This is a genomic window from Pseudoalteromonas sp. P1-7a, from assembly GCF_001401855.1.
Classification (GTDB): Bacteria; Pseudomonadota; Gammaproteobacteria; order Enterobacterales; family Alteromonadaceae; genus Pseudoalteromonas.
Map to the genome: position 1 here is coordinate 1 of NZ_LKDU01000028.1, position 57,671 is coordinate 57,671.

Here is a 57,671-nt window from a genome sequence, read left to right on the forward strand (position 1 = left end):
CAGAATTTAGAGCGGGTCATTAGCTCAGTTGGTAGAGCAGTGGACTTTTAATCCATTGGTCGATGGTTCAAGTCCATCATGACCCACCACTTCTAATAAAACCACAACTTTCCCCATTATTTTATTTAAATCAGTTTCTTATTTTTATTTATAAACAGCATGCCCAGATAGCTGTTATTTGCCCGTGTATTCTCGTATAATTTGCCGTAATTAATGCACTGTAGATGAAGTGGTCGAGAACATGAGTCTAGCTCAAACTATTATGCCTGAAGGCTATATCTTTCCTCCTAAGCCAGCGCCGTTAACTAAAGACGAGCAAGGCGAATATAAAGCACGTATTAAACAACTACTGCAAGATAAAAATGCAGTGCTGGTAGCCCATTACTACACAGATCCTGAAATTCAGGCCCTTGCCGAAGAAACAGGGGGCTGCGTTGCCGACTCATTAGAAATGGCACGTTTTGGTGCTCGCCACGATGCCGATATGATCATCGTTGCAGGCGTACGTTTTATGGGTGAAACCGCTAAAATTTTAACGCCAAACAAAACCGTTGTTATGCCAACGCTAGAAGCAACCTGTTCGTTAGACATTGGTTGCCCTATTGATGAGTTTTCAGCGTTTTGCGATGAGCATCCAGATCGTAAAGTTGTCGTGTATGCAAACACCTCTACAGCGGTTAAAGCGCGTGCAGACTGGATTGTAACTTCATCGTGCGCACTTGAAATTGTAGAGCACCTAGATGAGCAAGGTGAAAAAATTATTTGGGGCCCAGATAAACACCTTGGTAGCTACATTCAAAAAAATACCGGCGCCGATATGATCATGTGGAACGGCGCATGTATCGTCCACGATGAATTTAAAACAAAAGCGCTTAAAGATATGAAAGCCCTGCACCCAGACGCAGGTGTATTGGTGCATCCAGAGTCACCGGCAGAAATAGTGGCACTGGCAGATGCGGTTGGCTCAACAAGCCAATTAATAAAAGCGGCGCAAACAATGGATAAAGAAAAGTTTATTGTAGCGACAGACCGCGGTATTTTTTACAAAATGCAGCAGCTATGCCCAGAAAAAGAGTTTTTTGCAGCCCCAACAGCCGGTGAAGGCGCGTCATGTAAAAGTTGTGCACATTGCCCGTGGATGGCAATGAATGGCTTAAAAGCGATTGAAGAAGCACTAATAGACCCACGCGGTAAAGAAGTGTTTGTAGATATGGACTTACGCGAAGGCGCACTCAAGTCACTTAATCGCATGTTAGATTTTACAGCCAACATGGCTAAGTAAACATCACTCTGTATAAAAACGGCTAAGCCCCCGGCTTTAGCCGTTTTTTTATGCCTAAAGTAAATTGCTGATTGATTATTAGGCACTTAACAGCACAAATTTAAAAATGCCTTGCACCTATGTAACCTATTTCATACTATAACGCGCTGTTGCACTGCAACACCGTGGAGGAATGGCTGAGTGGCTGAAGGCGCACGCCTGGAAAGTGTGTTTAGGTTAATCCCTAACGAGGGTTCGAATCCCTCTTCCTCCACCATTATTCGATATTAGGACGCCTCATGGCGTCCTTTTTTGCGCCTGCAATAAATTGACTAATTAACTACTAAACTGTAGTTATACTTGTTAGTTAAAAAGTTAAGTGTGGTTTGTGATAGAAAAAGCTTTAACCACTTTAAAATCACATGCAACAAAAAAATCTGTGCGTCTTATTATTTTTATCTGTGATATTTTCCCACCATTACTAATCCCCTATAAAATATTTAAGGAAGATCTATGCTTAATCAGTTAGTTTTTAACAATGGCGAGATAAGTGATAACTTTGCCAGCGTATTACTAAGTCATGACGATTTTAATCAGGTTACTGTTTTACAGGTTTATAAACACTATGAATTGGTTGTTTGCTCATGTGTTGAGGTTTTAGATCCGGACGATAAAACACTCGTAGGAAAGGAACTATTTAAATTAGTAGAAAATAATAGACTGAGCGCAGATGAGCTTATTGCTTTTTTACGAGGCGATGAGATAAACGCAGATAATGAACTTTATGAGTTTGAGTCTTGTGCTTGGTTTGAGTGGAGAAGTACAACAAATGATTGGGTAAGTGCTCCTTTTGATACTTTATTTGAGCATGCAGAGAAAAACATTGAATTACTAAATCAATTGAAAGATTAAAATTATAGTACAAGGAATAAGCTAAACTATAGTTTTATGTCACTAACGAAATTAAATACCCTAAAACTACGTCACGTTTTTTAGGCTAACATTAGATTCCTCTGCATCAAATACAAGGTAGCTTACGCGTATGAACTTACGAGTTTTAAAACACAATTTAGTAATATGTACAGTATTAGCAGGCGCCTCCCTCCCATCGTACGCTTCTTTTAGTGGGCTTACAGAGCAAGACGAATTTAATATTAAGCTAAGGTCAATTTACTTTGACCGCGATTACGATAACGACGCCAGCGACGACTCAACGTTTGCACAAGGCATAGAGCTCAATTATCAATCGGGCTATTTTAATGACTTAATTAGCATGGGTGTCTCTACTTATACCGTACTTAATTACAACTCAACCGGCAGCGCACAAAATAATATTTTACCCGCTGGGGATGAAAAAGGCGGTGTTGACGATAGTTTTTCAAAATTTGGTCAATATTTTATCGACGTTAAACTTGGCGATAATGGCCATGTAAAAATAGGCGGGCAAAAAACCAAAAGCATGCTGTTAAAAAGCTCAGGTAGCCGCGCAATTCCCAATACTTTTAGAGGTGTATTTGGTGACTACACGTTTGGTAATACCAAAGTATATGGTTACGCCTACGATAAATGGAGCCGCCGCCACGACGACAAGTGGGAAGATTTTTCTACCGACCAGTCAGATAACGGCGCAATTAGTGTTATTTGGGGTGTGGGCGCAAGCTACAAAAAAGATGCGCTAAAAATAGACGCAGAGTATTTAAATTCTCATGACTACTTATCAAAGCTTGGGCTTAAAGGCAGTTACGCTATTAAGCTCGATCAAAGTAAGTTAACCCTTTCAAGTGGCGTGTTTACCTCACAAGACGATGGCGATTTATTTGTAACCGGCGCAGAGGGTGGCGATTTAGATGATGAAGATGCAATCGATGCGGTTTCAGGCGTTACTAAAAGTGAAAACGATGGTTTTGCCTATTACCTAGATGCCAATTGGAAAAAAGATATTTGGACACTAGGCGCCGCATTTACCAAAGTGAACGATGCTTGGATTGAAGATAACTTTAGTGGCGATCACGGGACTAACCCGTTTCCCACGCGCTCATTAATTGGTGCCGATTTAACAAACCAAAATGAGTCAACTTGGCAGGCTCGCTTAGGTGTTGACCTAAAAGCAGTGGCACCCGGTTTAACCACAAAATTTTATTACACCAGCGGCAGCGATGCAGAAAATTCAAGCTTAGGTAAAGCAGGTGGCACAGCCGATGAAAAATATTGGGCTATTGATACACGCTACAAAGTAGCGGCTGTAAAAGGCTTAAGCCTACGTTGGTTATTTTTAGATTACACCACAGATGAAACCGGCAGTGTTGATGGTGTAAAAGGAGACAGAGCAGATCACCGTGTATATGTGGATTACACCATTAAGTTTTAAACGCCCCTTCGATTGGCTTTTAACGCGCAGCATGAAAATGCTGCGCGTTTTTTAATGTTTAAAAGTTATTTTTTAATCAATTTTTATTTCGTGACAGGTTAGTGACAGTTTGGCTCCTTACTCCTAAAAAACGGGCAACGTTTTGATAACGACGTTACTTGTTTTTAATTGCATTGAAAGGGCGAAACGATGAACTCAACACACGCTACACCTCAGTTAAAACCTACGCCGAGAGCCATTCACTTTCGTGCAAATAGCCACCAAACAGCCACGGCTGCTAGTGCAACAAGTAATACTAATTTTGCCCCTCAATCTTTGCAAAGTAAGCAAGAGCAAGTGCAAGAGTGCGTGGTTATTTTAAGTAATAACTAACCCGTTACTGCTCATTTAAATTGATTTAGAAGCTGGATTATTATGACTATTCAAAAAAAAATACCTTGTGTCATTATGCGGGGCGGAACGTCTCGCGGGACTTATTTTTTAGCCAACGATTTACCGAGAGAGTGGGATAAACGCAAAGAAATTTTAACTGCAGCAATGGGCTCAGGCGACCCGCTGCAAGTAAATGGCGTTGGTGGAGGAAACTCACTAACCAGTAAAGCGGCCATTATTTCACGCTCAACCGACCCCGATGCAGACATTGATTACTTATTTGCGCAAGTTGCCATTGAGCAAAATGAAGTCGATATAACCCCTTCGTGTGGCAATATTTTATCTGGTGCAGCACCACTGGCAATTGAATACGGACTGGTTACTGCAAACGACGGTGAAACAACGGTACGGGTTAAAAATGTAAATACCGATACCCTGATTGAAGTTGTGGTACAAACGCCTAACGGCTTTGTTGAGTACGAAGGCGATGCCACCATTGATGGCGTACCGGGCTCTGGGGCGCCTATTTTACTTAAGTTTTTTGATGTGTGTGGCACTAAAACCGGTGAATTACTGCCTACTGGCTCTGTACGCGATACCTTTGATGGCGTAGAGGTAAGTTGTGTCGATGCTGCCATGCCAATGGTACTAATACCTGCACCATCACTGGGTGTAAAAGGCTCTGAAACTAAACAAGAGCTTGATGCAAATACAAAGTTACTGCAAAAAATAGAAAGCATTCGCCTGCAGGCGTCACTAAAAATGGGCCTTGGCGATGCAACCGGAAAAGTCATTCCTAAAGTCGGCTTACTGTCGGTGCCGCAATTTGGCGGTACGATAACTTCGCGCTACTTTGTGCCGCAAAACTGCCATACCAGCCATTCTGTTACTGGGGCAATTTGCGTAAGTGTTAGTTGCATGTTGCCAGGCAGTGTGGCGTACGACTTAATTACCCCACAAAGCTCAGAGCAGCAAAATATAGTGGTTGAACACCCAAGCGGTAAAATAGATTTACTACTTGAGGGGCGCTTTGAAAACGATACGCTAGATATTAAATCTGCGGGGTTAATGCGCACCGCCAGAATGTTATTTAAAGGTGAAGTACACATACCTGCAAAAGTATGGGATGAAAGCAAAATAGCTTAACTTATACCAATGGGCAAAATAGCTCACTTAATTAAGCGAATTGGTGTTAAGCCTTAGTAAACCAACCGAAAATGCGATAGCAGATTGTCTGTTATCGCTTTTTTTATGCTTTAAATAAACAAAAATAAATTTATTTTTATTTAAAAACAATTGTTTATAAATAACTTCAAATTAATGGATAGTTTGGCATCGATGACAGGTAGATGACAGTTTCGGCTATTAGTCTAGCTGTTGTTAACTTCTTTTAACGAAATACTTTCATCTACGTAATAGATGCAATGACGTTATTAGGACCTATTTAAATAATTGCAGCGAATAACAGAGGTCAAATTATGAAGATTAAATTAAGTACTTTTGCACCTAATCGACTAAAAGCAATGCTTGTTGTGTTAGCAGCAAGCACTTGTTTCAGCTCAGCTTATGCAAACAATAACGACGAAGTAAGCTTTGAGGGTGAGCGAGTAGAGTGGGTTGTGCCTTTTAAAGAAGGTGGCGGCTCTGACACATGGGCACGTTTTTTTGGTCCGCGTTTTTCTCAGCATTTAAATGGTAAACCTGTGGTTGTGGTTAAAAACATTCCAGGTGGTGGCTCTACCAAAGGCGCTAACCGCTTTGAGCGCCGCGCTACAGCAAATGGCTTAAATGTATTTAGTACTTCTGCCTCTACACAAATCCCTTACTTACTTGGCGACTCACGCGTTAGATACGAAGTAAAACGTTGGAACGTAATTATGGCCACACCGACTGGTGCGGTGGTATATGTGCGCCCAGAGCTGGGTATTAAAAACGCATCAGAGCTTGCCAAATTGCAGGGTCAAAAACTTAAATTTGGTAGCCAACGCGCCGCCTCAATGGACTTGGTTGGGTTATTAGCTTTCGATATGCTTGATTTAGACATTCACGCCATTTTTGGTATGAAAGGCCGTGGCAGCGCGCGTTTATCGTTTGAGCGTGGCGAGGTGGATATCGACTTCCAAACTACGTCTGCCTACTTAAAAAAAGTACAGCCGCTAGTTGATGAAGGTAAAGCGATTCCGCTTATGTCGTTTGGCGTACTTAATAAAGAAGGCAAAATTGTACGCGACCCAACGTTTCCTGACTTACCACACGTAGGCGAAGTATACGAAATGATCCATGGTAAAAAGCCAACAGGCGTTGAATACAACGTATGGAAAACCTTTTTTGTAGCCGGTTTTGCCGCGCAAAAAGGACTGTTTTTACCTAAAGGCACCCCTGATGACGTTATTGCAGAGTGGCGCAATGCAGCACAGCGCGTTATTGATCAAGACAACTTTAAAAAAGAGTCTGAATTAGTACTTGGCCAATACCCACAACTTGTAAACGAAGATGCAGTAAACACACTGAGCTCAGCACTGACAATTTCTGAAACTGACAAACAATGGGTAAGAAATTACCTAACCGAAAACTACAACGCGCGTTTTTAAAAACCCATGTTGATTTGTTATACACACAGTGGCTCGCATTTAGTGAGCCACTTTTTTAATCTAAGGAGAGCAGTATGTTAGATGCATTTTTAATTGCGCTACAAACTATTCTTACCCCCACACACTTAATGTATTTATGCGGCGGCGTTTTTTTAGGCTTGCTGATTGGTATTTTTCCGGGTTTAGGCGGTATAGCGGGTTTATCGTTATTATTGCCATTTTTATATGGTATGGACCCAATTTCAGCGCTTGCGATGCTTATTGGCTTAGTTGCTGTTATTCCAACCTCTGACACCTTCACCTCTGTATTAATGGGTATTCCGGGTTCCAGTGGCTCACAAGCCACAGTGCTTGACGGCTTCCCACTGTCTAAAAAGGGTCAAGCAGCGCGTGCGCTTTCAGCAGCGTTTGCTTCGTCATTATTTGGTGGTCTTTTTGGCGCGATTATTTTAACGCTGTTTGTACTGATTGCCCGCCCTGTTATTTTAGCGTTTGGCTCGGCCGAATTATTTATGCTTACTTTGCTAGGTTTAAGCATGGTGGGTGTATTGGCCGGTAACAGCCTGGTAAAAGGCTTAAGCGCATGTGGCTTAGGTTTATGTTTAGGCTCACTTGGCGGTGCTCCTGCAACCGGTGAATACCGCATGGTATTTGATAACGGTTACCTTATGGATGGTATTCCGTTAGTGGTTGTTGGTTTAGGTATATTTGCATTACCAGAAATTATCGATTTACTGCGTCAAAACCGCTCTATTTCAGAAGCTTCTGAGCTGGGTAGTGGATGGTTTGAAGGCGTCAAAGATGTTGTTAAAAACAAATGGCTAGCCACGCGCTGTGCTGCCATTGGCTGTGTTGTTGGCGCACTACCTGGCCTAGGTGGCAGCGTAGTTGATTGGATCTCTTATGGTCATGCGGTGCAAACCTCTAAAGACACCGAAAACTTTGGTAAAGGCGACATACGCGGTGTTATTGCCCCTGAATCATCGAATAATGCCAAAGAAGGCGGTGGCTTAATTCCGACCTTATTATTTGGTATTCCAGGTTCTGGCAGCATGGCTGTATTTTTAGGTGGTATGGTTTTAATTGGCTTAGAGCCAGGCCCTGCGATGATCACCACTGACCTTGATGTTACTTACACCATTGTATGGTCACTGGCACTTGCTAATGTAATTGGCGCGGGCGCGTGTTTACTAATTTCTAAATGGGTAGCAAAGGTAACGACTATTCCTTACACGCTCATGGCACCATTTATGGTTATGGTGATCTTTTTTGCGGCGTTTCAGGCAACCCGTGATTTAGGTGATTTAGTCGCACTTATTGGTATTGGTATTTTAGGCGTATTAATGAAGCGCTTTGGATGGCCACGACCAGCATTTTTAATTGGTTTTGTACTGGCAAGCGGCATGGAAACTTACCTTTATCAAGCTATTCAGTTTGACGGCATAGAGTTTTTATTAAAACCGGGTGTGATGATTATTGGTGCATTAACCGCGCTTTCTATTTTCTTTGCAGCACGCCACTCTATTAAAGCTGCTAAAAAAGAAAAAGCCAATAAAAACACGGCTAATGCTGAGATAAGACCAACGAACCTTAAACCACAAATCGCATTTTCTGGCTTTATTTGTTTAGTGTTTGCGTACGGTTTGTATGACTCATTCCAACGCTCATTCTTAGGTGGAGTATTTCCTGCCGTAGTGTGCTCGTTCATGTTAATACTTTCTGCAGTTGTGCTTATAAAGCTTTTACTTAATAAAGTAGACGATGCTGTAAATTACGATAATGAGGTCTCTGCGGGGTATGTGAACGACTCAAGCGTGACTGGCCTTTGGCATTATGTATTTTGGCTGTGTGGCTTATTAGCTGGGTGTTTTTTACTGGGCTATGTGATTTCGATAGCGTTGTTTTTCATAATATTTTTACTTGTAAAAGCACGTATTTCGATTGCAAGAACATTAACACTGACAGTGTGCGCGTTAGCATTTTTACTCACTTTATCGCACTTTATGGTATTAGATTTACCAAGCGGTTACCTACAAGAAGTGGCAAGCTTTACGCAGCTGTAAACGCCGCCGTGCTGAGCAAAGCAAGTAGCGCTTAGCACGGTTTACATTCGCTCTAAAAGGCACTGGCTTAAGAAGGATATAATTATGATTTCACCTAAGCTTATTTTAATGCCGCTTTCTACAAGTGGGCATGTAACAGAGCGCTTAAAAGGGGGCTTAGCCGTTGCTAAGTATTTTAATGCGCACCTTGATGTTTATCACACGCACTTAGACCCAAAACGCTTTTTGCCAACAGGGCAGCTTGGCTTACCAACTAAATTGGTAAAAGAGTTAGACTCTGTAGCAGGGCGCTTTGCAACAACCGAATCGGCAAATTTAAAAACCGAATTTGTTAGTTTATGTGCCCAGCAGCAAGTTAAATACACTGACGACAGCGCAGAGCATCCCACGCACCCAAGCGCTTCATGGCATATTAATATAGGTGTGCGCAGCGAAATAATTGCAGAGCAAGGCAAAGTTGCTGATTTAATTATTATTCCGCAGTCTAAAAGTGGTAAATCAACCTCGACCTTTGAGGCATCGGTAATGCGAAGTGGTAAACCTATATTACTGGTACCACGGCAAATGACCCACTTTGATATAAAAACAGTGGTGATTGGCTGGAACGCTAGTACCGAGGTATCGCGTGTGCTCACTTACAGTTTACCGCTATTAAAACAGGCTAAAAAGGTTGTTATTTGCACCAGTGCAAGTAGCGCCGATAAAATGCCAAACGGCCATGAAGTGGTTAAATATTTAGCCCAGCACGATATTAAAAGTGAGTTTGTAACATTTAATAATGGCAGGCAATCGACTGCTAAAGCGTTTATGTCGGTAGCGCAAATGCATAATGCTGATTTAGTGGTGATGGGCGCATTTACTCACAGGCGAATCCATGAGCAAATTTTTGGTGGTATGACTAACTACATGCTTGAAAACACCACACTTCCAATATTTATGGCGCGTTAGTACTTTAAATTGATTAATTAAGTTTTACCCAAAAGCCGATATTTACGTTCAATATCGGCTTTTTTATTTTTAGTGACTCTAAAGCTTATTTAGCTTTTGGGAAAAGTAATGTTAGTGCGCAAATAAAAACGTGATGCTGGCTACTTAATACTTTCTCTTTTTAGGAATTTTTAACTGGCTTTCAAATTCATCAGGAAAAAGCACCGTGCCGTCGTCCTCTTCGGTAGGGAACACTGCAATCAGTAAGTCGTCTTCTTCGAGGCCGGGTGTCCAGCGGCTAAACCAATCTTTAGTCGGAATGGCCTTTGGTGTACAGCCTTCCCAGTCGCCTGTTGCCCAAGCTTGTGCAAAATCGCGGGTTGGCCACACGGGTACACAGTCGTCATCTTCGTTGGCAAGCATTACGCAGCCATCATCGTCGTTTAAAATCCATACTTGCTTGTACTGTTGTACGGTTTCAAACATAAAAGCGAGTCGTTTTTTTGCCCCTAGCCCTAAAATTACGGTTTGTTCTTCAGTCGCATTTGCAGTTGTCATAGTTGGCTCACTCTTTATTGCTTCAAATTTGAATTTTACTGTTACCAGTATATCGAGTTATGTGACAGTGTGTTGAAAAATTATTATTTAAATTCATCTTTGCAGATCTAATTTTAAAATTGAACAGTATAAGCTCTCATAAATTTGAGCGAGCATTCAAAATTGCCCTTGAATGTTGTTAAAAAGGCCGCATCTCAAATGCATACTCTTAATGAAGGATTTAACAATGACCACAGATTTACTGGCCCCGTATACATTAAACGACTCACTTGAACTAAAAAACCGCGTTTTAATGGCGCCTTTAACCCGCTGTATGGCTGATGATAATTTAGTACCCACACAAGATATGGTGGAGTACTATGCGCGCCGTGCCGATGCCGGTTTAATCATTAGCGAAGCCACTATTATTCGTCCAGATGCACAAGGCTACCCAAATACACCGGGGCTATTTACCAGTGAGCAGATTCAAGGTTGGAAAAAAGTAACCGACGCCGTACACGCAAACGGCGGTAAAATGTTTGCTCAGCTTTGGCATGTTGGCCGTGTTGCTCACCCTCACTTTTTTGGCGGCGATGTATTAGCGCCATCGGCAATTGGTGTTGAAGGCTCTGTACCGCGTATGCGTGAGCTTACTTACATTACCCCAAAAGCGGCCACAAAGGATGATATTAATTCACTGATAGCCGACTTTGCTAAAGCGGCCGAAAACGCCATAGAAGCGGGCTTTGATGGCGTAGAAATTCATGGCGCTAATGGTTATTTAATTGATCAGTTTTTACATTACGCTGCGAATGAGCGCACAGATGAATACGGCCAAACACCTAAAAATATGGCGCGTTTTGCAATAGAGGTGACCGACGCGGTTATTAATGCAGTAGGTAATGAGCGTACTGCGATTAGGTTATCGCCAGGTGCTTATTTTAATATGGAAGAAGATAAGCGTGATAAAGCGGTATTTGATTATTTATTACCACAGCTAGATGCAAAAAAACTGGCTTATATTCATGGTGGCATTTTTGATGATAGCACCCAATTTGACTCATTAGAGGGCAAAACCACCTCGCAATATTTGCGTGCAAACACTAAAACCACCCTTGTAGGTGTAGGCAGCTACAGTTTTGATGATGCAAAACAAGCAATAAACAACGATAAGTTTGATTTAATTGCGATTGGTCGCCCGTTTATTGCCAACCCTGATTACATTAGCAAAGTGGCCAATAATGAAGAGCTTGTTGCTTATAGTGATGAAATGCTAGCTAAACTCTTCTAAGAATTTAATATTTATATATAAATCAGCCTGGGTGTTTGCACTCAGGCTGACTTACAAATGACATAACAAAGCCATAAAAGTCCCACAATTTTTTAACACCTCTGTCAATAAACTTCATTTTTGTTGTAATAATACGACACCATACTGTGCCCGCTTTCATAATTACTTAAGATAATTAAAACCAAACGGGACAACAATGTACGCTTTAACCAATAAATCGATTTTGAGCATAGCAATTGCTATGGCTGTATCAACGTCAGCTTATGCAAATGATAACGAAATAGAAGAAATAACCGTTACTGCTAAACCAACCAGTTACGCAAATAATGTGATTGAGCCTGCAATGCTTGATCAACAAACAACGGTGTCGAGTGTGTTATCAGTTATTGATAACTTACCTGGCATTAGCATAAATGAAGGCGATGCATTTGGTGGCGATGACTGGTCTACCACTATTACTATGCGTGGTTTTAGTATTGACTCAAACCAGCAGCAATTAGGGATGACCGTTGATGGTATTCCTAACGGTGGCTCAAACTATGGCGGGGGCGCTAAAGCAAACCGATACCTAGATACCGAAAACTTAGCCACAGTAGAAGTAGGCCAAGGCACCTCAGATATTAAATCGGCCTCACTTGAAGCGCTTGGCGGTACATTTAATTTTGTAAGTAAAGCGCCAAGCCTTGATAAAAGCACCACTTTTGCTTACACCTCAGGTAGCCACGATGCGACCCGTTATTACGTTAAGCACGAAACCGGTACTATTTTTGATAATACACAAGCGTATGTAAGCTATTCACAAACCGATACTAGCCGTTGGATTGGCTCGGGTAGCAACGGCGGAAAAGATAACCAACACGCAGAGCTTAAATTTGTGACAACGCTCACAGATTTAACCATCACAGGGCGTTTATCTTACGATGATGTAAGCGAGACTAATTATAATAGTGTAAGCCTTGCACAATTTGAGCAAACGCCAGAGTGGGATCAGCTAACGTGGGACTGGACCGGCATTCCACATTACGACCAAATGTTTGCCGAGGGCTGGGGTACACTGCGTGAAAATACGTTAGCGTATTTAAAGTTTGAATATGCGCTTTCGCCAACATCACTTATTACAGTGAGCCCGTATTATCATAAAAACTCGGGCCGTGGCGATTGGATCCCACCGTATTTAACAACTCCAGTAGATGAAAACGGCAACCCAACGACAGAGGGCGGCACTAACGCAGGCTCTTACGGTTTTGTAGATAGCGCAGGGAACGCACTGGCACCAAACGAAGGCTGTACAGCAAGCTTAAGCTGGCCGTGGGAGTCGGGCCCGGGTTTAAACCCGGCGTGTTACGACGACACCGCAATACCTGTTATGTCGTATCGTCATACGCATTACAAAAAAGACCGCTTGGGGGTTACTGCTAATTACCAAGCTACGTTTGGTATGCACGATATAGAAGCTGGTTTGTGGTATGAGCAAAGCGACCGTGATGAGTCTCGTGATTGGCACAAAGTGATTAATGCCAGTATTTATCATCACTTTGATAGCACGCCATACTGGACCCAGTATAAAAACACCTTTGAGACCGACACCCTTAAATGGTACGCGCAAGATTCAATGGCACTTGGCGATTTCACGCTTAACGTAGGTGTTAAAAAGTACCTTGTTGATATTGAAAAGTACGACCATTATCAAAATGCCACAACTGCTAAAGTAAATAGCGATTCTGATGTGTTGTTCAGTGGCGGTATTTTGTATCAGCTAAACAACTCAACTGAGCTATTTACTAGCTACAGCGAAAATTTTGCAGCTATTAAAGACGGTGTACTTGAGCGCGATAGCTCTGATTTATCAGCCATAGAGCCAGAAACTGCTGAAAACATTGATTTAGGTGTACGTTATCAAAATAACGCATTAAAACTGACTGCCACGGCGTACTCAATTGAATTTGATAACCGTATAACCTTTATTGCCCCTGGCAGTGATACCGGCGGTATTGATTACACAATAGGCACAAATGGCACTTACTTAAATGTAGGCGGCATTGAATCACAAGGTTTAGAGCTTTCGGCAAGTTACATGCTAAGCCCACAATGGAGCGTATACAGCTCGTACACAAATAACGACTCACAGTACAAAGGCGATGCTCCCGGATTTGAAGCCGGTGAAAAAGTAATAGACTCAGTAGATGACTTATTTGTGTTATCGACCGATTACTTTAGCGATGATTTCCGCTTTGGCTTATCGGCTAAATACACCGGTGAACGCGGCGAAGTTGATGGCTATACCGTGGTTGATTTAAACGCAGGTTACGCCACCGATATAAACGCAGGACCATTTAAAGCGATAGATGTTGCCTTTGTTGTTTATAACATTACTGATAAAAGTTACTTAGCCGGTGGTACGGGCAACGGCAGCACTTACTTTATTGGTGCGCCACGTACAGCAGCACTGACGTTATCGGCTACGTTTTAAGCCAATGAACCCGTTTTAAGCCCATCAATGATGGGCTTTTTTTATTCATAGCCATAGATTAAAACTAATGTATGGCTGTATCGAGATTTTAAAATGAAGCAGTTAGTAAAACCTATTACACACGCCGTATTAGCTTTAGGGCTAGCGTTTAGCGCAAACAGTATTGCAGCCCCTTCTAAAATTTTATTTGGCTCGTGTGGGCATCAAGATAAAGACATTCCAATATTCGACACCATTAATAAAGAGCAGGGCGATTTATTTATATTTTTAGGTGACAATATTTACGGCGACACCAACGATATGACGGTACTTGCCAATAAGTACCAAAAATTAGGTGTAAAACCAGGCTTTAAAACACTAAAAGCGAATACCCCAATCATTGCGATGTGGGACGATCACGATTTTGGTCAAAACGATATTGGTAAAGATTACCCACATAAAGAGCAATCTCGCCAAATTATGCTCGATTTTTGGGGCGAGCCTAAACGCTCACCCAGACGCACCCGCACGGATGGCATTTACACGTCGTATATGTATGGCGAGGATGAGCAAACCGTACACGTTATTATGCCCGATTTACGCTGGAACCGTGATGCACTTAACCACGTAAGCGAGCTTGAATATTACACCAAGCGTAAGCTTAATAACCAAGGCCCGTATAGCCCAACAGAGGTGAAAGGTGCCTCAATGTTAGGTGAGACGCAGTGGCAATGGCTTGAGCAAGAGCTTAAAAAGCCTGCGGCTGTAAAGTTGATTGCCTCAAGCTTGCAATTATTACCCGATTTTACAGGGTGGGAGTCGTGGGCTAACTTCCCAGAGGATCGTAACCGTTTATTTGCGTTAATTAAAAAACACCAAGTGAATGGGGTTATTATCATCAGTGGCGATACGCACTGGGGCGAAATATCAAAGTACCAGCAAAACCTTGATTACCCTTTAATAGAAATGACCAGCTCAGGTCTTACTGAAAAGTGGAAAGACGTCAGCCCAAATAAACACCGCGTTGGCGATTACACCCACAATGTGAATTACGGCGATTTAAGCATAGATTGGCAGCAAGCCGACCCCGCTATTTCACTTAAGCTTAAAGGGATAGATGGTAAAGTAATTATGCAAAGCGCATTTAGCTTATCAAGCATTAGCCCTTATAAATAAAATGGCCTGACAAATAAAACACACAGTGTTTAAAATTAACGCTGTGTGTTTAATCCACCTGCTAACTCGCTGATTTATTAGTGCCAATTTACGGATTGCGCTACCCCTATAAATGAAAATATCTTAAACTGGTTTTACTTCAAGTAAGGACTCCAGTTGTATGCTCAATATTATTCAATCAAACCGTATGGAAGCGCTGCAAGCTCAGTTTAATCAGCTGTTAAAAGTAAACCCGCTGCAAAGCCCATTCGATAAAGAAGTGGTATTAGTGCAATCGCCGGGTATGTCACAGTGGCTAAAAATTGGTTTAAGCGAAAACCTAGGCATAGCCGCGCAGGTTGATTTTCCGCTGCCATCGAGCTTTATATGGCAGTTGTATCAGCAATTGCTGCCTAATGTGCCAAAAGAGTCGGCATTTAATAAGCCTAACCTTGCTTGGAAATTATTTGCAATACTGCCCAGTTGTATAAATGAGCCGCTTTATTTGCCGCTAAAAACGTATTTAGAGGGTGATATAGACGGGCAAAAAACCTTTGCGCTGTGCGAAAAAATTGCCGATGTGTACGATCAATACTTAATGTACCGGCCGCATTGGATTGCCACTTGGGATAGCGAAAAAGACGAACTTGACGATGTTGATGTAAGCATTGCCCCATGGCAGCCCGACTTATGGCGAAAGCTAGTGGCGCACAGTAAAGCACTTGGGCAAAGCCAATTTCATCGTGCCAACATGCAAGGGCAGTTACTTGCAGCCCTTGAAAATATGGATAATAGCTTACTACCTAAGCGCATTAGTTTATTTGGTATATCGGCGATTGCCAGCTCACAACTTGAGGTGTTTGAAGCGCTGAGCAAAAAAACAGAGGTGTTTTTATTCTTTTTTAACCCAAGTGAGCACTATTGGGGCGATGTGGTTGATGAAAAAACAGCAGCCAAAATAAATGCCAAATACGCCAAAATGCCGCTTTTAGAAGCGCAGCAAAAAAAACAAGCTAACCCTGACGAAGAATACTACTTTATAGGCAACCCGTTGTTATCGTCGTGGGGAAAACTAGGGCGCGATTACTTTGAGCAACTCGTACAACTTGATGCGCGCTGGATTGATGGCTTTATAGATGCGTTTGACGATAGTTTACTAGGGCAAATTCAAAGTGAGATTTACCAACTGGCATTTAAAGGTGAGTCGCTTACCGATAATAAAGAGTGGTTTATTAATGATGAGGGCAAGCTGCCCATTAGCGACACTGACACCAGTATTACCCTAAGCGATTGCCATACACCGCTTAGAGAAGTTGAGCGCTTGCACGACTATTTACTGACTTTGTTTAATCAAAATCCGTCGCTCACTCCCAAAGACATTATTGTAATGATGCCAGATGTAGGTACGTACAGCCCGTACATTGAAGCGGTATTTGGCGGCGCGCAAAACACCAGCCGCTTTATTCCTTATGCTTTGGCCGATTTAGCCATAGAGCAAGAAAAACCTGTGCTTAACTCGTTTGCCAGCTTGGCCAATTTGCCGTTTTCACGTTTTGGTGTATCGGATATTCTCGACTTACTGCAAGTAACACAAATTGCCGAAAAATTTGGCCTTGAAGCGCACGAGTACGAGCAAATTCAATATTGGCTTGAGCGAGTTGGCGTAAAGTGGGGTATAAATGCCGAGCATAAAAGCAGCTTTGATTTACCCGCAATAGATTTAAATACCTGGCAGCATGGTTTAAATCGTTTACTGCTAGGCATAGCCCAGCGCGACGAGCAATGCCCGTTTAACGGCATTTACAGTGCCGATGAAGTAGAGGGCATGGCGCTTGATACCCTTAATAAGTTAGTGCATTTTATTGATGTACTGCAGCGCTTTAAGGATGAGCTAACCCCTGATGATACGCTTAGTAATAAAGCGGATATTTTATCTGAGCTCATAAATGCTATTTATTACAACGAAGGCGACGACAGCTGGGATTTACTGGTACTGCAAACTGTTTTAGAGGAACTTAAAAAACACCACGATAATGGCGATTACGATAAAGCTGTTTCGCAGCGTATTGTAAGCTACCTGATAAAACAAGGCATTCAAGAAAAAGGCGTAGGGCAGCGCTTTTTAGTGGGGCAAGTTAACTTTTGTACACTAATGCCTATGCGCGCCGTGCCGTTTAAAGTGGTGTGTATGCTTGGCTTAAACGATGCCGACTACCCACGTACAGTGCAGCCAATAGGGTTTGACTTAGTACCGTATTCTAAAAAACAAAAAGGTGACCGTTCACGTAAATTAGATGACCGTTACTTGTTTTTAGAAGCTTTATTGAGTGCCCGCGACAATTTATACATAAGTTACATTGGCCGTTCGTGCTTTGACAACCAACCACGTATGCCCTCGACCTTAGTAAGCGAGCTTTTAGAGTACATAGGCCGCAGCTTTGTGCTTACAAATGACAGCGAAAAAACGTTGCCTGAGTGTTTAATTAATCAACAGCACTTACAGCCTTTTAATCGTGCGTATTACACAGCAGACACTGAAGCCGATACAAAGCTGAGTAACCACAGTTTTAATCCTATTTGGCTGCCAAGCGAGCGCATTGACGCGCAGCCACTAACAGCCATTGATGTAATAGCGCCCGCGCAATTAGAGCTTGATGTATTTATTCGCAGTGTGTGCAACGCACAAGAGAGCTTTTACCAGCAAACATTAGGTTTACGCCTACCCGAATTTAGCGAAGTAGCAAAAGATGAAGAGCCTTTTAGCCTAGATGCGCTGCGCCGTTATTTTTACCTTGATGAAATACTTGAGGCCAACATTAATGAGCAACCTTTAAGTACAGAGCAAATATTGCAACGAGGGGAGCTGCCTCAAGCCAATGTGGGCAGTTTAGTGTATGAGAGCATGGCGCACCGAGTAGATGCATTAGCCGGGCAAGTAAAAGAGCATATTAAAAGCGGCAAAACCGACCCCCTTGAGGTGTCTTTGCGCATAGAAAATACCATCATTGAGGGCTGGCTTAATCATATTTACCTTCAAAAACAAGTGTTTTACCGAAGTGCCAGTATAAAGGCCAAAGACTTAATTAAAGGCTTTATATATCACCTTGTTGCACAAAGTATGGAGCAAAATGTAGAAACCTTGTTACTGGGGCTCGATAAGCAAATTAGCTTTGCACCGCTGAGTAAACATGAGGCCGATGCCTTACTCAGTGATTGGTTTGAACTATATAAAGCCCTGCGCAAAGAGCCGGTGGCATTTTATCCGGTAAGTGGCTATGAATATGTTAAAAGTGGTGGCGATATTAGTAAAGCTATTAGCAAGTTTAACCCACAATACATAGGACGCGGCGAGGGCGAAAACCCGTATATTCGTTTAACGGTGCAATCGCTTAATGACTGCCAAGAAGAATTTATTAAGTGGAGCGAAAAATTACTCTCCCCATTACATGCCCATGCAAAGGAGAGTGACCATGCAAGCGCTTAATCCGCTAACAATGCCGTTAAAAGGGCAAAGTTTAATAGAAGCCAGTGCGGGAACAGGTAAAACCTACACCATTACCGGGCTTTATTTACGTTATTTATTAGGCTTGCAAATACCAGGGCAGATAAACACCCCGTTAAGTGTTGAGCAAATACTTGTAGTTACCTTTACCGATGCTGCAACACAAGAAATTAAAGACCGCGTGCGCAGCCGTATTATTGCTGCGCGCGATGCATTACTTGGCCAAAGCCCAAACGATGAATTAATAGCAGGTATAATAGCCGCAGTAGATGACAAACACCGCGCCTTTGATTTACTCGATGCCGCGGCTAAATCTATGGACGAAGCCGCTATATTTACCATTCATGGCTTTTGCCAACGCATGTTAAAGCAACATGCGTTTGAATCGGGCGTTGCCTTTAACCTTGAGTTTATTTTAGATGAGCGCGATATCCTACTCGACACGATTAAGGATTTTTGGCGCGCCTTTGTATACCCACTTAATAAAGAACGCACTGATGCCATTTTAGAGGTGTTTGCAGCCCCTGAATCGCTATTTAGTCAAGTCAGTAGTGTGCTAAATAAAGCCAATGCGAACATAGTGCCGCAAATAAACTTAGATGACGTATTTAAAGCTCGCGATGAGTACATTGCTAAAGTACCCGCTTTTAAAAAAGCAGTGCTGGAGCAAGAGTTTATAGCTGCAATAAAGGGCACGGGTTTAAGTGGCTCTAAAACACCTGGGCGAAAAGGCAGTTTAACGGCCCTAGAAGCATTTTGTTTAGGTGATGAGTTATTTTTTGAATTTGGCACCAATAAATACTCGTTTGAGGTGTGGAGCAGTGAAAACTTAAGTGATGCCAGTAATTATAAAAAAAATCAGCCATTATTTAGCCACCCTCTGCTTAGCCTGTTTGATGAGCTTAGCGCACTTAATACTAAAATTAATCAGGGCCTTAAAATTGCCGTTGTACAAACCGCGGCTCGGTGGGTTAAACAGGCAATTGTAAAACGTAAGCAAGAGCAAAGTGTGATCACCCCAGATGATTTACTGACTAACTTACACAGTGCTTTAAATGCAGAGCAGGGCGAGGCTTTATCGCAAAAAATAGCGCAGTTATTTCCTGTTGCCATGATTGATGAGTTTCAAGATACCGATCCAATTCAGTACGGCATTTTTAGTAAAATATACGGCCAAGAAAACACCACACTGGCCATGATAGGTGACCCAAAACAGGCTATTTATGGTTTTAGGGGCGCTGATATTTTTACCTATATTGGCGCAAAAGAGTCGGTAGAGCCTGAGCAGCAATTTACGTTAGGTACTAATTTTCGCTCAAGCACCGATATAGTAAACAGTGTAAACAGCTTGTTTTCTAAACATGCTAATAGCTTTATTTATAACGATGCCATACCGTTTAACGCAGTAGCAGCAAAAGGCAAAAAAGCCGATGAAACATTTACAATCGATGGCAAACCTGCCACCGCGTTTGAATTTAATGTATTTATAGATGACGCTGCAGATGAAAAAAACAAACCCACCAGCAAAAGGGTAGGGCAAGGACATTTGGCCAGCTATTTTGCCAATAAAATAGTGACACTGCTTGAGCAAGCCGAGCAAGGTCGAGCGTGCATAGGTAAGCATAAGGTGACCGCAGCCGATATTTGTATATTAGTGCGTGACCGTGTAGAAGCGCAAATAATGAAAAAAGCACTGAGCAATGCCAATATTGCGAGTGTGTATTTATCGCGTGACAGTGTGTTTAGCCAAGAGCTTAGCCACCATTTACTTAACTTTTTAACCGCATTGCATGGGCAATATAACGAGTCGTTACTGCGCGGCGTATTAGCAGGGCCATTATTTTGTTTAAGCTATAACGAAATTTACGTCCTTGCTGAGGATGAAAATAAATGGCAAGAGCACTTAAACTTTTTTGCGCAACTTAGCCATATTTGGAACAAACAAGGCGCAATGGCCATGCTTGAGCGCTTGTTAAGTCATAATCAGCTGAGCGCTAAGTGGCAAGGGCTTGGCTATAACGTTGAGCGATGGTTAACCGACTTCAGGCACTTAGGTGAAATACTGCAGCAAAAGCAAATAGAGTTAGAAGGTACGTTACGTTTACTGCGTTGGTTTGCACAAAAGGTTAGCCAGCAAGATGGCGAGGCTGTGCAAGTACGCCTAGAGAGTGACGCCAACTTAGTTAAAATAGTGACTATGCATGCCTCAAAAGGGCTTGAATACCCGCTGGTATTTATGCCTTTTGCTAGTGGCTATCGCGAAACTAAAGACGCGCTTTATCATCAAAACGGCCAGTTAGTTTACGATTTAAGTAAAAACGAAGACGCCTTAGCACAAGCCGAGCAAGAACGCTTAGCTGAAGACTTACGCTTACTCTATGTTGCGCTTACCCGCGCGGTACATTTTTGTGCACTTGGGGTGTATAACATAGGGCAAGGGCAAAGTAGCCGCTTGGCTATACAAAGTAGTGCATTAGGGCATGTGCTATTTGCAGGGCTTGAGCTTACAAGTAGCCAAACGTGGCGCACCCACTTACGTGAATTTTGCGACGCACACGCTGAAATGCGTTACCAGCAATTTACCGCTGAGCAATTAGCCGAGCAAGGACAGTTAACACTTAATAACGCAGTGCAGCAGAGCCAAGCGTTAAAAGTGAATACAGTTACAGCCAACATAGAGCGAGATTGGCGAGCAACCAGCTTTAGTGCGCTGAGCTTTAAAAAGCACACCGATCATATTGAACCTGGGCGCAGCGATGAAGATCATGAAAAAGATGAATTTGCTAACAGCCAAGATGAAGTACCATCGCCTTATAGTTTCCCCAAGGGGGCAAAACCGGGTAGCTGTTTGCATGAAATTTTTGAACAAATAGACTTTACCAGTGCACGAGTACACCCGACTAATCCAGAGCAAAATTTAGCAGAGGTAGTTAAACAGGCGCTTGATAAATACCATATTAGCGAAAGCTGGCAACACGTAACCGAGCAATGGGTACTTGATTCGTTAACCTGCCCCTTAAACAATGAGGGATTAAGCTTAAGCCAATTAGCCCCCGCAGATTGCCTAGTCGAAATGGAATTTAATTTACCTTTAGATAGTTTAAGCGCGCCTAAATTAAACGAAATACTGGTAAAACATTTTGGTTTTACCCAGAGCAAACTCGAATTCTCTCATGTAAAAGGCCTTTTAAAGGGTTTTATAGATTTAATTTTTTGCTATCAAGGTAAGTATTATATTTTAGATTATAAGTCTAATTACTTAGGCAATACGCCCGCTGACTATGATAGCGATATGCTAGCGCAAGCCATGAATAGCCATCAGTATCATTTACAGTATTTAATTTATAGCGTTGCGCTGCACCGATTACTTAAACAACGCATTAGTGATTATGCAATAGAAACCCATTTAGGCGGGGTTTATTATACTTTTTTACGCGGCATGCCGGCAGGCAAAGGGGTGTATTTTAATAAGCTCACCGCAGAGCAAATCACACTATTAGATGGCTTATTTAGCCAAGGAGCCATGTTATGAGTGACTACCCTATGCAGCAAAGCTTGTTTGATGAGCCGCCAGCACCCGTACAGCCGTTAAATACGGTGAAGTTGCTTGACTACTTATTAGATGAAAAACGCATAAGAATGGTAGATGTAAAGCTTGCCTTAATGCTGTGTGATAATCAGCAAAACGACGTGTTTTATATAGTGTTATTGCTGTGTTTAGCACAGCAAAGCCAGCATAGCTGTTTAACATTAAAAGAAGTCGACTGGCAAAACCCGTTTAATTTACGCCAAAGCGACTTCACTAAAACTGAGGGCAATGTACCAAATATTACATCGCCTTTTAACGAAGCCTTTACCTACCTCGATGCGCTTAGCTGTTTAAGCGCCCATAACAGTGTGGGCGAGGCCAAACCCTTACAGTTATTTAACGAGCGGCTTTATTTTGCGCGCCTTGCTGAGTACGAACATACTTTAGCTACGCGTTTACTCGCGATGAGTGAGCGCCATTTAAATATAAATACCCAGTTACTCAGCCAGCTATTAAGTGACTACTTTGTAGATAATTCAGCGCTTACCATAGATTGGCAAAAAGTGGCCTGTGCAATTGCTGCAACAAAAGGCTTTAGCGTTATAACAGGCGGGCCAGGGACCGGTAAAACCACCACAGTAACAAAGCTGTTGGCAATTTTGCAGTCGCTTTATAAAAGTGCGCCTTTAAGTATTAAGCTAGTGGCGCCTACAGGTAAAGCCGCAGCACGTTTAAGTGAATCAATTTTAGGTGCCAAACAAAAGCTTGAAATTATTCCAGATGATATTAAGGCCTTAATTCCTGATAGTGCGCAAACTATTCACCGACTTTTAGGGGTTAAACCCTTTACCAATAAATTTAAGCATAACCGCACAAACCCGCTGCATTTAGATGTACTGATTATTGATGAAGCCAGCATGGTTGATTTATCACTCATGGCTAAATTAATAGAGGCACTGCCTACCCATGCGCGTTTGATATTACTTGGCGATAAAGACCAACTTGCCTCGGTAGATACCGGCAGTGTAATGAGTGATTTATGCCAAGGGTTAGCACTAGGTGAAACGCCTAACTACTCGCAAGCGCGATGTGATGAGCTTAATGCGTTATGTTTTAAAGGAGAGGCTAAATTAGCGGCGCCTGGGCATAGCGAATTTAAACTAGCTGATTGCATTGCGTTTTTACAACACAGCTACCGGTTTGATGCACAAAGTGGCATTGGCCAGCTTGCGCTGGCGGTTAATACTAACCATAACGGTATTTTAAAATACGTAGAGCAACAAAGCACACAAGGGCAATTTAACGATGTTATTTTAGATTATGACTTTGTTGCAAAACCCATAGAAAAATTAATAAACAGTGCTGCTAAGCATTACGCCCATTATTTAAATTTAATCGCGCAGGGGGCAAGTGTTGCAGATGTTCACGCGGCGTTTTCCCAATATCAATTATTAGCGGCCGTTCGTGAGGGTGATTACGGCGTAAATAGCTTAAACAGCCGCATTGAGCGAGCACTTGCGCAACAAGGGTTAATATCGGTGAGCCCAAATCAGCGTCATTACAGTGGTATGCCCATTATGGTGAGCCAAAACGATTATCAACTTAAGTTGTTTAATGGGGATATTGGTATTTTAATGCCTGATGAAAGCGGGCAGTTAAAAGCATTATTTATTGATGAGCAAAACAATGTACGGGCGTTTTCACCTGCACGCCTACCTGCTCACGATAAAGTGTATGTAATGACCATACATAAATCGCAGGGCTCAGAGTTTAGTTATACCGCTATGGTTTTACCGCCTTTAAAGCAAGCTAGTATGGGTATAAATCGCCAGCTGGTATACACAGGCATAACCCGCGCAAAAAACACCTTTGAGCTGGTGGCCGATAAAAAAGTGCTGCAATTAGCCATGAGCAAAAGCGTATCAAGAGCCTCAGGGTTGTATGAGCGTTTAAAATACTAATACCTATTTATATTTTAGGGTTCAACTAAATACTAAAAACCTAACGTATTTTTATGCGTTAGGTTTTTTAGCTTTAGTGGGTATGTGTTAATAATACTAAATATCGCAATTATTTGAATTTAAGTAACTGTATATACAGATAATATAGATTTAGCTGAATTTAAATGATAATAAATTGTTGCATTTTTGAGCGTTGTTCCTAATACTGGTCAATGCATGTGCGCCTGCACATGTGTAAATGAATACCTTAAGTACATAGGCATAAAAATAAAACACTGAACACATTAAGGATTTATATGAACAACAATAAACGCACACACACGCTTAAATACTTACTTTGCGCCGGTTTAGCCGCATTAATGAGTTTTTCGGCAGCAAGTAAAGATCACAAAATTATACTTATTCACGGCTTGCAGGTATCGCAAATAACCAATAAGTCGGGCAGCGATGTAGTAAATGACGGTGAAACTTATTGGCAAACCTATTGGAACAACCGAGCAGATGAGCGAATTGATTGGCCTGCCTACGAGCGTGTTGAAGGTAAAATAGCAACAGATTGGGTTTGGCCTAAATTAAAGCAATTATCGCGCTCAAACTTATGTGCTGATGGCTGTGTATTAGTGACACACTCAACGGGGGATTTAATTGCACGCCATATTATTGATAACCAAGCAAACTGGTTAGAAAACGCAGGGCTTACTCCACTTAATATTGTTGCTACATTTGATTTAGCCGGTGCTGGTGGCGGTAGTGAGCTTGCTGATATTGCTGTAAGCGCACTAACCGGTGCCTCATGGAATTTTGCTATAGATGCAGCACTTAGATGGTGGCTAGGAAGCGATGTTACTGAAGCGGTTGGTGTGTTACATGATTTAAAAGTAAATAACGCGCGTAAAATTTCTCCATTTCCAGATGCGCGTACACCTCGTTTACGTTTTGTTGCTGACGGTAATGAATACTTAGGGATCACAGGCGCATTTTTAAAAGGTAATGACGATTCGGTTGTTGCGTCGCACTCATCATGCGGTGCAAGCTCAGCGCGTTCATTTGGTAGCTGTAGTAGCAGTATAGATACTGATGGTCGATTAAAATCGCAAGGTGATGCCGTTAATAGCTTTATGCCGCACCACTACCCAATGATGATGAGCGACAGCTATAGCCACAACGAAATTCATAACGCGCAGCGCAAAGGCAATGTCACGATTGCGATGAACAATATAAATGTAGATGGTCAAAATGTGGGCTTTAATACATTTGATAAAACAACGGGTACTTGGTTTTGGAAAAAACACTACCGCTATATTAAGGATTCAAACACGCAAAGTGCCTCGGCACTTATTTATAACGTGATCCCTTAATAAGTACCTAAATTTTTAAGCGCGTTAGGTATTAAACGCTAGAGCGTGTAGTTATTTACTGCACGCTTTTAAAGGATTGATGCAATATGAAAAAGTTTTACATTGGTGCCGCTGTGGTTAGTATTGGTGTGTTTTTACTCTGGTATACAAATAAAAATGAAGTTAAAACGCTTGAGCCTCCCACTGCATTGGCAATAAAAAAGAAGTCAGAGCCAGCAAGCCCAGATAAAAATACCGTAATAACCATTGATGTGCCAAAACAAAAACAGGCTAAAAGTCCTCCCCAAATACATTATGATCAGCACTTAGCCAGTGCCGCTGAGCATGTAGCAATGCAATACCAAAATGCACTAAAATACCCGCCTTATTCGCAGCCCTTGAGCGCACTTGATGAAGACCGCTTAAAGCCTAATCAGTTTTACCCAGTTACAAGTCCCATTGACAATGCGGGTAATGCTCTCGTCGTTAGTTTAGATAAATACCGGTTTGTATATCCGCAAAATATAACCGTTAATATTGCTGCGCAAAACCTAGCAGAGGTAAATGTAGCGCTTAGCAATACCGATACTAAAGCGTCAATCAGTTCAAAAACCACCACAGCACAGCAGGGCGAAGCCACGGTTAAATTTAAAGCCAGTGAAGACTACCCGCGAAATTTACAGCTATTTGTAGAGGCAAATATTGCAGGTAAAAAGGTGCCTGCAGTAGCGCAAATACAGTATATGCCACCAAGTGCTACGCTTATTGATTTTGATAATGCCTATGCACAAAACGAAAATATGATAGCTACAGCGCATTTAAAGGTGCTCAAAAGCGGCTTATATAGAATTAGGGCAAATTTATACAGTGATACGAGCCCACTTGCACATTTGGTGACTAAAAAGAAACTCTCACAAGGCAGTCAAACGGTGGATTTAAAGGCGCATTGGTCGGTATTACCACAAGGGGTAGTGAATATGCGTTTAAGTGACTTTGTGATAGAGCGCATGTCGCCAAGCCCCGGTGAACGTAATAGTTTTGGTAGCAGTGACATTGCTGAGTTTGAAATTAAAGATTTTGCCTACGATAGTTTGCAACAACTGCCTTATCAAGCAAATGAGCAAGAACGAATGAGTTTAGAGTTTTTAAAAGGGTTAGCTGATAAAGGTTAATGGTAATAAATAAGGGGCATAAAGCCCCTTAACTGTATTTTTTTAAACGGTTAGCTTAGGTTAATAGTAACCACATCAGTTTGCTGATCTTGGGTTTCATCTTCATCGCTTACAGGCGCTTTTGGGATATCTGGTTTATCAAGTGCTATATCACCGCCATCAATAACATCGCCGGTTTTTAGGTTTTCAAAATCAAATAGTGCTGTATCGGCTAAATGCGAAGGCACCACATTTTGCATTGCAGTAAAAATACTTTCGATACGCCCTGGGTGCTCTTTATTCCACTGCGCTAACATGTTTTTAGTGTGTTTACGTTGCAGGTTTTCTTGCGAGCCACATAAATTACACGGAATAATAGGGTAACCTTGGCTAAATGCGTATTTACTTATATCGGCTTCTTTACAGTAAGCTAGCGGGCGAATAACCATGTGCTCGCCGTTATCGCTCATTAATTTAGCCGGCATGCTTTTAAGTTTGCCGCCGTAAAACATGTTTAAAAAGAGTGTTTCGATCATGTCGTCGCGGTGATGGCCAAGGGCAATTTTAGTCGCGCCCATTTCTTTGGCTGTACGGTACAAAATACCACGACGTAGGCGTGAACACAGCGAGCATGTTGTTTTACCCTCAGGGATAATATCGGTCACTATACTGTAGGTGTCTTCTTCTACAATTTTGTATTCAATATCTTGTTTATCAAGGTACTCAGGTAAAACATGTTCAGGAAACCCTGGCTGTTTTTGATCAAGATTAACAACAAATAAATCAAAGTTAATAGGTGCTACACGCTTTAAATGTTTAAGCATATCAAGCATGGTATAACTGTCTTTACCACCCGATAGGCATACCATTACACGGTCGCCTTCTTCAATCATGTTAAAGTCCATGACGGCTTGGCCAGTAAGACGGCGTAAACGCTTTTGTAGCTTATTTAAGTTGTATTGAGCTTTGGCTTGAGCTGAGTGAGACACTACGCCCCCTTATAAAACAATGCGGCAAATTATTTGCTGAAAATAAAGGGGCGTATTATATACCCAAGTACTAGGGGTATTAAAGCGCTAGTTAAGGCTTTGTTTAACTTTTGGCAAGTGGGCTTACGTAGCCATCGGGTTTTAAAGCAAGTACATCACAATCTAGGCTGTCTATTACGTGCTCGGCAGTGTTACCTACTAACGCAGCGCTTAAACCTGTTCGACCTACAGTGCCAATTACCACTAATTCGCTATTTAAGCGACTTGCTACATCGGGGATTACATCCTCAGGCAGGCCTTCTTCTATAAAGCATTGCTCGTTAGTTAAATTAAATGTTTTAGCGAGCTCGTTGGTAGATTCTATGTGGTGTTTTTTTACTGATTCGTTGTAAAGGCTGGGGTTAAACTCAGGGATTTCGATAGCAATATTAATGGGTGTAGCGGGATAGGCATTGACCAAATTAAGCTTAGCGTTGGCAAGCTCACACAAAAATTGTGCATCTTTAATAATGCGTTTATTTAAAGCTACATGCTCGTCGTTTTCACTAACTGCATTCACTGCAGCTAAAATACTGCCTTGCTCAGGCCAAGCCATTTCTTTTACAAATAATACCGGTGTTGGGCATTTGCGTACTAGATGCCAATCAGTAGGGGTAAAAATAACCGACTTAAGCGCGCCATGCTGATGGGTGCTTTTAACAACTAGGTCGTACTCTTGCTCGATAACAGTATTAATAATGGCTTCAAACGGGCGGTTATGCCATACCACTTCGGTGGTGATGTTTATATCTGGGTAGGTAGAAATTATATCTTTAAGCCATATTTCTCTATCAGCAATAACGGCTTTTCGCATTGCTTCGCGCTCTTCGAACGACAACATAGTGGTCATTTCGTAAGAGAAGTCGTAAACAGTCATAAAGGCGGTAATACTGGCACCTGACTTTTTAGCTAAATCAATTGAGCGAGCTAAACCGTGATGATCATCTTTAGTGGGGTCAATAACGGCTAAAATACGTTTAATAGTGTTCATATGCTACTCCCTTTTTTTAACTTACTTTCAGTGTAACGTAAATACACAGCAGTTAAAGGGGTAGCACTAAGATTATTGTTCTATATCAAGAAATAAAGTTTCTCTAATTTTAAAACTCTTTATCTTGAATAAAAGCATGAAGGGCTTTATAAAAATTTAATTATTCTCAGGTTTTATTGAAGTGTTATCTTCTACAGTGAATCCACTCGTTTTTTTCACAAAGCCCACTTCAGGTCGTAAGTTATAAACGTTATCTTTAATGGTAGAAAACAGATAACTCTTTCCACCTCTACTGAATAAGTTAATAAGATACCAATATTTCTTTTCAGGATAAACAGTCATATCAACGTCAATAAAGTGATTGTTATTGATATAAATGCCTCTTACGTATTTGTCATCTATTAGCTCGCCGGTTACATCTGACTGTATTCTAATACCTCCCTTAGAACGTAAAACTGTGTTGTGAGTAAAATAAATACTTCCCCAATTAAAAGGCTCCGTTACACTTTTTGGTTTGTTAGGGTAAGTATTGAGGATAAACTTATCACTGTCTATAAAGGTATTAGCAATAATTTTTACGTTAGAGTAATAAGTAATTTCTATAGCTGTGCCTTTGGTGTTTTTGAAAGTGTTATATCTTACTAGGGCCTTTGATACAGGTTTAACCGTGGCAAATTTCAATGATCCCTTCAATCCCTCAAAAATATTATTTTCAACTGTAATATCATGCGTACCTCCATAGTTATTATTCCACGGGTGAGTAGTTGTTACTTGTGTAACATTTTCAAAGTAATTATTACGAATATCAATTCTGAAAGAATTTATATTCGTATCGTGGGATGATAAGTGTGAAGATGTTGCTCTTATAGCCGCATCGCCAAAATCATAAAAACGATTATGTTTAATTAAAATATCTTCGGAGCCTGCAAAAAGGATACCTTGCTCACCCCAAACATAATTAATTTTGTCTGTGGTTAACCCTCTAAAAATAAAACCATTAATTTCTATGAAGCGTGAATTATAAAAGGATAAAATATATTCTCCTTCAAATTGGTCACACTTTTTTAGTATAACGCCAGCATTAGCGGTGATAGTAATGTTACTAAGGTTTCTGACGATAATAGCTGAACATATATCGTAAACTCCAGGCTTGTCTATTTTAAGCTCAGAATTTTCTGCAGTGTTTAAAATCAACTCTTTTAGTGCTTGTGAGTCATCAATGCCATCATCGGGGATCATTGAGCTCGATGCTTGGCTACTAAATAAAATACTTAAAGAAAGAGTGATAAATAGAAATAAAGAATTAGGCATAAGATTGTCCTTCTATATAAGAGTTTAATAGGACGTAGTTGCTTTTATATTAAAAAATGAGTCAGATAAGTAATTATTCATCGACTCTTAAAAGTGAATGGTTAATACCTCTACCCAAAGTGTTAGTAGAGATAGAGCATAATTGCAAATAATTACGCTCCAATTCAGGGATGGATTAATTTTAAAATGAGAAGCTATTATTAACGTGGTTTTACAATTGCGGCTGCTTTCGCAAGCGCGTCATTATCTAAAATAGTAATAAACTTACCCTCGACTTTTATTAAGTCCGCTTTTTGAAAACGGCTTAATAAGCGACTAATTGTCTCTACCGTTAAGCCTAAATAGTTACCTATTTCACCGCGGGTCATGGTAAATCTAAATTCTTTACGTGAAAAGCCACGCTCACCAAAACGCTCCGAAAGGTTATAAATAAAGCTTGCTAGGCGTTCTTCAGCCGACTTTTTATTAAGAAGTAGCAGCATTTCTTGATCATAAGTAATCTCGCTACTCATTAAACGCATAATTTGTTGGCGCAGTTTGGGTAATTTACCGGCTAACTCATCGAGTGTATCGAACGGGATTTCGCAGACCATTGATGTTTCTAGGGCTTGCGAAAAGCTCTGATGAGCCATTTTGCTAATGGCATCAAAGCCGACTAAATCACCGGCTAAATGAAAACCAGTAATTTGTTCATCCCCTTGCTCAGACAGTGTATACGATTTAAATGAGCCAGAGCGTACTGCATAAATAGCATTAAGAGGAGCACCAGATTCAAACAGGTAGTCACCCTTGTGAAGCGGCTTTTTGCGCTCAATGATTTCGTCGAGCTTGTCCATTTCTTGGCCATTTAACGAAAACGGCAAACATAATTGGCTAATACTGCAATTATTACAGCTAATTGCACAATTACTTTTAGCGCGACTTTGAGAGAAATCCATAATTTAATCCGTTTTAATTTTTATACACAGTACTGAAAATAAACCCAAAGGGTTAATACCGCGACGATTAATGTACGAGTTTATCGGTGGCAATTATAAATAGGTACATACCATACCAAATTATAATACTGCCTAAAACAATACGCGTCCATGGGTGGTTAATGACACTATTGAGCTTTTGAGCGGCCAACCCTAGGGTGATCATGGCCGGAAAGGTGCCAAATGCAAAGCAAAGCATCACTATAGCTCCGTCAAATGCGCTAGGGCTGGTCATTGCCCAGGTAAGCGCAGAATAAACCAAACCACAAGGTAGCCAACCCCACAAGGCGCCATAGCCTAATGCTTTAGCTGTTGAATCTACTGGCATTAAATACTTATTAAGCTTAACAATGTGCTGCCAAATAAGAGTTTTCCCGATTTTTTCGAGCCATTGCAGAGTAGGTCCTATACGCATAATATACACGCCAACCAACAGCATAAAAATAGCAGCAACAAATGAAAGCGTGACAGAAAAAAACGTATTTTGTTTTGCAAATTGGCTGCTTATACCCGCAACAAGGGCTCCAGCAAGCATGTAACTACACGCTCGGCCAGTATTATACGCAAAAGAATAAATAATAGATTGGCGTTTGTCGGTGGCCAATTGCAATGAACTGGCAATACCACCGCACATGGCTAGGCAATGCCCGCTACCAATTAAGCCCATTAAAAATGCGCTGGTGTAAAGTGGCTCAATCATTACTTTTATTATGCTGATCTTTATCATCTTCAAACAAAATACTATGACCTTGTTTATTTAGATCAGAGAATTGCTCGCTTTTAACCGCCCAAAAAAACACGCCAATAGCAATAATTACAAATAAAATAGCAATGGGGATTAAAATATAAATTATGCTCATAATTTTAAAAGCCTTAGTGAATTACTAATCACAATAATTGAGCTGGCAGACATACCAATAACCGCCATCCACGGGGCCACAAGCCCAAGCGCTGCGAGTGGTAAAATAGAGGCATTATACACCAAAGACAGGGTCAGGTTTTGCTTAACGATTCGCCGCGTTTGTTTAGCAACATTGAGTAGGTGTGCAATAGAGGCTAAATCACTATTTAACAACACCACATCGGCACTGTTTTTAGATATATCGGCACCGGTTTCCATGGCTATGGACAAATGTGCACTGGCAAATACAGGGCTGTCGTTTATGCCATCGCCTACCATAGCGACCACTTCGCTTTGTGATGACCACTGCTCAACGGCGGTTTGTTTATCTTTAGGTGAAAGGGCGCTTTGACTGCTATTAAGCTTTAATTGTTTTGCTATTTTTTGCCCCGCATCTGATGCATCGCCTGTCAGCATATGACAGCTTAAGTTTTGTGCTTGTAAGTTAGCTATAAGCTCATTAGCACCAGGTTTTACTTTATCTATAAAGTAAAAACGGGCAACTACACGTTTGTTTATAAATAGGTTTGCTTGCGCATTCGTTTTTTTACTATCAAACCAGCCACTTTTACCAATAGCGTAATGATCAGCACCGCTTTGCGCACTGATGCCCAACCCCGGGTGAATGGTAACGTTAGTAAGAGTAAGCTCTGTGTTGGCGTATTTATTAAATGCACTGGCAATGGGGTGTTCTGAGTAGCGCTCTAACTGGGCGGCAATATTAAGGACTTCCTCTTTAGAGAGATGAGTGTCAAGTATATCAACGGCGTCTAAACTAAATTTGCCTTGTGTGAGCGTGCCTGTTTTATCAAAAGCAAACAATGTTAGTTTTGAGAGTGTTTCAAGCACATGTGCTTGTTTTATTAAAATCCCTTTGCGGGTGAGCGTTGCAACAGCACAAGTTAAAGCTGTTGGTATAGCAAGACTTAACGCACAAGGGCATGTTGCAACTAATACAGAAATGGTGATCCAAAATGCGTGCTCTGGGTCAATTTGGTACCAGCCAATAGCCGTTATAGAGGCGAAAACGAGTAAGCAAGCAATAAACCACTGTGCAACTTTATCAGTAATTTCTACCAGTTTAGGGCGCTTAGTGAGGGCATTATGCTGTAAACGTATAATTTGGTTTAGTAGGGTATTTTGGCCAACTTTATTAATTTTAATTTCTATTACGCCATCATGATTCACACACCCTGCGTATACATTGTGACCAATAAATTTATTTACGGGCTGATGCTCACCTGTCATCATGGATTCATCAACACTCGTTTGTCCTTTGATTAGTTCTCCGTCAGCCGGAATCGTCTCGCCTGCTTTTATAAGAATAACATCATTAAGCTTGAGTTTTTTAGCGGCGATAATGTGCTCTTGGCCTTTATCATCAAGGGTACGGGCCGTTAAAGGCAGCAGTTTTTGTAGGTTTGCGGTAAATTCGCTGGCTTTTAATCTAGCCCTAAATTCAAGATATTTGCCTAATAATAACAAAAAGGTAAACATACAAACCGATTCAAAATACACTTCGCCTACGTGCATAAACGTGGCATAACAACTTGCGCTATATGCGCCAAAAATGGCCAACGATACGGGTAAGTCCATATTTAACTGTTTTGCTTTTAAGCCATTGATAGCATTGGTTAAAAAAGGTAATGCGCTGTACAAAATAACGGGGGAGGCAAGGACTAGGCTTATCCAGCGAAAGTATTCTTCAAAGTTACTATCCATACCCGAGAACATGCCAAAGTACATCGCAAAGGCAAACATCATCACCTGCATGGTCATCAACCCTGCAACACCTAAACGGCGAATATACGCTTTTGCTGTTTGTTGTTTTTGTTGAGCTTCGTCATCGGCCTGAAAGGGGTAAGCTTTATAGCCAATTTTGGCAAGCGAGGTGATAATGTCGCTAAGCGGAGTTTGGGTTTTATCCCACTGGATCATGGCACGGTTAGTTGAAGTGTTAACATCTACGCGCTTAACTGTTTTTAAGCTCAGTAATTGTTTTTCAATAAGCCAAGCACATGCGGCGCAGGTAATGCCTTCAACACTTAATAAAACCTCTGACAAGTTATCGGTTGTGGCTATAAACTCATCTTGTATGTCTTCGTTGTCGTAGCTTTTAATAAATTCTAGTTGCTCTGGCACTAATTGTTCTACTTTACCGGCGCGCACAGTGCGGTATTTGTAGTAGTCAGTCATGCCCTGATCAACAATGTTTTGCGCAACCGCTTGGCAGCCAATACAGCACATGGGCTGAGGTGTATTATCTATTGTTACGGTTGCGCTAAATCCATTTGGCACACTTTCAAGGCAATGAAAGCAAGAAACGCTCATAGTGATGACTACTTATAATTTGGGGTAACTAACAACGCTTGCTCTGTAGGAAGAGTAATATTTTCTTTTAACTTCCAACTGCCATCTACAGGCTCTATAAATACAGAGTAAGCACCTGGTGTGTAGTTATCGAGTAGGGCTGTAAATTCTTTATTTGCATTAGGGGTAAGCGTTGCTTCAAAGTCATGCGCTTTAATAGTGCGATGATAAAAAGACAGTTTTAAAGCGTGTACGTTACTGTAATCGCCTTTGGTAAAGGCAAAGCTGGCACGTTCGTTTGTAACATTAAGCTTGCCATGTAAAAACAGGGCTTTGGCTTTTTCAAACTTAGTAAGCTCTAAGTTTATTGCTTTACCTTTTTTATAGTAATCATCAACTACCATATCTGGGCCATTCCCCACGGCAGTAATAATTAAGGTTATGCACCCAATAATGGCCGCTAGCGGAAAAAACATTAAAAACCAAGGCCAAAAATTTTTATACCACGAAGTAGGTTGCATAGTTGCTCTAAAATTAGTTTAGGTGGTGCTATTTTATAGCAAATATTGGTAAAAGACTAAAAAAAAGCCTCCGACAGGAGGCTTTTTTGATCTGGATTAATCTATTGAAATAATAAGATTAATTAATGGTTAACTCCGTGTTTATTTATCTTGCGATAAACTGTAAACGTAGGCAGTTAACAGGTGAATTTTGTCTTCACCTAAAATATCTTTCCATGCTGGCATTACACCGGCGCGGCCATGGTTAAGTGTTTCTTCAACTGCGCGTTGAGAGCCACCGTACAACCAAATGTTATCCGTTAGGTTAGGCGCACCAAACGGTAAGTTATGTGCTACAGAACCCTTACCATCAGCACCGTGACACGCGGCACACATTGCAAACTTGGCGGCACCTGCGGCTGCATCTTTTTGGTTAACAGTACGACCAGATAAGCTAAGTACGTGCGCTGTCATTTCTTTAACGCCTTGCTCACCCAGTGCTGCACTCCAAGAAGGCATCGCTGCTACACGACCATAAAGAAGCGTTTCTTTAATTTTGTCTGGTGAGCCACCGTATAACCAGTCTTTATCAGTTAGGTTAGGGAAGCCAGTTGCACCACGTGCATCTGAACCATGACATTGTGCACAGTTTTGCGAGAATAAACGCTGACCAATTTCAAGAGCTAACTGACCGTCTGTTTGTTCATGCTTTTCGCCATTTTCAAGAGCCACTTGCTGCGCTGCATCACCTTCAAATTTAGAGTTAACTAAATCTAAAACGGGTACTTGTGCAAGCTTGTTGAAAATAGGGCCAAAACGCTCTTCGGCTGCTTCGTATTCTTTATCAAGTTTTACATAGCGGCCTTCTTCTTTTGCTTTAGCTGTGGCTTCTTTAGATTCAGCTAAAGAGGTAATACCTTGGTTAGAGCTTGTCCATTTACCTAAGCCTTCCCAGTTACCTAAACCTGGATAAGCTGCTAAGTAATATACCGACCAAATAAATGTTGCGAAGAACATGTACGTCCACCATTTTGGTAGTGGATTATTTAGTTCGGTAATGCCGTCATATTCGTGTCCGCAGTCTTCACCTTCTTTTACGCCTGCATAGTTTTTAAGGTTCCAAACTAATAGGCTAAAAATGATGATTAAGCAGGCTAGGGTTAATACAATAACCCAAATACTCCAAAAGCTAGTCATTTTTCAGACTCCTTTTCCTCGTTAGAGAGTGTGTTGTTATGTTTTTTTTCATCTTCAAAAATGGCATTAGCAGCGTCATCAAAACGGTTTTTGCTACGCTTGCTGTATGCCCATACAACAATCACAATAAACAATACTAAAATTACCAGAGTCAAAATGCCTCTGTATGTTCCGTAATCCATAATAATTACTTCAAGTGAGTGCCAAGTTGCTGTAAATACGCGATTAGGGCTTGCATTTCAGTTGCGCCTTCGCCGTTATTCATAGCGTTAACTTTATCAACATCTGCTTGTAGCTCTTCGTCGCTGCCATAACCTAAACCCGGGTGTTTAGGGTTTTCTGGGTTAATAGCAAAAGTATCACGGAAAATTTGTAGCTTTTTCAGAGTTAAGCTGGTGTCAACCTTTGTCTCTGCTAACCAAGGAAAGCCTGGCATGTTAGACTCAGGAACCACAGCACGTGGGTCAACTAAGTGTGCATAATGCCAATCGTCCGAGTAACGGTTACCTACACGAGCAAGGTCAGGACCAGTACGTTTTGAACCCCATTGGAAAGGGTGATCCCATACTGATTCGCCCGCTACAGAGTAGTGACCGTAACGCTCAACTTCATCGCGAAAAGGACGAATCATTTGTGAGTGACAGTTGTAACAACCTTCACGTACATAAATGTCACGGCCTTCCATTTCAAGCGCGTTAAGTGGGCGTAAACCTTCAACAGGTTTGGTTGTATCGTCTTGGAACATTAGCGGAGTAATTTCAACTAACGCACCAAAACTAATAGCAAAAACAGTCAAGATAGCCATTAGGCCAACGTTCTTTTCTACTATTTCATGTTTGTTTTGTGAATTTTTATTGCTCATCATCTCACTCCGTTATGCTAATTGTGCTTGCGCGTCTAACTTCAGAGATTCTTTCTCAGCTGAAATTGTACGCAGAACGTTGTAAGCCATAACTAACATACCTGTAACGATGAATACACCGCCTACAAAGCGCATAATATAGAATGGGTGTGATGCTTCTAAAGACTGAACAAAGCTATACATTAATGTACCGTCAGAGTTAACTGCACGCCACATTAGGCCTTGCATAACACCTGAGATCCACATTGCAACAATGTAAAGTACAACACCTACAGTGTGTAACCAGAAGTGGGTGTTAACCAATTTAACGCTGTACATACGACCTTGAGCGAATAGCGCAGGAATAAGGTGGTAGATAGCACCAATTGAAATCATTGCAACCCAACCAAGTGCACCTGAGTGTACGTGGCCAATAGTCCAATCTGTGTAGTGAGATAATGCATTTACAGATTTAATTGCCATCATTGGGCCTTCAAACGTAGACATACCGTAAAAAGACAATGAAACAACTAAGAAACGCAGTACTGGGTCGGTGCGAAGCTTATGCCATGCGCCAGAAAGCGTCATAATACCGTTAATCATACCACCCCAAGATGGAACGAATAAGATAATAGACATAACCATACCTAAACTTTGCGTCCAATCAGGAAGCGCTGTGTAGTGAAGGTGGTGAGGACCAGCCCAAATGTAAAGAGAAATAAGTGCCCAAAAGTGAACAACCGATAAACGGTAAGAGTAAACAGGGCGACCTGCTTGCTTTGGTACAAAGTAGTACATCATACCTAAGAAACCAGCTGTTAGTAGGAAACCTACAGCGTTATGACCGTACCACCACTGAACCATAGCATCTACAGCACCCGCGTAGATTGAGTATGATTTAGTTAGCGACACAGGCACTGCCATGCTGTTTACAATGTGAAGCACTGCAACAGTAATAATAAAGCCAGCGTAAAACCAGTTTGCAACGTAAATGTGCGATACTTTACGTTTGATCAGCGTACCAAAAAATACAACTGCGTAAACTATCCATACTACCGCGATTAAAATATCAATTGGCCACTCAAGCTCTGCATATTCTTTAGAGCTAGTAATACCCAATGGGAGTGTTATTACGGCTAATACAATAACAAGCTGCCAACCCCAAAAAGAGAAAGCGGCGAGTTTGTCTGAGAAAAGGCGCGTTTGACAAGTACGTTGAACGACATAATAAGACGTCGCGAAAAGTGCACTGGTACCAAATGCGAAAATTACTGCGTTCGTATGTAACGGACGTAGTCGAGAGTATGTTAACCATGGTGTATCAAAGTTAAGTGCTGGCCAAGCTAATTGGGCAGCAATCAGAACCCCAATACTCATGCCAACGATGCCCCAAATCACTGTCATAATAGCGAATTGGCGTACAACTTTATAGTTATACTCAGTTTGTGATGCTACTGTTTGGCTCATTTTCTGGCTTCCGCTGCAATAAATGCGTTTAGAAATGAATTACCCACCGTTTAAAGTGGGGCCTACTATTTTCCTCAAGCGTATTACCTAAAACGTTCAAAGCCTGAATGCTTCAGAAAACAAACTCGAGAAACCCTTATTTTTTGCGGGTGAAATGATAAATTTTTTGGCCTAAAAAAGATAGGTCAATTACATAAAATTATGACATCAATCAAAGTTTGTGAGTTTGTTGTTTATTTTTTGATACAGATTGTACCTATATTAACCAAACATCACACTGGCTATTGTTATTTCAAAGCATGCTAATTAAGATTTGTTTTTATTTAGCGCGGGTTTGTTATGCATATATATAGATTTACTTTGTTTTTTATGCTGTTTTTTGTATTAACAGGCTGTGACAATGCCAACCAAAAAGATCAAAAAGCGCTGTTAAAAACAAATTGCGACCCAAATCAGCACTGTATTTACAAGACCGGTGTTAAAGTATGGTTAAGTGATAAAAACATTACCCCCGAAACCCCCTTTAGTATTTACCTTGATCTACCCGCCCACCTAAAAATAGATAACGCTAAGCTTGAAAGTATAACTATGTATATGGGTTTTATTCCGCAAAAGTTCACTAAAGAAGCAACTATTTATAAAAGTGACACTATGGTGGGGATATGCTCAGAGCAAAATATGTTGTGGCAACTTGTGCTTAATTTAAGCAACATTCAAACTGGCGAGTCAATCACCCATTTTTATAATTTTTACGTAACGTATTAAATAGGCATTATTTTTACACTTTTATTTTAAAGCATAGCAAGTAATAAAATACCCTATTAAATAACGTGCTTATAGGGCTTACTTAGTTACATAACCTGTTTTATGTTGTGTAATTGTACCTGAAAAGCGAAAACCATCTCCATAGCCTTTCATAAATCTCACTCATTTAAACAATTACGCTTGTTCCAATCAAACGTTGAAGCCTCGCTGAACAAAAATATGACCCAAAAAAGCCAAACAAATAGCTTAATCAGACTATTTAATCAGTAAATTTGCATATTTATGGTTAGTAAATTTATTACACCTTTACGGTTTTACTAATGCGCTGTGATTAATATGTTAATTTTTCTAAAAAGGGGATATTTATAGGGTGGTTACATTTAATTACAATCTGAATAACTTTGATTTCAGGTGTGTTTTTATTGGTTGGCAAGTTGATTAAGTTATTGGTTGTAATCTGTTTTTTTTAATTAACACTGAAACAACCAATAACCTTTGTACCTTTTATGGTTATTCTTTTTTGCTGTTGTATATACATTCGCCTGCCGTTAAGTTTTTGTTCAGTTAACTGAGCCTAAGTTGCCCCCCTGACTCACAATTCTTATAAAAAGTGAGCATTACCAATCAAGGTAAATTTCCAACAAGTAGGGTTTATTCATGAAAAAATCAACTCTTGGTTTAGCTGTAATCGCAGCAATCCCAATGTTCTCAAGTATGCAAGTAGTAGCGGCCGAAGATGGCGCAAACGCGATTGAAAAAATTCAAGTAACAGGTTCTCGCATTAAGCGCGCAGATATGGAAACCGCTAGCCCAGTTACTTTAATCGGTGCAGATGACATTGCTGCAACCGGCGCAGTTTCGGTTGATTCCGTATTACAAAAAATGACTGCTACGGGTGGTGCAATGACCAACCCGGGTATTAACAATGGTTCTGGTGGTAATGCTTCTATTGATTTACGTGGTTTAGGTTCACAACGTACACTAGTACTTGTAAATGGCCGTCGTATGATCAACTCAGGTACTGGTGCTGCTTCAACTGTTGATTTAAACACTATCCCAGTGTCTATGATCAAGCACATTGAAGTACTTAAAGATGGTGCATCTGCAGTATACGGTACTGATGCGGTTGCAGGTGTTGTAAACATCATCTTAAAAGATGACTTTGAAGGTTTAGACTTAAACGTTAAATCTGCAATCACTACTGAAGGTGATGCTGATGAAACGTCTTTCGATATCACTATGGGTGGTAGCTTTGGCCGTGGTAACGTTGTAATTGGTCTTCAATACACTGATCGTGGTGACGCATCTCAAGCAGACCGTAGCTTCTCTGATTGTCCATTAACTGAAGATGGTGACGGCAGTGCACCTTACTGTTCAGGTTCTTCATACACGCCAAATGGTCACGTATGGTCAGGTGACGAATCACTTCAAGGCCAAGCAGACAACGGTTGGCATGACTTTGGTTCTGATGATGCGTACAACTACTCATCAGACAGCTACCTATACACGCCTATGCGTCGTTTAAACCTTACAGGTATTGGTAGCTTCGATCTTACTGATGACACGCGTTTATACTCAGAGTTTACATACTCTAAACGTTGGTCAGAGCAACAAATGGCGCCACAGCCAGTATGGTTTGACTTCGATTACACTGAAGATATGGGCGACTCACTAACAAGCCACAATATCAACTACGGTGACGAAGTTTCTTACGGTCGTCGTATGACTGACACAGGTACGCGTGATTTCTCACAAGTTGTTGATACTGTACGTACTGTAGTAGGTGCAGCGGGTTACCTTGACAGTGGTTACGATTGGGATGTGTCTGTAATTTTTGGTCGTAACGATTCAGTTGACCGTTTAAGCAACCTTCACAATATGGGTTCTATCCAAGACGCAATCGAAGCGGGTGACTTTAACCCACTTGTACAATCTTCTTGGTCTGCTGAGAACTTAAGCGATTACGTTTACACAGAGCAAAACTCAGGTGGTAGCCAATTACTAATGTTCACTGCTTCATTAGCGGGTGAAGTAATGGAACTTCCAGCAGGTTACGTAGGGTTTGCAGCGGGCGTTGAGCGCCGTGAAGAAAAAGCATGGTACATCCCAGATTCAATCACGTCACAAGGTCTTGCAAATGACCCACGTGTTGAGCCTACAAGCGGTCGTTTTGACGTAAATGAAGCTTACTTAGAGCTTGCAATTCCTTTAGTTAGCGATGCGTTCTTAGCGCAAAACGTTGAACTAAGCACTGCAATCCGTGCTTTCGATTACAGCACATTCGGCTCTGACGAAACTTGGAAATTGGGTTTAACTTGGCGTGTAAACGACGAAGTAATGCTTCGTGGTGTTCGCTCTACAGCATTCCGTGCGCCTACAGTAGCTGAACTATACTCAGGTAATTCACCGTCTTTCGAACAAGTTAGCTTCCCAGGTGCACAAGACCAGGCAGAAGTAACAGTAGGTGGTAATGACCAATTAACGCCTGAAGAAGCTGATACGCTAACAGCAGGTATTGTGTACGAGCCAGAGTGGTTTGAAGGTTTCTCAATGACGTTAGATTACTACGACATTGAAATTGAAAACGCTATTGCTACCGTTAACAACCAATACATTGTTGATTCATGTCTAGCATCAGATGGTTCATTAGCTAACCAAGGTACTGCCTTATGTAGCTCAGCTGCGCTATCGTTTAACCAAAGCACTGGCCGTATTGCTTTTAATAACCAACTTCAAAACGTAGGTTACGAGCAAACTAAAGGTTACGATTTAAACTTAAACTACACATTTGATGCAGCGGGTCTTGCATGGAATACATCATTAGATGTTACTTACCTAGACGAGTACCTAGTAGACGTTGTTGAATCAAGCATTGATTACGCTGGTTTAATTACTTCTGGCATCGGTGGTTACGCTGATGTTAAAGCTAACTTTGAGCTAACTGTCAAAGGCGATGCTTGGAATGCAAACTACAAAGCGCGCTACATTGCAGGAATGGATAGCTACAGCTGTCAAAGCGATGTTTCATCATGTTATGCGCCTACAACGCCTTCAGTTGTATACCATGACATAAGCGGTGCTTACATCTTTAATGAGACTGTGTCTGTATCTGCTGGTGTGAATAACTTATTTGATAAGCAACCTCCTTACTACACTGGTAATAACGACTCTAACACTGACCCGTATACATACGATGTATTAGGTCGCCGTGTATTTGCTGGTGTAAACGTTAAGTTTTAATTAGCACATTAATCGTATTAAGGCTCAGTGTTTACTGGGCCTTTTTTATTGAACAAAACTAAGGAGACAAGTACACTTAAATACATTATTAGAAGGAGAACTGATTGTTAAAACAAGACGAAAATTTATCTTTTGTCATAGAACCAGAGCTAACCCCTCGCTCTGAGCAACGTATCGACTTGTACTTTTCTATTCCCAACGAAATGGGTATCAACGCGCAAACCCTCAGTGAAGAGTCTTATTTTAATAACCACTTTAAATCGCACTTAGCTTATAACGCTAAAAACATACACTTACCTTTAGTGCGTAGCCGCTTTGTTAGTAAAAACAAAGGTGAGCAGCAAGATTACCGTCAAAACCTTAATTTGTACTGCTATCAGGTTCGTTTAGCGCTCGATGCTGATATTAAAGATGCGTTAAAAATTCAAGAGGTAGAGGCTTTTTACGCCCGCGCACAAGAGCTGTTTGAACAAAGTGAAGGGCTGCTAAAAAAGCTGCGCAGGTATACCCCTGATGATGAAAAGCTGGTGCCGTTTTACACCAATGCGGATAACTATTTAAGTTGGCATGTTGAGCAGTCGTTTTTAAAACTACTAGATGAAGGCCCACGCAGTAGTGACTTTGCTAAAGAGCGCAACGACTTACTGCAATTTTGTAAAAACGAAAATACATACCGGTTTGAGCAAAATTACAATTCAGAAACCACGTTGCAAGATGGGAACCGAATCACGAATAAAATGCGTCTACTGCAGCGCCTTATAGAGCACGGCGTTATTTTGCATCGCAATACGCGTTATTTAAATAGTTACTTAAAGCGTTTAGTAAAAGGCACGGTAACAGCGGTTATTATGGCATTTGTGATGGTGGTTATACTCAATGCACGTTCAACCTTTACCGAGGTTACCGCCACGCTTATTTTAATATTAGGGGTTATTTACGGGCTACGTGAAATATTTAAAGAAGACATTACGCGGGTAATTTGGCGTGCTATTGTGCGGGGGCGACCCAAATGGCGTTTTGTATTTAAAAACAGCATCACTAAAGACCGGGTGGCAAGCCAGTTTGTTTGGCTTGAATACATGCGTTTTAAAAAAATCCCCAGCGAAGTAAAAACAATATTTTCAAAACGGCGTCAGCAAAACAAATTAGCCGCGCAGTGGCTTCATTTTGCTAGTGAAACACGTGTTTCGGCAAAAGAATTTTTACCTGGCTACGACACGCTACAGCAAAGTATGCGTTTTAATTTGGCACCTTTTGCACGGTATTTAAAACGCGGCGAGGGCAAGCTGTATCATTTAGATGGCAATAAAATATCAAAGCAAGCGGTTGAAAGACGATACCAGTTAAATTTGGTGATGGTATTAAAAGACGAGGAAAGAACCTTATATCAACGTTACAAAATCACGCTTAATCGCAGTAAAATAGTTAATATTGAACTTATTTACTCTAAAAAATAAAAAGGGATAGCACGGCTATCCCTTAGAGTTATGTAAACTAAGCTAATAAAGCGCAGTGTTATTTTGTAATACCATGCTTTGAATAAATCGTTACTTTGTCTGAAACAAGTGTGATTTCGATGTTTTTAGACTCATCACCCCAAACACAGTTAGTATGCAGTGTTTTTTCTACGCAGTTATCAGCAGAGCCTAAAATCGCTTCTACCTCGGCTCTATCCATGCCAACTTCAATTTTTTCGTAGTTTTCTAGGCTTACTTTTGAACAAGCTGCCAGGCTTAGCGTTGCTGCGATGATCAGGAATTTTTTCATTGTTATGTCCTATTGATTTAGTGTTTATACTTTCGTATTTGTACAATCATGCCCATACGAGGATGATCAAAGTAATGGATTTCACCACTAATCACACGTTTAAATTGTGAAAAGCGGGCTGATTCAATATCCCCATTAGGTAGTTTTTCGTTTACGTCAAAATCAGCGGTTATGTAAAGGTAGTGGCGTAAATGTATTTTAAATAAACCATCTAACTCCCAATAGCTTAGGGGTTGATCAGAGGTATCAAATAGCTGTGGTTTACTTTGAACGAGGCTAATAAAGTCGGGGTTTGCATAATTTGGCGTGGTGTTAACATCGCGCTTTATATGCTCCCCAGAAATTAAATGTACGCTTGGCGCACGCGATTTACTTGCCCCTTCAAAGCGCCAGCCGGTATGTAGTAGCGGGGCTAAACCTTTGCGGTCAAGCTCTCGGCGTTGAGCGTTAAATTGTAATTGCTCGGGTGCCAATAGGTAGGGCTCATCCATTGTGTCTTGCGGTGGTGCCAATGGCGTAACGGGTAACTCGTCGTAACTTTGCATAAAGTCGATACTGTTATCACACACACCCGATTGTGGGTTGGCATTAACTAAAGAATCGGTAAAGGTGCGTTTTTGAAAGCGACTATCGCCATCTATACACGCTTGCATTGCTTGCTCTGTGTATAAAGGAGTGAGTAACTCTAAGGTATTTTTAGCCTTAATGGCTTCGTGTTTTAAGCTAAAGTCTTCTTGTAAATAGGGTGCAGGGCGCTGTTTAAATATCAGCACTTCTACTTCAAACCAACGTTCAGCAATTGCGGTGCTGCTAAATAAGCAACATAACACGATAAGCGATTTTTTTAGCAACATTAATGGCTAACCTTTTTTTCGAAATCTGCAATCATTGCAGTGACCATTTTTAAGCGTTCACGAGGGTTTACCTCATTAATTGCAAAGCGCAATTTGTTTGCGCCATCCATTTTGTACACATGGGGTGCACTTTGTATCAAGCCTATGATGAAGCTAGGATTAACCTTGGTATTTTGGCTAAACTCAAAGTAGCCTCCTTTAGGGTTTGCCTCTATTTTTGTAATGCCTAAATCGCTGGCACGCATTTTTAGTTGCTGCATACTAAATAGGTTTTTAGTGGCATCAGGTAATAAACCAAATCGGTCTATTAGCTCTACTTGTAATTCGTCCATATCGGCAAGGTTAGCACAACTTGCTATACGCTTGTACATACCTAAACGGGCATTAACATCATGTATGTAATCATCAGGTAATAAAGCAGGGAGTTTTAAATCAACGTCTGTTTGTTGCTGCAGCAGGTTTTCAAGCGTTGGCTCTTTACCATTTTTAAGGGCATTAACCGCTTGCTCTAGCATTTCCATATACAAACTAAAGCCAATGGTTTGCATTTGCCCTGATTGATCATCGCCTAATAGCTCACCCGCACCCCGTATTTCTAAATCATGGGTCGCAAGGGCAAAACCTGCGCCTAAATCTTCCAACGACTCAATTGCTTGTAAGCGTTTGGTGGCATCTTTAGAAAGTGCTTTAGCATCGCCGGTTAATAAATAAGCATACGCTTGGTGGTGGCTTCGCCCAACACGCCCGCGTAATTGGTGTAATTGCGCAAGGCCAAGTTTATCGGCTCTGTCCATAATAATAGTATTAGCAGTAGGCACATCAATACCGGTTTCGATAATGGTGGTACATACCAGTACATTGTATTTTTGATGGTAAAAGTCAGTCATTATTTGCTCAAGCTCTTGCTCGCGCATTTGCCCGTGCGCAGAGGTAACACTGGCCTCTGGCACCCATTCGCTAATTTCTTGCGATACGCGCTCAATGGTTTCTACATTGTTATGTAAAAAGTACACTTGGCCGCCGCGTTTAATTTCACGCAGTATGGCTTCGCGTATTAAGTCGCTGTCGCGTTGGCGTACAAAGGTTTTAACCGCTAAACGCTTAGCAGGTGGGGTGGCAATAATAGATAAATCACGCATGCCGCTCATCGCCATATTCAAAGTACGCGGAATAGGCGTTGCAGTCAGTGTTAAAATATCTACATCAGCGCGCAATGATTTTATTTTTTCTTTTTGGCGCACGCCAAAGCGATGTTCTTCATCAACAATCAGTAAACCTAAGTCGTTAAACTTAATATCTTGCTGTATGAGTTTATGGGTACCAATTACGATATCGAGCTTACCGTCAGCCATTTTTTCTAGGGTATCTTTTTGCTCTTTAGTTGAGTTAAAGCGCGAAAGTACACCCACCTCGATAGGAAAATCGGCAAAGCGGTCTTTAAAGTTCTCATAGTGTTGCTGAGCAAGCAGGGTTGTGGGTACTAACACGGCTACTTGTTTATTATCGTTAACCGCTACAAATGCGGCGCGCATAGCCACTTCTGTTTTACCAAAGCCTACATCACCACATACTAAACGGTCCATAGCGAGCTTAGATTGCATATCGCCAAGCACGGCTTCGATTGCGTTACGTTGATCGTCCGTTTCTTCAAACGGGAAGCTGTCGCTAAATTGGCGGTAGCTTTGGCTATCAAGTGCAAATTTATTACCAGGCTTTGCTTGGCGCTGTGCGTAAATATCTAATAGCTCTGCGGCTACGTCACGTACTTTTTCAGCAGCGCGTTTTTTAGCTTTTTCCCACGCATCTGAGCCCAGTTTATGCAGTGGGGCGCTTGCTTCTTCACCGCCAGAATAACGGCTAAGCATGTGCAATGCCGATACCGGCACATATAGCTTTGCCTCACCAGCATAGGTGATGGTAACAAACTCAGTGATTACACCGGCGGCGTCAATTGTTTGCAGGCCTTGATAGCGGCCCACGCCGTGATCGAGGTGAACAATTGGCTGGCCTTCTTTAAGCTCGGCTAAGTTACGTATGAGCGCATCTTGGCTTGCTTCGTATTTATGTTTACGGCGCCTGCGCTGCGATACTTTAATACCAAGCAGTTCTTGTTCAGTAATTATCGACAGACTCGGCTTACTGCCAAGTACTACACTTTGTTCAAGCGGGCTTACAATTAGCCCTACATCACTTTGGCTTTGGGTAAACTGAGTTAAATTTTCAAACTCTTTAAATTTTAAGCCACTTGGTTTGAGCACACTTAATAATGATTCGCGTCGGCCATCAGATTCAACACTGAGTAATATGCGGCTTTTTTTCTTTTTTTGCGCTGCAACATATTCTATAAATGCGCCATAGGGTTCGTGTTGTTTGTGATCGATTCTTACCGCTGGCAGCTCGCTTACATTTAAGTTTTTGTTGCCCGCTTTAGTAGGCAACTTAGCTTGCGATAAGCGTATTCGCGCAAACTCACCTAAATTAGAAAACAACTCATTAATAGGCTGATATAACTCGCTGGGCGCAAGCAGTGGACGTAGGGGATCGACTTTACGGTTTTCATAGCGCACGTTTACATCGTGCCAAAAGGTCTCTGCGGCGTGTTCTAAATCACCAAGTTGCATAACCGTGGTGGTGTTTGGCAAGTAATCAAAAATGGTTGCAAGCTTTTCAAAAAACAACGGCATGTAGTATTCAATGCCGGCAGGCCACGTACCTTTGCTTACTTGCATATAAACAGAGTCTTGCTCTGAGCTGGCACCAAATTTATCGCGATAATTTATTCTAAAACGCTCAACATCTGACTCGTTGGTTGGAAATTCATGCGCAGGCAATAACTCAATTTTATCTACCTTTTCATCTGAGCGCTGAGTTTCCACATCAAATAAACGAATTGAGTCTATTTCATCATCAAAAAAGTCGAGTCTAAAAGGATGGACACTGCCCATCGGGTACAAATCAACAATGGAGCCACGTATTGCGTATTCACCGTGTTCCATTACCTGCTGTACATTTAAATACCCTGCTTGTTCTAAATTACTGCGCAGGTGATGGGTGTCGAGCTTATCGCCTACTTTAAAATTAAGGGTCGAGCCATAAATAAACGACGCGGGCGCAGTGCGTAACATTAAGGTAGACACAGGCACTATCAGTACGCTTTGCTGCTCGTTTTTTAATGTGTTTAACGTGGCTAAGCGTGCTGAAATAATATCTTGGTGCGGAGAAAAGTGGTCATAAGGTAAGGTTTCCCAATCAGGAAATACCATTACTGGGTTGTCTGGCAATAGGTATTCGAGCTCTGTTTCAAGTCGCAATGCGCTTGGCGTATCTGGTGTAACTATAAGCACTAAACCGCTTTGCTGTTTTACACCTTCTGCAATGGCTATACTTAATGCACTACCAGTTAGCTGCCCCCATTGAATTTTATCTTTTTGAGATTTTACCCACGGCAAGGCTGCCCATTGCTCAAACGCCATTTAGTGCTCCATTTTTTAGCTGGCGCTTGCTCACAAACGCCATGCAGTTATTTAGTCTCGGTAAATTTTTGTTAAGTCTTGATAGTGATCAATTCTGCGGTCGCGTAAATACGGCCATATACGTCTTACGTTTTCCGAGGCTTTTTGATCAAGTTCTACTACTAAAATTTGCTCATCAGTATTGTTTGCCTCTGAGAGCATTTCGCCTTGAGGGCCTGCAATAAACGAGTTACCCCAAAATTGTATACCTTCGCTTTGTCCGCTAGGGTCGTTTTCATGGCCTACACGGTTACAGCTGATAACAGGTACGCCGTTGGCAACCGCATGCGCACGCTGGCTTATAACCCACGCGTCTTTTTGGCGCGTTTGTTCATCGCTTTCATCACGGGGATCCCAGCCAATTGCGGTTGGGTAAATTAATACCTCCGCGCCAGCCATAGCCATTAAACGCGCCGCCTCAGGGAACCATTGATCCCAGCACACTAATACGCCTAATTTACCTACTGAGGTTTGAATTGGCTCAAAGCCTAGATCGCCTGGGGTAAAGTAAAATTTTTCGTAAAAGCCAGGATCATCAGGAATGTGCATTTTACGGTATTTACCCGCAATGCTGCCGTCTTTTTCAAGTACCACAGCGGTATTGTGATACAGCCCAGTGGCGCGCTTTTCAAACAGTGAAGCCACAATAACAATACCAAGCTCCTTGGCAAGCTCACCCAATGTATTTGAGCTTGGGCCCGGAATTGTTTCGGCTAGGTCAAATACATCCACATCTTCTGTTTGGCAAAAGTACAGACTACGATGTAGCTCTTGTAAAACCACAAGCTGTGCGCCTTGCTTAGCAGCATCACGAATGCCAGCAATCGACTTAGCGATATTTTGCTCGGCATTATCACTGTTAGTTTGTTGCACTAGGGCAACGGTTAATTTTGCAGGGCTTGTCATTGTGCTGCTCCAGCTAAAAATCCACGAGGTAATTGCATGGTAATGCAATGTAAGCTACCAAATTGTTCAATAATAGGTAGGCAATTAACGCCAATAATAGTGTGCGTTGGGTACGCTTTTTGAACTTGCGCGAGTGCCAGTGCGTCATAGTCATCGTTATACGTAGGAACTAAAACCGTATTATTGATAATCAAGTAATTTGCGTATGTTGCCGGTAATCGGGTGTTGTCATCATCAAACACCGGTTTTGGCCACGGCAAATCAATTAATGTATATGGGGTATTATTTTGTGTTTTAAAGCTTAGTAGCTGTTTTTCCATCGCATCTAAAGCATTAAAGTGCTCATCTTCTTTCGCATCGCACTTAACATACACAAGGGTATTATTTGGCGCAAAGCGTACCAGTGTGTCAATGTGGCTGTCGGTATCATCACCGGCTAGATAGCCATGATCTACCCATAAAAAGTCAGTTGCGCCTAAATGCGTTTTTAAAATTGACTCAATATCGTCTGATGATAAATCTGGGTTGCGGTTTTTGTTCAGTAAACATTCGCTGGTTGTAAGCAGTACACCGTGTTCGTTAATTTCAATACCGCCGCCTTCAAGTACTACATCAAGGGCTTGGTATTGATTGGCTTTATTGCCCAGCTTGTTAACCAGTACGGCGTTAATTTTATTATCGAGGGCACTTTCGAACTTATTACCCCAGCCATTAAAGATAAAGTCGTAAATTTTAAGTTGGCGAGGGTCGTTTATATTTGCGCAGGTAATAGGGCCGTGATCACGCGCCCACGTATCGTTTGTTGGTGTAACAACAAAGTGCACTTGGCCTAAGTCTATATTCGCTTTTTTTAGCAAGGCAGTAATGTGGCTTTTAAGTGCCGCGTTATGGGCAACTATAACAAGCTGCTGCACGGCTGTGATATGCGTTGCAAGCTCAACATATACAGGCTCCACGCGTTCAAGCGTATCAGCCCAGTCGGTCTGTGCATGGGGCCAGGTAAGCATAATGGCGTCTTGCTCAGCCCATTCAGGTAAAAGTCTAAAGTTCATGAAGTTTTTATACAAATTACGGTGGCGCTAGTTTAGCATTTTACATGCATATGTCAGCTATTTATCGCTGCTTGAATCATCGTCAATTTGCTCGAGTTCTTGGCGCTTTTTTAGCTGGCGTGTTTGTGCATGTAAGCTGGCTCTTACAACTAACTCTTGGTCTGTGGTTCTTATTGCAGTAAACAGTAATGTGTATTGGTAGTGTTCGCTGTCTTGTTTTTCAACGGCCACCACTTCTGTATAGCAGTAAACGGCTGAGGCTTCGTGGTGCAAAAATAGCTTTGTTCTAAAAGCTTGGCCTATTGCGTATACATCAGTAGAGGTAAAACGAATGCCGCCTCCGCCGTAGCTATCACACTGAATAGCATTATCTTGGGCTTGCTCTGAAGCTAAAATGTGACTCATTATTAAATCAATTTTACGCGACTGAGCCTGTAAAAAAGACGCCAGGTCTTGTGCTAAATCGCCTAAGTTTCTTAGAGGTCTTAATGAGGCCTGTTCAAGCTCACTAACTTCGTTAGCTAGCTTAAATAGAGGAGGTATGTCGTCTTCAAGTGCGAGTTGAGATTGCGGGACTGCCTGGTTTTCTACAGCAAATAAGTTTACCCGAATGCTTTCATTTATTTGAAAGTACTCTTCAAATTCGCTTAATCTTTGACTGTTCATAATTATCTCCACTGCGTATTCATTAAATAGTAGCGTTGTGGGGAGTAAATTGCTAGCAGATAAAAACGTTAAATACTTTGTTTATACGTGGTTTTTAGTAATAAAAAAGCGGCCAATGTCATCCTAACATCAGCCGCTTGGGTATTGATTAATTAGCGCTGGGAGTGCTTATTTAAGTAGAGCGGCTAATTCATGTAAATCTTTCACAACATGGTCTGGTTTTTTAGCCAGTGGGTAAAGTGTTTTACCTGGGCGGACGATAAAGGTTGTTTGTAAGCCGGCTTCTTTCGCACCTGCTACATCCCAACCGTGCGCTGCTACCATCATTGCCTCATTTGCTTTTACATTTAATTTAGTCAACACCCACTCATAGGCACGTAAGTCTGGTTTATAAATTTTAATATCTTCAATGCTGTAGCGCTCATCAAAGAACGACATTAATCCAGCGCTCTCAAACTGGGCTTTAACACCTTTGTTTGATGAATTTGTCAGACTTACTAACTTATAGCCCTGAGCTTTGAGTTTTGCCAGTCCTTCTTTCACATCTTTGTGAGGCGGTAGGGTTAAAAGCGGAGTAACAATGGCTGTTTTAGCTTGTTCATTTGTAATGGCTATATTGTTATTTTTAGCAACCATGCGCAGCGACGCAACGCCAATTTGCCCAAAGTCGTGATAACTGCCACTTACTGTATCAACCAGTGAGTGATGCAACATGGTAGAAAACCAAAGCGGTAATAAATCTTCACGCCCGCCAAGCGCTTTACCAATAGAGGTGCGCATTGAGGTTAAATCAAGGAGTGTTTCATTTACATCAAAAATAAGCACTTTAGGCTTTACTTGCGATTGTGGCTCCTCAGCTATAGCGCTACCAGAGGCTAAGCTAGTACCAACGAGTAACGATAGAGTAAGGGTTTTTAACGATTTTAAAATAGACATTAGTATTGCTCCGATTCAAGGGCGGCCATCACATCAATAGGCTCTGCACGTAGGGTATAGTCTTCGTTTAAAAAGGCATAAGTGATTATGCCTCTTTTGTTAATTACGTATGTGGCGGGCAAGGGTAACTTATAGCTTTTGTCGCCGTAGTATTTTTCAAAATCAATGCCAAATTGGCTATAGAGTGCTTGAATGCGCTCATCTAATGTAAACAGCAAACCAAATTGCTCAGCTACCTTATTATTAATATCTGAAAGTACGTTAAATTCGAGGTCATTTTTTTGCGCGGTAGTTAACGTTTCATCTGGCAATTGAGGAGATATAGCAATTAACTGCGCACTGTGCGTTTTAAATTGGGGTAGGTAATCATTAAGTGCTTTGAGTTCTAAATTACAATATGGGCACCAGTTACCACGGTAAAAGCTAATTATTACCGGGCCTTTATTTAATAAATCAGCTAATTCAACATGCTCGTCGTTGTGATTTTGTAAGCTAAAGTTACTTACTTTAGCGCCTACTTGCAGTGCCTTATTTTTTATATGTTGAGCAATGAGCTCATTCGTTGTTTGCTCCATTAGAGCTAATACATCGCTAGGTAGCTTCGCTTCTTTTTGAACGTTATATGCATCAATCTGTTTTTTCAAACTCATGGTTAAATCTCGAAAATAGCTTTAGGAAGATTATGAATGTTCTATTAATTTAAATATATATTGCAAAACTGAAAGCTTCATTTGAAAATATTAAACATTAAAAACTGCTTAGCCTACGTATGTATAATTTAACTGACCTAGAAACATTTATTGCTGTGGTAGAAAATAAAGGGGTGCTGGCAGCAGCACGTGAGCAACGCTTGTCACCAGCAACTGTGAGCCACAGATTAAGCAAGTTAGAGCGCGAGCTCTCAACCGTATTAGTGTTCAGAGACAGTCGCCGGGTAAGGTTATCACCTGCGGGTGAGCTATTTTATCATCGCGTAGGCGCTATTATAGAAGCCCTACATGATGCAGAGCATAGCATTGGCGCACGAAGCTCGTCGGTGAGTGGGTTATTGCGTGTGACTATGCCACCGTGGGTTTTTTCAAAGTATGTTATGCCTAAATTGACCGAGTTTGAAACACAATACCCAGCACTTAAGCTCGATTTTTTAATTACAGATCATTTTGTCAACGTGGTTGATGATGCGCAAGACGTGGCAATTAGAGTAGGGCAGTTAACCGACTCTGGCCTGCTTTCACGTAAGATTGTCAATAACTCGCGTATTTTGTGTGCCGCGCCAAGTTATATAAAAAAGCATGGTATGCCCCATACATTAAGCGAATTAGCTGAGCACTATTGGGTGTGCTTACCCTGGCAAAGGCAGTTAAAACTGTATGATAAAAACAATAAAATACACACCTTTAATGCCAAAACACGCTTTACTATTTCTAATTCCGATAATATGACGCAGGCAGCGCTTGCGGGACATGGCATAGCCATTAAATCCAAAATAGCCATTAATGATGAGCTACGTGCCGGAAATTTAGTAGAGGTTATGCCCAATGCAATGGCACAATGTGACGCTCCAGTGTGGTTTTTACGCCCTCAAAATAGCTTAACCACCCGTAAAACAGAGGTGTTTTACGAGTTCATGAAGTCTTTATTTGCCAGCTATGAATAAGCGAGAATATCCTCGCTTAATAATAAACAAAGTTATAAAGCCAAAGAACTCAGCAAAAATAGCAATTATTATGGCGCTTGCAAGCGCTGCTATTATAGAGTCTTTTTTTAACACTATTTGCCCTTCAAAGCGTTGCCATACTTGCTTTTTAATGCTGCTAAAACCACTGGTTAAGGTATATAAATAGGGTGATTGGTTAAAGTTATTAACTGCCGCCTGTAGGGATTGTTGTCGATCATTGAGGGTTTTGATATGAATAGCCCCTTTACCGACTACATCGTCTCCAATATTTTCATAGTGGGCAATTAGCTTGTTTAAATCGTTATTAAAGTAGTTTTGAGCATCTTTTCTAAACGGCGCTAATGCGTTATTAGCCTCAACAAAATGCGCCTGTAAAGCATGGCCGTAATCACTCACAAAGGCAGGTATTTGTACCCCTAATAGTAAACCTGCCGCAAAAAAACTGAGCCTTATGTAATCTAATAATTTACTCATTTGATCTCCTGTTTACTCAAATCCTACCTAAACAACGGCAAATTAACATTTACGCTTGTTTTTATGCTAAAAACTCGTAATCTATCGGTAATAAAAACAACAATAGGCCTATGTTAAGGATGACTACCAAAGTAAATATGACATCAACGTTTGTTGATATCACTAAGCAATTAAAACGCTTTGTGTCGCGTATTGTACAGCCCGATGACGTAGATGACATTGTGCAAGAAACTTTTATTAAAAGCTACGAAGCTGATTTAAAACAAGATATTCAGTTTAGACGCAGCTACATGCTCAAAACTGCAAAGCACTTAGCACTTAATCATATAGCCAAATGGGACAATAAATTTAGTGACTCGTTAGAGCACGATGCAGAATTACCTCCGCTGCTAAAATCCTCACAACTTGAGGATGAATACACCTCAAAAGAGCGTTTTTTACTTTTTTGTAGAGCAACGGATCAATTAAATTCTTCTATCCGTAAATGTTTTATATTTAAAAAAGTGTACGGTATGAGCCAAAAAGAAATTGCCCAGCACATGCAACTAAGTGAAAGCACCGTAGAAAAACACATAGCCAAAGGGTTATTACAAACCATGTTATACATGAAAGAACATGAACAAACTTATAACCAATCTGTGGCAAGTAATTCAGCTCGTAATTCGGCGTTGCCAATTGAGAGGGTGGCTAAATGAGCAACGTTCACCAATTTACCTCAAAAGATTTAATTTTAGAAAAAGCATGTGAATGGATAAGCGCCATTGACAGAGGCTTAAATAAAAATGAAAAAGAGCAGTTTAAGCTGTGGATGATGCAAAGCACCGCCCATCAAGATGCTGTATACGAACTGGCCCAGCTGTGGGATGAACTGGCCGTATTAAACGAACTGAGTAGTTTGTTTCCACATAGAAATACAAAACCGCAGAAAAAGAAGTGGGCGTTTTCTAGTGCCATTGCCGCAAGCTTATTTGCGGCATTAATGGTGTGCAGTTATTTATTAATTAGTCTTGAAAACGGCTACAACGCAGAGCAGGCCAAAATAAATTACACCAAAATTTATACAACCAAAGTAGGTGAACAAGCCACGTACGTTTTACCTGATGGCACAATTGTGCAATTAAACACCAATAGTTTACTCGAGGTAGCTTATAGCAAAGGGCGACGTCAGCTATTACTGAGTAAGGGAGAAGGGCGTTTTAATGTAGCAAAAGATCCAGCTCGACCCTTTAGTGTGATGGCTGGCGATAAAAGCTTTACGGCACTGGGTACTGTATTTAATGTACAGCGAAATACCTCGTCTGATTTAGAGCTTGTTGTAACCGAAGGCAAAGTGATGATCACAGACCCTAGTGTTGCAGTTAGTGCCGATGATTTTAAAGACTACCAACTGGCTGATAATAACGCTAAAAAAGTCCGAAATATCAATGCTAATATTGTTATCTCAGGCGAAAAAGCAATTATTGAACAAAGCATTACCAAGCCTATTACCCAACTTTCTGTGGACGACGTACAACGTGATTTAGCGTGGCAGAACGGTATGTTAATTTTTAATGGTGAGCATTTAAGCGATGCCTTAAATGAAGTGAGCCGTTACACCTCTACACGATTTGAGCTGTCGAGCGCTGAGCTTGCCAACATAAAAGTAGCGGGTGTATTTAAAGCCGGAGATGTTGAGGGATTACTTGAGAGTTTGCAGACTAATTTTGCAATAGAGCATGAGCATTTAGGTGAGCATATGGTGAGCCTAACACAGCAAACTAAATCATAAGAAATGTTATGCATATCAAACAAATGTTAGGTGAAGTTGCATTTTTAAATGTTATTGGTAAAAAAAAGTTTAAAAAAAAGATAAAAAACTATAGAGGAATTTTGTTTGTCAGCTGTTTATATAAATTGCGCAGTAACCAAACGCATCTACTTAGTGGTTTAAGTGTACTTGCTCCGGCTATTTTTAGCATGAGTGTGCAAGGGGCAACACAAACTACCCAGAAAATGGTGCAATTTGATATACAAGCGCAGCGAGCAGACAAAGCCTTAATAGAATTTGCTAAACAAACAGAGCAAACCGTGGTGTTTTCTTATGAGTTGGCAAAAAAATACCAAGCAAATTCGGTTTATGGTTTTTATACCCAACTAGATGCACTGCAAGCATTATTAGTAGGGACTGAGCTCGATGCGGTTGTCGATCAAAATGGTTTACTGAGTATAAAACTCAAACAAATCAATAGGAAAGATAACAACATGATGAAGCTTTCAGGGGTTAGTGCAGCTGTATTACCAGCATTGCTTGCAGCAAATTCACACGGTGTGAATGCAGCCGAGGACGTTGCACAAGAGAATATAGAAAAAATTGCTATTGTAGGTAGCCGTGTCGCAGGGCGCTCAGTAGAAGATTTACCCGTACCCGTTGATATTTTAAGTGCTGAAGCACTTGAAAACACAGGCCAAACCGAAGTTGGCCGTATGTTGCAATCTATTGCACCTTCATTTAACTTTTCAAGCTCGTCAATTAGTGACGGCACAGATGCCTTACGACCTGCAACACTGCGTGGCTTAGGGCCTGACCAAACATTAGTGCTGATTAATGGTAAGCGTCGTCATCAGGCAAGTATTATTCATATCAATACCTCAGTAGGACGTGGTACCGCAGGTACCGATATGAATGCTATTCCGGCCTCTGCTATTAAACGCATAGAAGTATTACGAGATGGCGCCGCAGCGCAATACGGCTCAGATGCAATTGCCGGTGTAATTAATATTGTACTCAAAGATGGCAGTGAAGGCGGTAAAGCGGCCGTTAATTACGGCGAATATTCAGAAGGCGACGGCGAAACAGTAAACGTTGATTTTAATAAAGGGTTTGCCCTAGGTGATAGCGGCTACTTAAATGCAACGCTTAATTACCGCGACCGCGCGCCTACTAACCGCGCTGGCTTACATGGCTCATGTCAGTTTTATGGCTGTACAGAGCTGAGTGATGGTACTTTATTGGCTGGCGATCCGCGTGAACTGACCGCCGATAGAGATACCTTCCGTATTGGCGATGCCGACTCACAACAATTTGGCTTAACGGTTAATACAGGGTATGAGTTAGGTGATGGCGAGTTGTATGGTTTTATTACGTATTCAACGCGCGATAACGAATCAGCGGCGTTTTTCCGCCACAATGCAAATGCAGGCGGTAACCCGGTATTACAAGATAACGATGCCACCATCCCGTTAGGCTTTTTACCTAAAATAAATACCACCATTGACGATATTTCTTATAACTTTGGTTACAAAACCGATTTTGATAACGACGCAAGCTTAGATGTATCGTACACCTACGGTGAAAACAGCATTGATTACACAACCAGTGACACAATTAATGCATCGTACGCTAACTTTTTACGTTACGAGCAAGGTTTAAGTGCCGCTGATATACGCAATACTATTCCGCGAGAAGCTTATGCTTATGGTATGGAGCTATCACTGCAAACCATTAATATAGATTTTACACAAAACTTTGATGACTATTCACTGGCAATGGGTGCAGAAATTCGTACTGATGAATACCGCATTTTAGAGGGCAACGAATATGCGTACCGTGATTACGACACCCTTGATGGGGTAAGTATTTATAGTGGTTTAAGTGGCGGAGTGGGCTCAGAAGATGCCTCTGGTGGCACGCAAGGTTTTGGTGGTTCTTCACCGGCGTCATCGGTTGATGAGTCGCGCGATGTAATTTCGTTTTACCTTGATGCAGAAACTTACCTAATTGAAGATGTTATTTTATCAGGCGCACTGCGTTACGATAATTACAAA

At 41.3% G+C, this 57,671-nt stretch carries 45 protein-coding genes and 2 tRNA genes (1 of these 47 running past the window's edge); 25 read left to right on the top strand and 22 right to left on the bottom strand.

Annotated features, from left to right (window positions below):
* Positions 1-13 precede the first annotated feature (13 nt).
* The 10 genes from AN389_RS15420 to AN389_RS15465 all read left to right on the top strand — a co-directional run bounded on the left by AN389_RS15420 (position 14) and on the right by AN389_RS15465 (position 9,603).
* A tRNA-Lys gene (locus AN389_RS15420) sits at positions 14-89 on the top strand.
* A 152-nt stretch (positions 90-241) separates the two neighbouring features.
* Positions 242-1,282, top strand: coding sequence for a quinolinate synthase NadA (gene nadA / locus AN389_RS15425; protein ID WP_055015705.1), 1,041 nt, complete (start codon positions 242-244; stop codon positions 1,280-1,282).
* A gap of 166 nt (positions 1,283-1,448) precedes the next feature.
* Positions 1,449-1,538, top strand: a tRNA-Ser gene (locus tag AN389_RS15430).
* 236 nt (positions 1,539-1,774) lie between these two features.
* Positions 1,775-2,173, top strand: coding sequence for a hypothetical protein (locus tag AN389_RS15435; RefSeq protein WP_055018351.1), 399 nt, complete (start codon positions 1,775-1,777; stop codon positions 2,171-2,173).
* A 130-nt stretch (positions 2,174-2,303) separates the two neighbouring features.
* Entirely contained in the window at positions 2,304-3,629 is a 1,326-nt protein-coding gene (locus AN389_RS15440) for an OprD family outer membrane porin (RefSeq protein ID WP_055020196.1), read from the top strand.
* A gap of 189 nt (positions 3,630-3,818) precedes the next feature.
* Positions 3,819-4,001 carry a hypothetical protein gene (locus AN389_RS15445; protein WP_024032566.1) on the top strand — a complete coding sequence of 61 codons (183 nt, stop codon included), beginning with the start codon at positions 3,819-3,821 and terminating at the stop codon, positions 3,999-4,001.
* Between the two features lie 42 nt (positions 4,002-4,043).
* Complete coding sequence (locus AN389_RS15450; protein ID WP_055020197.1) at positions 4,044-5,147, top strand: 4-oxalomesaconate tautomerase; 1,104 nt, start codon at positions 4,044-4,046, stop codon at positions 5,145-5,147.
* Positions 5,148-5,479: 332 nt separating this feature from the next.
* Positions 5,480-6,592 (top strand): tripartite tricarboxylate transporter substrate binding protein, encoded by a 1,113-nt coding sequence (locus tag AN389_RS15455; protein ID WP_055020198.1) that lies wholly within the window; start codon positions 5,480-5,482, stop codon positions 6,590-6,592.
* 74 nt (positions 6,593-6,666) lie between these two features.
* Positions 6,667-8,655 carry a tripartite tricarboxylate transporter permease gene (locus AN389_RS15460; protein WP_055015684.1) on the top strand — a complete coding sequence of 663 codons (1,989 nt, stop codon included), beginning with the start codon at positions 6,667-6,669 and terminating at the stop codon, positions 8,653-8,655.
* Positions 8,656-8,739: 84 nt separating this feature from the next.
* Positions 8,740-9,603: a universal stress protein gene (locus AN389_RS15465; RefSeq protein WP_055020199.1), complete on the top strand. Its 864-nt coding sequence runs from the start codon at positions 8,740-8,742 to the stop codon at positions 9,601-9,603.
* A gap of 144 nt (positions 9,604-9,747) precedes the next feature.
* Here the strand turns inward: AN389_RS15465 and AN389_RS15470 are convergent, their stop codons facing one another.
* On the bottom strand, positions 9,748-10,140 hold the full coding sequence (locus tag AN389_RS15470) for a DUF2750 domain-containing protein (RefSeq protein ID WP_055015682.1): 393 nt from the start codon (positions 10,138-10,140) through the stop codon (positions 9,748-9,750).
* Between the two features lie 226 nt (positions 10,141-10,366).
* On the opposite strand from AN389_RS15470, the gene AN389_RS15475 reads away from it, so the two are divergent.
* From AN389_RS15475 to AN389_RS15510, 8 genes are all read left to right on the top strand, one after another.
* Positions 10,367-11,410 (top strand): alkene reductase, encoded by a 1,044-nt coding sequence (locus AN389_RS15475; RefSeq protein ID WP_055020200.1) that lies wholly within the window; start codon positions 10,367-10,369, stop codon positions 11,408-11,410.
* A 196-nt stretch (positions 11,411-11,606) separates the two neighbouring features.
* Positions 11,607-13,880 (top strand): TonB-dependent receptor domain-containing protein, encoded by a 2,274-nt coding sequence (locus AN389_RS15480; protein ID WP_055020201.1) that lies wholly within the window; start codon positions 11,607-11,609, stop codon positions 13,878-13,880.
* Positions 13,881-13,973: 93 nt separating this feature from the next.
* Positions 13,974-15,035 carry an alkaline phosphatase D family protein gene (locus AN389_RS15485; RefSeq protein WP_055020202.1) on the top strand — a complete coding sequence of 354 codons (1,062 nt, stop codon included), beginning with the start codon at positions 13,974-13,976 and terminating at the stop codon, positions 15,033-15,035.
* Between the two features lie 160 nt (positions 15,036-15,195).
* The gene (recC, locus tag AN389_RS15490) at positions 15,196-18,498 is read left to right on the top strand and encodes an exodeoxyribonuclease V subunit gamma (protein WP_055020203.1); all 3,303 of its coding nucleotides are present in this window, start codon (positions 15,196-15,198) and stop codon (positions 18,496-18,498) included.
* Positions 18,485-22,048, top strand: coding sequence for an exodeoxyribonuclease V subunit beta (recB, locus tag AN389_RS15495; protein ID WP_055020204.1), 3,564 nt, complete (start codon positions 18,485-18,487; stop codon positions 22,046-22,048). Before recC ends, recB begins: the two co-directional genes overlap by 14 nt.
* Entirely contained in the window at positions 22,045-24,006 is a 1,962-nt protein-coding gene (gene recD / locus AN389_RS15500; protein WP_055018358.1) for an exodeoxyribonuclease V subunit alpha, read from the top strand. The genes recB and recD overlap by 4 nt, the downstream gene beginning before the upstream one ends.
* A 296-nt stretch (positions 24,007-24,302) precedes the next feature.
* The gene (locus AN389_RS15505) at positions 24,303-25,364 is read left to right on the top strand and encodes a hypothetical protein (RefSeq protein WP_055018359.1); all 1,062 of its coding nucleotides are present in this window, start codon (positions 24,303-24,305) and stop codon (positions 25,362-25,364) included.
* An 86-nt stretch (positions 25,365-25,450) separates the two neighbouring features.
* On the top strand, positions 25,451-26,515 hold the full coding sequence (locus AN389_RS15510) for a hypothetical protein (protein WP_055020205.1): 1,065 nt from the start codon (positions 25,451-25,453) through the stop codon (positions 26,513-26,515).
* A 50-nt stretch (positions 26,516-26,565) separates the two neighbouring features.
* Here the strand turns inward: AN389_RS15510 and ttcA are convergent, their stop codons facing one another.
* The 12 genes from ttcA to ccoN all read right to left on the bottom strand — a co-directional run bounded on the left by ttcA (position 26,566) and on the right by ccoN (position 38,017).
* Positions 26,566-27,483 (bottom strand): tRNA 2-thiocytidine(32) synthetase TtcA, encoded by a 918-nt coding sequence (gene ttcA / locus AN389_RS15515; protein WP_055015673.1) that lies wholly within the window; start codon positions 27,481-27,483, stop codon positions 26,566-26,568.
* Between the two features lie 103 nt (positions 27,484-27,586).
* The gene (gene uspE, locus AN389_RS15520) at positions 27,587-28,513 is read right to left on the bottom strand and encodes a universal stress protein UspE (protein ID WP_055020206.1); all 927 of its coding nucleotides are present in this window, start codon (positions 28,511-28,513) and stop codon (positions 27,587-27,589) included.
* A gap of 156 nt (positions 28,514-28,669) precedes the next feature.
* On the bottom strand, positions 28,670-29,824 hold the full coding sequence (locus AN389_RS15525; RefSeq protein WP_055020207.1) for a right-handed parallel beta-helix repeat-containing protein: 1,155 nt from the start codon (positions 29,822-29,824) through the stop codon (positions 28,670-28,672).
* 200 nt (positions 29,825-30,024) lie between these two features.
* On the bottom strand, positions 30,025-30,762 hold the full coding sequence (locus AN389_RS15530) for an FNR family transcription factor (protein WP_055020208.1): 738 nt from the start codon (positions 30,760-30,762) through the stop codon (positions 30,025-30,027).
* 67 nt (positions 30,763-30,829) lie between these two features.
* Entirely contained in the window at positions 30,830-31,501 is a 672-nt protein-coding gene (locus AN389_RS15535) for a sulfite exporter TauE/SafE family protein (RefSeq protein ID WP_055020209.1), read from the bottom strand.
* Entirely contained in the window at positions 31,494-31,661 is a 168-nt protein-coding gene (gene ccoS, locus AN389_RS15540) for a cbb3-type cytochrome oxidase assembly protein CcoS (protein WP_055015669.1), read from the bottom strand. The genes AN389_RS15535 and ccoS overlap by 8 nt, the downstream gene beginning before the upstream one ends.
* Positions 31,658-34,033 (bottom strand): heavy metal translocating P-type ATPase, encoded by a 2,376-nt coding sequence (locus tag AN389_RS15545; protein WP_055020210.1) that lies wholly within the window; start codon positions 34,031-34,033, stop codon positions 31,658-31,660. Before AN389_RS15545 ends, ccoS begins: the two co-directional genes overlap by 4 nt.
* A gap of 8 nt (positions 34,034-34,041) precedes the next feature.
* The gene (locus AN389_RS15550) at positions 34,042-34,533 is read right to left on the bottom strand and encodes a FixH family protein (RefSeq protein WP_055015667.1); all 492 of its coding nucleotides are present in this window, start codon (positions 34,531-34,533) and stop codon (positions 34,042-34,044) included.
* A 141-nt stretch (positions 34,534-34,674) separates the two neighbouring features.
* Positions 34,675-35,709 carry a cytochrome-c oxidase, cbb3-type subunit III gene (ccoP, locus tag AN389_RS15555; protein ID WP_055015666.1) on the bottom strand — a complete coding sequence of 345 codons (1,035 nt, stop codon included), beginning with the start codon at positions 35,707-35,709 and terminating at the stop codon, positions 34,675-34,677.
* Positions 35,706-35,891: a CcoQ/FixQ family Cbb3-type cytochrome c oxidase assembly chaperone gene (locus tag AN389_RS15560; protein WP_004588824.1), complete on the bottom strand. Its 186-nt coding sequence runs from the start codon at positions 35,889-35,891 to the stop codon at positions 35,706-35,708. The genes ccoP and AN389_RS15560 overlap by 4 nt, the downstream gene beginning before the upstream one ends.
* Before the next feature lie 5 nt (positions 35,892-35,896).
* Positions 35,897-36,571 carry a cytochrome-c oxidase, cbb3-type subunit II gene (ccoO, locus tag AN389_RS15565; protein ID WP_004588825.1) on the bottom strand — a complete coding sequence of 225 codons (675 nt, stop codon included), beginning with the start codon at positions 36,569-36,571 and terminating at the stop codon, positions 35,897-35,899.
* A 12-nt stretch (positions 36,572-36,583) separates the two neighbouring features.
* Entirely contained in the window at positions 36,584-38,017 is a 1,434-nt protein-coding gene (gene ccoN / locus AN389_RS15570) for a cytochrome-c oxidase, cbb3-type subunit I (protein WP_004588826.1), read from the bottom strand.
* Positions 38,018-38,356: 339 nt separating this feature from the next.
* Here ccoN and AN389_RS15575 point away from each other — a divergent pair, with 339 nt between their 5' ends.
* From AN389_RS15575 to AN389_RS15585, 3 genes are all read left to right on the top strand, one after another.
* Complete coding sequence (locus AN389_RS15575; protein ID WP_055020211.1) at positions 38,357-38,782, top strand: hypothetical protein; 426 nt, start codon at positions 38,357-38,359, stop codon at positions 38,780-38,782.
* Between the two features lie 657 nt (positions 38,783-39,439).
* A complete protein-coding gene (locus tag AN389_RS15580; RefSeq protein WP_055018364.1) occupies positions 39,440-42,022 on the top strand; it encodes a TonB-dependent receptor in 2,583 nt (860 codons plus the stop codon).
* A 104-nt stretch (positions 42,023-42,126) separates the two neighbouring features.
* Entirely contained in the window at positions 42,127-43,479 is a 1,353-nt protein-coding gene (locus AN389_RS15585) for a hypothetical protein (RefSeq protein ID WP_055015663.1), read from the top strand.
* Positions 43,480-43,537: 58 nt separating this feature from the next.
* Here AN389_RS15585 and AN389_RS15590 read toward each other — a convergent pair whose 3' ends face one another.
* The 8 genes from AN389_RS15590 to AN389_RS15625 all read right to left on the bottom strand — a co-directional run bounded on the left by AN389_RS15590 (position 43,538) and on the right by AN389_RS15625 (position 52,365).
* Positions 43,538-43,789: a hypothetical protein gene (locus AN389_RS15590; protein ID WP_055015662.1), complete on the bottom strand. Its 252-nt coding sequence runs from the start codon at positions 43,787-43,789 to the stop codon at positions 43,538-43,540.
* A 17-nt stretch (positions 43,790-43,806) separates the two neighbouring features.
* A complete protein-coding gene (locus AN389_RS15595) occupies positions 43,807-44,643 on the bottom strand; it encodes a peptidoglycan binding protein CsiV (protein WP_055020212.1) in 837 nt (278 codons plus the stop codon).
* Positions 44,643-48,116, bottom strand: a complete 3,474-nt coding sequence (gene mfd, locus AN389_RS15600; protein ID WP_055020213.1) for a transcription-repair coupling factor — start codon at positions 48,114-48,116, stop codon at positions 44,643-44,645. Before mfd ends, AN389_RS15595 begins: the two co-directional genes overlap by 1 nt.
* 51 nt (positions 48,117-48,167) lie before the next feature.
* Positions 48,168-49,061: a carbon-nitrogen hydrolase gene (locus AN389_RS15605; RefSeq protein ID WP_055015659.1), complete on the bottom strand. Its 894-nt coding sequence runs from the start codon at positions 49,059-49,061 to the stop codon at positions 48,168-48,170.
* Positions 49,058-50,113, bottom strand: a complete 1,056-nt coding sequence (locus AN389_RS15610; RefSeq protein ID WP_055020214.1) for an agmatine/peptidylarginine deiminase — start codon at positions 50,111-50,113, stop codon at positions 49,058-49,060. Before AN389_RS15610 ends, AN389_RS15605 begins: the two co-directional genes overlap by 4 nt.
* A gap of 57 nt (positions 50,114-50,170) precedes the next feature.
* Positions 50,171-50,779 carry a PilZ domain-containing protein gene (locus AN389_RS15615; protein WP_055015657.1) on the bottom strand — a complete coding sequence of 203 codons (609 nt, stop codon included), beginning with the start codon at positions 50,777-50,779 and terminating at the stop codon, positions 50,171-50,173.
* 168 nt (positions 50,780-50,947) lie between these two features.
* Complete coding sequence (locus tag AN389_RS15620) at positions 50,948-51,715, bottom strand: haloacid dehalogenase type II (protein ID WP_055020215.1); 768 nt, start codon at positions 51,713-51,715, stop codon at positions 50,948-50,950.
* Positions 51,715-52,365, bottom strand: coding sequence for a peroxiredoxin-like family protein (locus AN389_RS15625; protein WP_055015655.1), 651 nt, complete (start codon positions 52,363-52,365; stop codon positions 51,715-51,717). Before AN389_RS15625 ends, AN389_RS15620 begins: the two co-directional genes overlap by 1 nt.
* Positions 52,366-52,484: 119 nt before the next feature.
* Here AN389_RS15625 and AN389_RS15630 point away from each other — a divergent pair, with 119 nt between their 5' ends.
* Positions 52,485-53,372, top strand: coding sequence for a LysR family transcriptional regulator (locus AN389_RS15630; RefSeq protein ID WP_055020216.1), 888 nt, complete (start codon positions 52,485-52,487; stop codon positions 53,370-53,372).
* Here the strand turns inward: AN389_RS15630 and AN389_RS15635 are convergent.
* Positions 53,352-53,867 carry a DUF2937 family protein gene (locus tag AN389_RS15635; protein ID WP_055015653.1) on the bottom strand — a complete coding sequence of 172 codons (516 nt, stop codon included), beginning with the start codon at positions 53,865-53,867 and terminating at the stop codon, positions 53,352-53,354. The two genes, AN389_RS15630 and AN389_RS15635, sit on opposite strands and share 21 nt — an antisense overlap.
* A gap of 119 nt (positions 53,868-53,986) precedes the next feature.
* Between AN389_RS15635 and AN389_RS15640 the strand changes: the two genes are divergently transcribed.
* The 3 genes in view from AN389_RS15640 to AN389_RS15650 are tightly spaced (at most 8 nt apart) and all read left to right on the top strand, a layout consistent with a single transcriptional unit that may run on beyond the window.
* Positions 53,987-54,562: an RNA polymerase sigma factor gene (locus tag AN389_RS15640; RefSeq protein ID WP_055015652.1), complete on the top strand. Its 576-nt coding sequence runs from the start codon at positions 53,987-53,989 to the stop codon at positions 54,560-54,562.
* Positions 54,559-55,635: a FecR family protein gene (locus AN389_RS15645; protein WP_055015651.1), complete on the top strand. Its 1,077-nt coding sequence runs from the start codon at positions 54,559-54,561 to the stop codon at positions 55,633-55,635. Before AN389_RS15640 ends, AN389_RS15645 begins: the two co-directional genes overlap by 4 nt.
* 8 nt (positions 55,636-55,643) lie before the next feature.
* On the top strand, positions 55,644-57,671 hold the 5' portion of the coding sequence (locus AN389_RS15650) for a TonB-dependent siderophore receptor (protein ID WP_055015650.1). 1,008 nt of this gene lie beyond the right edge of the window; 2,028 of the gene's 3,036 nt are visible here — the first part of the coding sequence; its start codon is at positions 55,644-55,646; its stop codon lies off the right edge, out of view.

Coding starts and splice junctions, on each gene's coding strand:
- nadA (WP_055015705.1), top strand. CDS start 242: ATGAGTCTAGCTCAAACTATTATGCCTGAAGGCTATATCTTTCCTCCT.
- AN389_RS15435 (WP_055018351.1), top strand. CDS start 1,775: ATGCTTAATCAGTTAGTTTTTAACAATGGCGAGATAAGTGATAACTTT.
- AN389_RS15440 (WP_055020196.1), top strand. CDS start 2,304: ATGAACTTACGAGTTTTAAAACACAATTTAGTAATATGTACAGTATTA.
- AN389_RS15445 (WP_024032566.1), top strand. CDS start 3,819: ATGAACTCAACACACGCTACACCTCAGTTAAAACCTACGCCGAGAGCC.
- AN389_RS15450 (WP_055020197.1), top strand. CDS start 4,044: ATGACTATTCAAAAAAAAATACCTTGTGTCATTATGCGGGGCGGAACG.
- AN389_RS15455 (WP_055020198.1), top strand. CDS start 5,480: ATGAAGATTAAATTAAGTACTTTTGCACCTAATCGACTAAAAGCAATG.
- AN389_RS15460 (WP_055015684.1), top strand. CDS start 6,667: ATGTTAGATGCATTTTTAATTGCGCTACAAACTATTCTTACCCCCACA.
- AN389_RS15465 (WP_055020199.1), top strand. CDS start 8,740: ATGATTTCACCTAAGCTTATTTTAATGCCGCTTTCTACAAGTGGGCAT.
- AN389_RS15470 (WP_055015682.1), bottom strand. CDS start 10,140: ATGACAACTGCAAATGCGACTGAAGAACAAACCGTAATTTTAGGGCTA.
- AN389_RS15475 (WP_055020200.1), top strand. CDS start 10,367: ATGACCACAGATTTACTGGCCCCGTATACATTAAACGACTCACTTGAA.
- AN389_RS15480 (WP_055020201.1), top strand. CDS start 11,607: ATGTACGCTTTAACCAATAAATCGATTTTGAGCATAGCAATTGCTATG.
- AN389_RS15485 (WP_055020202.1), top strand. CDS start 13,974: ATGAAGCAGTTAGTAAAACCTATTACACACGCCGTATTAGCTTTAGGG.
- recC (WP_055020203.1), top strand. CDS start 15,196: ATGCTCAATATTATTCAATCAAACCGTATGGAAGCGCTGCAAGCTCAG.
- recB (WP_055020204.1), top strand. CDS start 18,485: ATGCAAGCGCTTAATCCGCTAACAATGCCGTTAAAAGGGCAAAGTTTA.
- recD (WP_055018358.1), top strand. CDS start 22,045: ATGAGTGACTACCCTATGCAGCAAAGCTTGTTTGATGAGCCGCCAGCA.
- AN389_RS15505 (WP_055018359.1), top strand. CDS start 24,303: ATGAACAACAATAAACGCACACACACGCTTAAATACTTACTTTGCGCC.
- AN389_RS15510 (WP_055020205.1), top strand. CDS start 25,451: ATGAAAAAGTTTTACATTGGTGCCGCTGTGGTTAGTATTGGTGTGTTT.
- uspE (WP_055020206.1), bottom strand. CDS start 28,513: ATGAACACTATTAAACGTATTTTAGCCGTTATTGACCCCACTAAAGAT.
- AN389_RS15525 (WP_055020207.1), bottom strand. CDS start 29,824: ATGCCTAATTCTTTATTTCTATTTATCACTCTTTCTTTAAGTATTTTA.
- AN389_RS15530 (WP_055020208.1), bottom strand. CDS start 30,762: ATGGATTTCTCTCAAAGTCGCGCTAAAAGTAATTGTGCAATTAGCTGT.
- AN389_RS15535 (WP_055020209.1), bottom strand. CDS start 31,501: ATGATTGAGCCACTTTACACCAGCGCATTTTTAATGGGCTTAATTGGT.
- ccoS (WP_055015669.1), bottom strand. CDS start 31,661: ATGAGCATAATTTATATTTTAATCCCCATTGCTATTTTATTTGTAATT.
- AN389_RS15545 (WP_055020210.1), bottom strand. CDS start 34,033: ATGAGCGTTTCTTGCTTTCATTGCCTTGAAAGTGTGCCAAATGGATTT.
- AN389_RS15550 (WP_055015667.1), bottom strand. CDS start 34,533: ATGCAACCTACTTCGTGGTATAAAAATTTTTGGCCTTGGTTTTTAATG.
- ccoP (WP_055015666.1), bottom strand. CDS start 35,709: ATGACTAGCTTTTGGAGTATTTGGGTTATTGTATTAACCCTAGCCTGC.
- AN389_RS15560 (WP_004588824.1), bottom strand. CDS start 35,891: ATGGATTACGGAACATACAGAGGCATTTTGACTCTGGTAATTTTAGTA.
- ccoO (WP_004588825.1), bottom strand. CDS start 36,571: ATGAGCAATAAAAATTCACAAAACAAACATGAAATAGTAGAAAAGAAC.
- ccoN (WP_004588826.1), bottom strand. CDS start 38,017: ATGAGCCAAACAGTAGCATCACAAACTGAGTATAACTATAAAGTTGTA.
- AN389_RS15575 (WP_055020211.1), top strand. CDS start 38,357: ATGCATATATATAGATTTACTTTGTTTTTTATGCTGTTTTTTGTATTA.
- AN389_RS15580 (WP_055018364.1), top strand. CDS start 39,440: ATGAAAAAATCAACTCTTGGTTTAGCTGTAATCGCAGCAATCCCAATG.
- AN389_RS15590 (WP_055015662.1), bottom strand. CDS start 43,789: ATGAAAAAATTCCTGATCATCGCAGCAACGCTAAGCCTGGCAGCTTGT.
- AN389_RS15595 (WP_055020212.1), bottom strand. CDS start 44,643: ATGTTGCTAAAAAAATCGCTTATCGTGTTATGTTGCTTATTTAGCAGC.
- mfd (WP_055020213.1), bottom strand. CDS start 48,116: ATGGCGTTTGAGCAATGGGCAGCCTTGCCGTGGGTAAAATCTCAAAAA.
- AN389_RS15605 (WP_055015659.1), bottom strand. CDS start 49,061: ATGACAAGCCCTGCAAAATTAACCGTTGCCCTAGTGCAACAAACTAAC.
- AN389_RS15610 (WP_055020214.1), bottom strand. CDS start 50,113: ATGAACTTTAGACTTTTACCTGAATGGGCTGAGCAAGACGCCATTATG.
- AN389_RS15615 (WP_055015657.1), bottom strand. CDS start 50,779: ATGAACAGTCAAAGATTAAGCGAATTTGAAGAGTACTTTCAAATAAAT.
- AN389_RS15620 (WP_055020215.1), bottom strand. CDS start 51,715: ATGTCTATTTTAAAATCGTTAAAAACCCTTACTCTATCGTTACTCGTT.
- AN389_RS15625 (WP_055015655.1), bottom strand. CDS start 52,365: ATGAGTTTGAAAAAACAGATTGATGCATATAACGTTCAAAAAGAAGCG.
- AN389_RS15630 (WP_055020216.1), top strand. CDS start 52,485: ATGTATAATTTAACTGACCTAGAAACATTTATTGCTGTGGTAGAAAAT.
- AN389_RS15635 (WP_055015653.1), bottom strand. CDS start 53,867: ATGAGTAAATTATTAGATTACATAAGGCTCAGTTTTTTTGCGGCAGGT.
- AN389_RS15640 (WP_055015652.1), top strand. CDS start 53,987: ATGACTACCAAAGTAAATATGACATCAACGTTTGTTGATATCACTAAG.
- AN389_RS15645 (WP_055015651.1), top strand. CDS start 54,559: ATGAGCAACGTTCACCAATTTACCTCAAAAGATTTAATTTTAGAAAAA.